The organism is Ruegeria sp. HKCCA0235A (assembly GCF_013033235.1).
Classification (GTDB): Bacteria; Pseudomonadota; Alphaproteobacteria; order Rhodobacterales; family Rhodobacteraceae; genus Ruegeria.
Genome location: NZ_WQDQ01000003.1, coordinates 168,090 through 225,760, shown reverse-complemented (window position 1 = coordinate 225,760; position 57,671 = coordinate 168,090). Strand labels below are relative to the sequence as shown.

The window sequence follows — 57,671 nt, the reverse complement described above, 5'->3', positions numbered from 1 at the left end:
CCAATGACCTGCCGATGGTGCAAACCCTGACCTTCATCTTTGCCGTGCTGATCGTGCTGTTCAACCTGATCGCCGACGTCCTGTATGGCATTCTGGACCCGAGGATTCGCTATGACTGATCACGACAAATCAGACACGCTGATCCCCGACGAAGGTCTGGCCCCGGCATCCACCGCGCTGCCAACCGCTGATGTGATGGAGGAACTCACGACCCCGCCGCGTAGCCAATGGCGCGACGTCTGGGATCAGTTCAAGACGCACAAGGGCGCCATGGTGGGTGCGGTGCTGTTCATCCTGATCGTGGCGGGCGTCTATCTGGGCCCCTATCTCTGGAGCATTGATCCAACGCAGATCGATATCCGGGCCCGCAATCAGGGGCCAAGCTGGGCGCATCCCTTCGGCACCGACCAGTTGGGCCGGGATATTCTGGCGCGCATGATGTCGGGCGGTCAAACCTCGGTATCGGTGGGCATCACCGCGATGCTGCTGGCACTGTTCCTGGGATCCTTCATCGGTGTTCTGGCCGGGTTCTTCAAACGGCTGGATGGTCCGCTTATGCGTCTGACAGACCTGTTTCTGGCCCTGCCCCTGCTGCCCTTGCTGCTGGTCATGATGCTGCTGTTCCGTGAACCCCTGTCGGCCGCGTTCGGGTTGGAGCGCGGGATCTTCATCCTGATCGTCTGCGCCATCGGTATCACCTCGTGGATGCCTACGGCGCGGATCGTACGGGGTGACGTGCTGGCCATCAAAGAGCGTGAATTCGTTCTGGCGGCCCGGTCCATCGGCACCAGCAACACTCAGATCATCACGCGGCATATCCTGCCGAACGTGTTGTCTCCGATCATGGTATCGGCGACGCTGGGGATTGCGACGGCGATCATTACCGAAAGCGCGCTTTCCTTCCTGGGTCTGGGCTTTCCGCCCGACTTCCCGACATGGGGCCGCCTGCTGTTCGACGGAGTCGATTACCTACAGCAATATCCCGAGCGTGTATTCTGGCCTGGTCTGGCAATCTCGCTGACTGTCCTGAGCGTCAACTATCTGGGTGACGGTCTGCGCGATGCGCTGGATCCCCGCATTCGCGGACGCTGAAACAAGTTCAGTCGGCGCGCCTCAGCGCGCCGGCCGACAGCACGATCAGAACGGCCAATGGCAACAGCACAGCGAAGGCCAGACGCAGGCCGAACACTTCCGCCAAAAAGCCGATCAACGGCGGACCGATCAACAGCCCCCCATACCCCAATGTCGCAACACTTGCGATGGCTTGCCCCGGCGGCACACTTGGATCGCTGGCCGCCCGGCTGAATGCCAGCGGCATGATCACGGCATAACCTATTCCCATCAATGCAAAGCCGGCCAGCACGGGCAAGATCGTTACTGTTGAAACCACCGTGAAAACGCCCAAAGCCGCGCAAATACCGCCGAACCGGGCGGAAACGACCGGTCCGAACCGGGTGATGACAAGCGCGCCTGCAAGTCGAAACGCCACCATGGTCACTGAAAATACCGCATAGCCCAAGGCAGCGACGCTTTCGGACGCCCCTGTGATGTCACGCAGATATATCGCGCTCCAGTCCGCGACGGCCCCTTCGCCCAATGCCCCGCACAAGGCGGCTATGCCAACCAGTATCAACGCACCGGAAGGCAAGGCGAAAACCGTACTCTGAGGCCCTTGGGATTGGCGCGAAGTCCAGCTTACCCAGGATGACGCAAGCGCAAGGCCAACAACCACGCCACCCGCCAACAGGAAGTGCACAAGAACCGTCAGCCCCATCTGAACCGCGACATACCCGCTGAGCGCGCCAAGTCCGGCCCCAAGGCTCCACATTGCGTGGAACGAGGACATAACGGGTTTGTCATATGCCTGCTCTACCTCGGCGGCCCATGCATTCATTGCAACATCCATCGACCCGTGAAAGGCGCCAAAGACAAAAAGGAACACTGCCAGCCCCCAAAGCCCATCAGCCATGGCAAGCAGGATCAGCGACCCCGTGTACAGAACCGCAATGATCCGGGTGATTGCAACTGCGCCGAATCGATCCGTAAGCCGCCCGGTTATCGGGAAAGAGCAGACAGCCCCCGCAGCCATGAACAACAGGCCATATCCAAGCGCCTCATGGGACAGTTCCAAGCGGTCACGTATGGCGGGAATGCGCGACGCCCAGATTCCGAACAGGGCACCATTCAGAATGAACATGGCGGCGACAGCGCGCCATGCTGCAACTATGCTTATCATTCCAAGCCCTCGCTCTGCTTGCCCAATGCCGCTGTTCTACAGGTCAGACGAACATTGGCAATTGCTGCTCAACCGAGCCGTTTGCGAATGCGTCGCACCGAGTACCACACCCCGGCGACAACCGGGATCGTTACCGCCGCCGTCAGCATGCCCTTGCTGATGCCAGAGGCCGTCAGCGGATACAAAAGATAGCTGACCAGCGAAACCGCGTAATAGCTGATGGCAACCACGGAAAGCCCCTCGACCGTGTGTTGCAAGCGCAGTGCCAGATCAGCCCGACGGTCCATGCTTTCCAGCAACGCCTGGTTTTGCGCGCTGCGTTCCACATCCACTCTTGTCCGCAGCAACTCACCGGCACGGATCGCCCGGTCCGACAAGGCCTGAAGCCGGCGTTCCGTGGATTTCACGGTGCGAATTGCAGGGTCATATCGGCGCATCATGAAATCGGCGAAATTCTGACCACCTTCGAAACGTTCTTCTCGCAACACTTCGATCCGCTGGTTGACGATGGCCTCATACGCCCCCGTAGCTCCGAACCGGAAGGAACACCGGGCCGACAAAGTTTCGAGCTCGATCGACGTTGCCAGCAAATCCTGCAACAGCGCGTCAGGCTGCGCCGAGTTGTCGGTCATCTGCCCCATCAATCGGGTGAGTTGCCCGTCCAGCTCTCCGATACGCGGCATCAGCTGCTTGACGCGCGCAAAACCCAGCATCGACATCGCCTTATACGTTTCTATTTCGCAAAGACGCTGAATAATCCGTCCCGTCCGGCGCCGTCCGGTGCCCTCGGCCACGAACAAGGCAAAGCGCATGTGACCTGCCGGATCGATCCGAAAATCACTGGCACAAACCGCTGCATCGTCCAACACCCTGGACACGGCCAGGCTTTCCGGCTCGAACCAATCCAGCAGTTTCGACTTCACCAAGTCGTCACTGTCGCGTTCAACGACGCGCATCAATACTGACGTAACCCTTTGGCCAGGACTGGCCATCAACCAATCGGGCGGAAAGACCTCAAAGTCAGCCGGATCAAAGGCGCGATCACTCACATTCTGCGCGATCGCCGTGTAGGTCACGAATTCGGTATGCTGCTCCCACTTCAACCAATGGCGGCCAATCTGACCCGCGTAATGCGTGGCGTCCGGCCGAGGGTGCTGCGCACCGTGGCGATCCAGCAGGTCGATCAAATGAGCCAAATCCTCACGTCGATCGCGCGCCACGGCGGCCTCGGGCTTTTTGATCGCAAGAAAGACCACCGTACAGGGCATTGACGCGACCGGGAACGGTCGCGCATGCAGTTCATTTGCCAGCGCATAGCGAAGGGGATGGTCGTCTATCGGTGTCATGTATGGCTCCGCCTCGTCACGCGCACTATACGGCACATAATTGATACATCAATTCTCTTTTTATTTCATATACTTACAGGGATACAACGGTATACAACCCTGCTATCTCATTGATTTGGCTGCCACAGCTCGATGGGGTTGCCTTCGGGATCATGGATGCGGGCAAATTTTCCAACTTCGCTGTCCCAGTCAGGATTGGTTTCCACCGTGATTCCAGCCTGCTCAAGCTGCGCCGTCAGCGCGGCCAGGTCGTCGACACGAAAATTGATCATCCACTGTTGATCGGTCCGTCCGAAATAATCAGTGTCCTCCGCGAATGGCGCAAAGACCGTATAGCCTTCACGCTGCTTCCAGGGCACGGGGTCATAATGATTGACGCCCAGGTGCTTCTCATACCAGGCGCTCAGCGCTTTAGGGTCGCGGGCGCGAAAGAACACTCCGCCAATACCATTCACTTTCTCCATCCTCGACCTCCTGCCATCTGTGCCGCCACCCCAGACTACCACACTCCGCCTGCTTCATCTGGCTGGAAATATCCTGGGGGTTTGGGGGCAACGCCCCCATGCACACTCAAAAAGAAAAGGGCGCCCAAAGGCGCCCTTTGCAATCTGATCAAACGCGACGATCAATCGATCATCGGCAGCAGCTTGTCCAGCGACTCCTTGGCGTCGCCGTAGAACATCCGGGTGTTCTCTTTGAAGAACAGCGGGTTTTCGATGCCGGAATACCCGGTGCCCTGACCACGTTTCGAGACAAACACCTGCTTGGCTTTCCAGCATTCCAGAACCGGCATTCCGGCGATGGGGCTGTTGGGATCTTCCTGCGCCGCCGGGTTCACGATGTCGTTCGAACCGATGACGATGGCCACATCTGTGTCCGGAAAGTCGTCGTTGATCTCGTCCATTTCCAGAACGATATCATACGGCACCTTCGCTTCGGCCAGCAGAACATTCATGTGGCCCGGCAAGCGGCCCGCCACAGGGTGGATTGCGAAACGAACGTTCTTGCCCTTGGCCCGCAGCTTGCGCACCAGTTCGGAAACCGATTGCTGCGCCTGTGCCACGGCCATCCCATAGCCCGGAATGATGATCACGCTGTCCGCGTCGTTCAAAGCCGCAGCAACGCCATCAGCCTCGATGGCGATCTGTTCGCCTTCAACGGCCATTTGTTCGCCCTGCGGGCCACCAAAACCGCCAAGGATCACGCTGACAAAGTGGCGGTTCATCGCCTTGCACATGATGTAGGACAGGATCGCACCCGACGAGCCCACCAGCGCACCGACCACGATCAGCAGGTCGTTGCCCAGCGAGAAACCGATCGCCGCAGCCGCCCAGCCCGAATAGCTGTTCAGCATCGACACCACCACCGGCATGTCGGCGCCGCCGATACCCATGATCAGGTGATAGCCGATGAACAGCGCCGCCAGCGTCATCAGGATCAGCGGGAACAGACCGCCTGTCGATGTGTACCAGATCAGGCAGATCAGCGAGAGACCCGCCGCCGCCGCGTTCAGCGCATGGCCACCGGGCAGCTTTGTCGCTGCCGAGGTCACCTTGCCCGCCAACTTGCCATAAGCTACGACCGACCCGGTAAAGGTGATCGCACCGATGAAGATGCCCAGGAACAGTTCCACATGCAGGATTGCCAGCTCAGCCGGGGTTTTCTTGGCAATCAGCTTGGCAAAAGACCCCAGATCGGACAGATCCGCCTGGCTGGCACTGTCCGCAATGGCCATGACCTGCGCCACGTTGCCGATCTCGAAATGCGCGTTGAAGCCGACGAACACGGCCGCAAGACCGACCAGCGAGTGCATCGCCGCAACAAGCTGCGGCATCTCGGTCATCTGCACGCGCTGCGCAACATATTGGCCGATGAAACCACCGCCCGCAATCAGCAGCAGCGACAGAAGCCACAGACCCGAGCCCGGGCCAACCAGCGTGGCAAAAACCGCCAGCGCCATACCGACGATGCCATACCAGACCGCGCGCTTGGCGCTTTCCTGGTTCGACAAACCGCCGAGCGAAAGGATGAAAAGGACAGCCGCAACAACATAGGCGGCAGTGGTGAAGCCATAATCCATGTGCCCGGCCTCCTTAAGATTTCTGGAACATGGCGAGCATGCGCCGGGTTACGAGGAAACCGCCGAAGATATTGATCCCGGCCATGAAGACGGACAGTGCCGCCAGCAGAATGACCAGGAACGACCCCGATCCGATCTGCATCAAAGCCCCGACGATGATGATCGACGAGATCGCGTTGGTGATCGCCATCAGCGGAGTGTGCAGGCTGTGCGCGACGTTCCAGATCACCTGGAAGCCCACAAAGATGGCCAGCACGAAGACGATGAAGTGCTGCATGAAACTGGCCGGAGCGATCAGCCCCACCAGCAGCATCAGCGCGCCCCCGACACCCAACAGGGTGAACTGCTGCTTGGTCTGCGCCTTGAAGGCCGCGATTTCCTGCGCCTTCTTTTCTTCCGGGGTCAGTTCCTTGACCTCGGGCTTTTTCTGCGCCGCGATCGCCTGCACCTTGGGTGGCGGCGGCGGGAAGGTGATCTCTCCCTCATAGGTCACGGTCGCGCCGCGGATCACGTCATCTTCCATGTCGTGATTGATCTGGCCGTCCTTTTCAGGCGTCAGATCGGTCATCATGTGACGGATGTTTGTCGCGTACAAAGACGAAGACTGCGCCGCCATCCGGCTGGGGAAGTCGGTATAGCCGATGATGGTCACGCCGTTGGGCGTCACGACCTTTTCGTCCGGCACGGTGCCTTCAACGTTCCCGCCGCGCTCGGCCGCAAGGTCAACGATGACCGAGCCCGGCTTCATTGCCTTGACCATGTCTTCCAGCCACAGCTTGGGCGCCGGACGGTTGGGGATCAGGGCCGTCGTGATGACAATATCCATTTCAGGGGCCAGCTCTCGGAACTTGGCCAGCTGCGCATTGCGGAACTCTTCTGACTGGACGGAAGCATACCCACCGGTGGACGCACCATCCTGCTGTTCTTCTTCGAAGTCCAGATAGACGAACTCGGCCCCCATCGATTCGACCTGCTCGGCCACCTCGGGGCGCACATCGAACGCGTAGGTGATTGCACCTAGCGAGGTTGAAGTGCCAATCGCGGCAAGCCCGGCAACACCGGCCCCGACGATCAAAACCTTCGCAGGCGGCACCTTGCCTGCCGCAGTCACCTGACCGGTGAAGAAACGGCCAAAGTTGTTGCCGGCTTCGATCACCGCGCGGTAGCCGGCAATGTTGGCCATCGACGACAATGCGTCCATCTTCTGCGCGCGAGAAATACGCGGCACCATTTCCATGGCGATCACGTTTGCGCCCTTGGACTTGGCAAGTTCCATTCCTTCTTCGTTTCCGGCAGGATTGAAGAAGGAAATCAGCGTCTTGCCCTTGGTCAGACGCTTCAGTTCCGTCTCGGTCGGGATACGAACCTTGGCGATGATATCTGCGGCCTTCCACAGCGATGCCGCGGTTTTGACAACCTCAACGCCCACAGCCTCATACGCCGCGTCCGAAAAACCGGCGGCAGCACCTGCGCCTTTTTCGATCAGGCACTCATAGCCCAGTTTTTGCAGTTGCACGGCCGAGTCCGGTGTCATCGCGACCCGGTTCTCGCCGTCCAGTATTTCCTTTGGCGTGCCTATCTTCACTGGCAGTCCCCCTAATTCTTACTCGGTCTGAGCGGGTGATCGGTATTCTTTGTTAAGCAAAGATGTATCCTGCGCAACATTATTTCGCAAGCGCAGCATTTTTGACGTGATGTCATTGCGGAATCCACCCTAAATCCAGCGCCGTGTCTTGCGTTCGTAACGCGCGAAGTCGGCGCGAAAGGTACGACGCAGGCGGTCTTCTTCCGGTAGGATGAACCTACGCTCCAACACCCAGACGAAGACTGGCACAAGAACCAGAGACAGGACGGCATCAAACCGAAGGATAAGACCCGCAAGAATCAGAACGTCGCCCACATAGATCGGATTGCGACTGCGCTTGTAGATGCCGGATTGCACCATTGATGACGGGGTTTCATGCGGGATGACGGTTGTCTTGTGACGGCGGAATTCGACCACCGCCAGAACAGCCATCAGGATTCCACCTCCGATCAACACCCCGCTCAGAAGATCCGTCAAACCACCCTCAAGCGACAGGCCCAGCTTCAGATACCTGGCCTGCAACCAGGCAAGAGCTGCAAAAGCAATCAACCAAACCGGCGGAACGTCCATCCAGCGCATGCAAAGCCCTCATTGAATGACGACAAGATCAAGCACATGTCGCTTCTGCGCGATGTCCTACCGCTTTTGAGCCAAAATGGCAAAAGACCAGTATGTCGCATCGCATGGACTCATTATCGCGGATCGACTACCTCAATAGCAATCACCGACGTTCACACGAGTTAGCGAGCCTTCATGACTGATTTTGCGGCAACCAAAGCCATGTTCGACCTGCCAGAGGGCGTCATCTATCTGGATGGCAACTCTCTGGGCCCCCTGCCGAAATCAGCCGGTGCCCGAGTGCAACGGATGCTGACGGACGAATGGGGCCAGATGCTGATCACCGGATGGAACAAGGCTGGTTGGATGGCCCTGCCCACCGCGCTTGGTGACCGGATTGGCCGCCTGATCGGAGCAGAGCCCGGCAGTGTGGTGACCGGAGACACCTTGTCGATCAAGGTCTATCAGGCCGTGGCCTCGGCCCTTGACCTGAATCCGGATCGCAAAGTGGTTCTGTCCGACAACGGCAACTTTCCTTCGGACCTGTATATGGCGGATGGCTTGCTGCGCTCGCTTGGGGACGCGTATGAGTTGCGCGTCGTTGATCCCGAAGCTGTGGCCGGCGCAATCACCGAAGAGGTCGCTGTTCTTATGTTGACCGAGGTGGATTATCGCTCGGGTCGGATGCACGACATGAAGGCGCTGACCGAACTGGCGCATGCCAACGGCGTGGTAACGGTCTGGGATCTGGCCCATTCCGCGGGGGCCATCCCCGTCGACCTTTCAGGGTGCAACGCCGATTTCGCGGTCGGGTGTACGTACAAATACCTAAACGGCGGCCCCGGCGCGCCAGCCTTCATCTATGTCGCGCCGAGGTTGGCGGAACGCACACGCCCCGCCTTGTCCGGATGGCTGGGGCACGAAGCACCGTTTGCCTTCGATCTCGACTACCGCCCCGGCAGCGGCATTGAACGGATGCGGGTGGGAACGCCGCCCATCATCCAGATGACGGCCTTGTCGGCTGCGATGGACATCTGGGATCTGGCGGACATGACCGACGTCCGGGCCAAATCGATTGAACTGACCGAGCTTTTCATAGAACGCGTCGAGGCAACCTGCCCGGATCTGCAACTGGCCAGCCCCCGTGATCCGCAGCAGCGCGGCAGCCAGATCTCGTTCCGTTTCAAGGAAGGGTATGCCGCCATGCAGGCCCTGATCGCCCGTGGCGTGATCGGAGATTTTCGAGCACCCGACATAATGCGGTTCGGCTTTACACCTTTGTATATCGACGAATGCGATATCGAACGCGCCGTCGGGATTATGGCCGATATCATGCAGAACCGCCTGTGGGACACGCCCGAATACAGGATCCGTCAGCGCGTTACCTGACTTCGAGTCCGGCGCCGAAAAGGGCCGCGACCTGTGCGACCTGCTGTTCATAAACCTCGGCCCCGGCGCCAATCAGCTTCAGCCCCTTGAGCGTGGCCGTGATCGTCCGACCGGTCTCTGCCGCGTCAGCCAGCAGGCGAACCCGGCCCGCCTTTTCCTGTTGCGTCAGCCAGTCCGCATAGAGCGCGGCCAGCTTGGCCTCACCCGCCGCGATGATTTCCCCAGACAGGGATTTTGTGTTGTCGAGCATTTCAAGCCCGTGGGGCGAGGCCAGAATTTTTGCCATCCCCTCGGTCTGCGCCTGAATTGCGCGGGTCAGAACCTCAGGCACGGACCCCTGCGTCGCCAGCGCTTCGGCCACCGCAACGCTCTTTTCGGCATAGTACAGCTCGGTCAGCTTGCTGACGATCGCCTCTTTGTTCTTGTAATGCAGATACACCGCCGGCCGAGACATCCCCGCGCCGCGCGCGATATCGTCCATCGAGGTCTTTCGGTATCCATAAGTGGAAAACGCCTGAAACGCCGAGTTCAGGATCGCCTGTTGCCGTGAGCCGTCACCATTGTCTTTCATATACGAAGCCCTGACATTTTTTGTTCAATTTGTCAATTGACATCCTGACACTTTCGTCCAATTATGTCAGAAACCAGCCACAGCAACACGAGGTGCGCCATGGCGACGACCCTGAAGATCAACGGCAAGCAACATCAGGTGGATCTGCCTGATGACGTCCCCCTTCTTTGGGTTCTGCGGGACGAGGTCGGGCTGACCGGCACCAAGTTCGGCTGCGGCGTGGCCGCATGCGGGGCCTGCACCGTGCACATTGATGGCGAGGCCGTGCGCTCGTGCCAGGTGGCGCTGTCGGATGTCTGGGGTGACGTGACCACGATCGAAGGGCTCGGCTCACCGGACGCGCTGGCCACGATCCAACAGGCCTGGATCGAACATCAGGTCGCGCAGTGCGGATACTGCCAGTCGGGCCAGATCATGCAGGCCGCTGCATTGCTGGCGGAAAACCCGGACCCCACTGACGCAGACATCGACCAAGCGATGCAGGGCAACCTGTGCCGCTGCGGCACCTATCCCCTTATCCGCGCAGCAATCCATGACGCGGCATCCAAGCTGAAGGAGGCGTAAGCAATGGCTTCCGTTGGAAAAATCCTCCGCCGTACGTTCCTGATCGGCTCTGCCGCGATCGTTGGCGGCGTGGCCTTTGGCACCTATTACGTTACCCGCCCCGCGGCCAACCCCTTGAAGCCCGGTGAAGGCGAGGCGGCACTGAACCCGTTTGTTCTGATTGACCAGAATGGCGTCACCTTGTTCGCGCCCCGCGCGGAAATGGGCCAGGGCGTCCGAACCACATGGGCCGCGCTGATCGCCGAAGAACTGGATGTCGATCTGGATCAGATCACCGTTCTGCATGGCCCCGCTGCGGCGGCCTATTACAACTCGGCCCTTGTGGGCGAAGGGTTGCCGAACAAGGGGTACGATATCTCGAATTTCCAGCACAATCTGGGCGAGGCACTGGGGGTACTGGGCAAGACGCTCAGCCTGCAAGTCACGGGTGGCTCGACCTCGATGAAAGATGGGTTCGACCGAATGCGGCAAGCCGGTGCTTCGGCCCGTGAAACACTCAAACGCGCTGCCGCAGACCGGTTGGGCGTCGACCCCTCAGATCTGAAAACGGCGTCAGGCCATGTCATTGCACCCAACGGCGACAAGATCGCCTATTCAATGCTTGCCGAGGATGCCGCCGGGCTGGAACCCGTTGAGGTACCGTTGCGAGACCCGTCTGAATGGCGCTACCTGGGCCGAAGCCAACCGCGTCTCGACATGATGGGCAAGGCGACGGGCACCGCTGAATTCGGCGTCGATGTCCGCCTGCCGGGCATGAAATTCGCCAGCGTGCGAATGAATCCCAAACTGGGCGGCGCGATGAACGGCTTTGACGACAGCGCCGCAAGATCCATGCCCGGGGTTGAGAAGGTCGTCGATCTGGGCACAGGCGTGGCCGTGATCGCAAGCAACACATGGTTGGCCAATCAGGCAGTCGAGGCCATTGATGTCGATTGGGGCGACGCGCCCTATCCGCCGGAAACCGAAGACATCTTTGCCAGGATCGCCGAGGCGTTTGACGACGCACCGAACTCGACCATGCGCGACGACGGCGATGTCAGCGCGAGCCCGGAAAACGCCACTGAAATCACCGCCGAGTATCGCGTGCCCTATCTGGCCCATGCAACGATGGAGCCAATGAATGCCACCGCGCTCTACACGGGAAATGCGTTGGAACTCTGGTGCGGCAACCAGGCCCCCACACTTATTCAGTTCCGCGTTGCCAACACTGCCGGTCTGGATACCGAAGCCGTCCAAATCCACACCACCTATCTGGGTGGCGGGTTTGGTCGCAGGGGAGAACTGGATTTCGGCGAAATCGCAACCAAGGTTGCCATGGCCATGCCCGGCACACCGGTTCAGACAACCTGGAGCCGCGAAGAGGACATGCGTCACGACTATTTCCGCCCCGGCGCCATCGCCCGGATGCGCGGCGCGGTTCAGGACGGCAAGGCCGTGCTCATTGACGGGAAGGTCGCGGCCCAATCTCCGACCCAACAGGCGGTCGAGCGCTACACCGGGTTCCCCGGCGGCGGCCCTGACAAGGTGCTGGTCGAAGGTTTCTTCAACCAGCCCTACGCGGTACCGAATTACCGCATGAGCGGCCACATTGCTGATTTGGCTGTTCCCGTGGGGTTTTGGCGCTCGGTCGGCAACAGCCATAACGGCTTTTTTCACGAGACATTCATGGATGAGATGGCTCATGCCGCAAGCCGTGACCCGCTGGAGTTCCGGCTGGACCTGATGAAGAACGAACACGCGCCGTCGGCGGGATGTTTGGAAGCCGTGAAGGACATGTCAGGCTGGACGGGTCAAACGACCGAAGGCGTCGGCCGGGGCGTGGCCTTCACATACAGCTTCGGCACCCCGGTGGCCCAGGTCATCGAAGTGGTCGACGAAGACGGCACCATCCGCATCAGCAAGGCCTGGATTGCCTGCGACATGGGGCTGGCGCTGGACCCGGAAAACGTCAAGGCACAGATGTTCGGCGGCATGATGTACGGCCTGTCTGCCGCATGTTTCGGCGAGATCACCTTTGCGGAAGGCGAAGTCGAGCAGTTCAACTTCCCCGACTATGACGCGATGCGGATGCACACAGCCCCGCAGGTCGAGGTGCGCGTGCTGGAAACCAATCGGCATATGGGCGGTGCGGGCGAGCCCGGAACACCGCCTTCGATGCCGGCACTTGGCAATGCGCTATTCGACCTGACGGGCAAGCGCGCACGTTCCCTTCCGCTGATCAATCAGTTCAACCTATTGATCTGATCGTCTTGGTGCCGCCTTTTGACTTGAGGCGGTGCTTTCCTTTTTCGCCCCTTTAGGATCAGAAGCTGACAGAAAGAAAAATGGACGCTTCGGTCGTATCCAGATCATCGTCGAACAAACTCAGATATCTCAGTGTCGCCTCGACAAAAACGGCCTCACTCGCGCGCGCACACCCCCACGCGCGAGGCCCAAGTCAAGTCGGTCTGCGATCCAGCGTCTAATCCAACATTTTTACGGTCGAACCAGTAGGTCGCGCTCAGCGTCGCAAACGGAGACACGATTGATCGCGAAGTGACAAATGGCCTGCTGATTTCCAACTCAGGTGTTAAGGCGCTGTAACTCGCTGAAGCAACTTCGCCAACTATGTTGACCGGAACACCTGCCACAGTGCCGCTCAGATCATAGTCTTCTGCGCTGTAGTTGTAATAGTCATAGGCAATCGACGGACGTAACAGGAAATTCCCGGCCTCGTACTGACCGATCGCCTCCAGATTGGCTCGCCACCGGGTCCGGTCGAAATCGCCACTTAACCCCAGCACGTTCACATCCGTCGAAAACTCGCCGAAGGTCGCCAGTCCATTCAGCACCCATCTCTCGGACATGCGCCAGGCAATATAGGGGCCCGCAGCAAGCCCTTTAGTGTCTTGTCTGAATTGACCCTGAAACCCTTCGACATCAAGGTTTTCATATTCAACCTGAAATCCAACGACCAAGTCCGGCCTGACAAGCCTGTCGAACCCCACCGCAAAATAGTTGTCATTTATGTCGACTTCTCTAACCCCGCGCGTGTCTTCGATTTCGGTATAGGTGAAATCAGTCCATACATTCCATGTGGACGGCGGCGCGAGATCTCGGCCTTCGGTCAAAGGAGGGCCCACAATAGGAGCAGTAACAGAGGGATCACATAATGCCGCGTCAAGTTTACCCGTCGCTACGTCAACACACTCAACACCGACAGCGTATACCCCGTCAGCAGCACTTTGTGGTCGAGTACGAGGTATAGCGGCCGCAGTTCCACCTCCAGCAAAGCCACCACCAGAGCCACCGGAACCGCCACCGGAGCCACCTGAACTGCCACCACTGCCAAAGCCGCCGCCGGAGCCACCTGAGCCACCTCAACCGCCAAAGCCGCCGCCCGAGCCACCTGAACCGCCACCGGAGCCGCCTCCGCCGCCACCTCCACCGGGCAAGCTCCAGTTTCTCTGTTGGTTTTGCGTATCGATCAGGCAATCCTTGCCATTTGGTGCTCCACCGATTTCGAACAATCGGTGCATTCCACCATTTCCGTTTGAGACAAAGGGTGAAAAACTTAGATGAACGCCTCTGCGAGACTTGTTCCACGTGTCCACCGTTGTGTTGCCTTGCGCGGCTTCCAAACGAAAACCGCCTTGCTCAGTCGCAGACAACCAAACGGAGGATGCTGAATCACGCGTGCGTCCGATGTAGAGCAGTTCACCTAAAGAACCACACTGCTGCGCATCACTTCAGCTGCGAAACCGGAAGTTGCTAATAATGTCACTGCGAGAAACCTAACTGAACACAGTCGCCTTTGGGTTGATCCTTGCATATCTCAATCTCGCACCGTTTCGTGGCATCGGGGGCAAGCATTCAGACCTGCTGGCAGATAAACAAAGGTATTGGGCTCGTCTCATAAACAATTATTCGAATGTTGCGATTCAGAGACGGGGAATCGAGGGTAGCCCGCTGGCGCCGGTCAAGCAGATTGCCTTAGCCTTGCAGAACGATTTCTACAATTCCAGTTTCTAACCGCATCACCGAAGGCTTCGAACAGGGGGCGCGAGACCGGGTCATTGATCGCGTCCCATTCCGGATGCCACTGAACCGACAAGGTAAAGCCGGGCGCATCCTTGATGTAGATCGCCTCGGGCGTCCCGTCCGGTGCATGGCCATCAATGACCACGCGCTGCCCAATCGTTTTGATGCCCTGACCGTGCAAGGTGTTGGTCATGACCTCGGTTGCGCCGAACAGTTTGTGGAAAACGCCGCCGTTTTCCAGTGCCACCACATGGCGCAGAGCAAACTTTTCCTCCAGGGTTCCATCGGGCGGCATCCGGTGGTTCATCCGCCCCGGCAGGTCGCGTATCTCGGGATAAAGCGTTCCGCCCATGGCAACGTTAACTTCCTGAAACCCCCGGCAGATGCCCAAAAACGGCTGTCCCCTTTCAACGCAGGCGCGAACCAACGGCAGAGTTATGGCGTCGCGTGCCCGGTCGAATTCGCCATGTGCTTCGGTTGCAGGTTCCCCGTATTCTTCCGGGTGCACGTTCGGGCGACCGCCTGTCAGCAGAAAGCCGTCACAGACCTCCAGCAACTCATCTACCGACACGTAACGCGGATCTGCGGGTATTAACAACGGAAGACATCCTGACACGTTGGCCACGGCATCCGAATTCATCGTTCCCCCAGCATGTGTGGGGTATTGATCGTTCATGAGGTACGAGTTGCCGATGATACCGACGACAGGCCGAGACATTCCGCTTTCCCTGCTGTTGTTGTGCCTGTCAAGGAAGCTAGCGGCAGCGGATTTAACGTGCAAGAATACACGCCCTGCATGAAAGCGCAGGGACGTGTTCGAAGACGCACTGTACGTTCTGGTCTGCCCAGCTTAATTGGAAAAATTTTCCAACAAACAGCTACGCGGGGGAATAATTTCCCCACTCAGATGGAAAGACGTATAAATACAACGCTCTCGTTAAATCTCACCGATCAGGCCGGCTGCCTCAATTCCCGCCATTGCGGCCAGCGCATCATTGTCTGATGTATCTCCGGTAACCCCAACGGCGCCGATCACGGCCCCCTTGCGATCACGCAACAGCACGCCACCCGGAACAGGCACGACCTGACCACCATAGACGCCATTTACCGAGGCCATGAAATAGGCCTGTGTTTCAGCGCGTTGCATCTGCGCAGTGCCCGCCATTCCCAGCATGACCGACCCATAGGCCTTGCCCTGCGCAATCCCGAACCGGCCCGGTGCTGCACCATCCTCGCGCTCGAACGCAATGACATGCCCACCGGCGTCCAGAACCACGACGGAGAGCGGCTTCAACTCCATCTCTCGGCCCTTTTCCAGGGTTTTTCGGATGATGGTGCGGGCCTTGCGTAGGGAAACTGACATCTGAAGGTCCTCTCGTCAGATTGAAGTTCGACAAAGCCCACAAACGATCGGTCTGTGGGCTTTTTTCGGTGTTATCTTTGGCTGGCTTTCGATTCCAGACGGCGCGCATGCAGGACCGGCTCGGTATAGCCCGACGGCTGAACCCGGCCCTTGAACACCAGATCGCAGGCCGCCTGAAAGGCGATACCGTCAAATCCCGGCGCCATCGGTGTGTAATTCGGATCGTCTACATTCTGGCGATCCACGACGGCGGCCATCTTTTGCAGTGCGGCCATGACCTGAGCTTCATCCACGATGCTGTGATGCAGCCAATTGGCCAGTGCCTGCGACGAAATCCGGCACGTCGCGCGGTCTTCCATCAGGCCGACATCGTTGATGTCGGGCACCTTGGAACAGCCAACGCCCTGATCGACCCAACGCACGACATAGCCAAGGATACCCTGCGCATTGTTTTCAAGTTCACGCGTGATTTCCTCGTCACTCAGATTGCGCCCAGCCAGCAAGGGGATGGTCAACAGATCCTTCAACGTACCACGTGCGCCGCCTGCGGCCAACTCGTCCTGACGGGCCAGCACATCGACCTTGTGGTAATGCGTTGCGTGCAGGGTTGCGGCCGTGGGCGACGGCACCCAGGCACATGTCGCTCCGGCCATGGGGTGGCCGATCTTGACCTCAAGCATATCGCCCATGCGATCCGGCATAGCCCACATGCCCTTGCCGATCTGCGCCTTGCCCTTCAGGCCACAGGCCAGACCAATATCGACATTGCGATCTTCATAGGCCGCAATCCATGGCGTATTCTTGATGTCACCCTTGGGCAGCATCGGACCGGCCTGCATCGAGGTATGAATTTCATCGCCTGTCCTGTCCAGGAAACCCGTGTTGATAAAGGCGACCCGTGATTTTGCGGCGCGAATGCACTCTTTGAGGTTGACCGAGGTTCGACGTTCCTCATCCATGATGCCCAGTTTCACCGTGTTGCGCGGCAGGCCCAGAATGTCTTCGACCATGTCGAATATCTCGACCGAAAACGCAACTTCCTCGGGCCCGTGCATCTTGGGCTTCACCACATAGACAGAGCCCTCGACAGAATTGCCCCCGTCTTGCTTCAGGTCGTGCATGGCGATCAGGGTGGTGCACAGAGCATCCATAAGGCCTTCGCCGATCTCGCGCCCTTCTGCGTCAAGCACGGCCGGGTTGGTCATCAGGTGACCCACGTTGCGCACGAGCATCAGCGACCGGCCTTTCAGCTTGGCCTGATCACCCGACGGAGTGATAAAGCTCAGGTCCTCGGCCAGTTTCCGAGTGAACGTGGTGCCGCCCTTGGTGACCTCTTCGGTCAGGTCGCCTTTCATGAGGCCCAACCAGTTGCCATAGGCCACGACCTTGTCGGCAGCATCGACGCAGGCAACCGAGTCTTCACAATCCATGATGGTGGACAGCGCGGATTCCAGCCGGACATCTGCGATGCCCGCGGGATCGGTCGCGCCTATGTTGCTTGTGGGGTCGATCATGATCTGGATGTGCAGACCGTTGTTTTTCAACAGCACAAAGTCGGGCTTGTCTGCCGAACCGCCAAACCCGGCAAATTGGGCGGGATCGCCCAGCGCAGGGGTCAACGCACCGTCGGTGATACCCAATTCGGTGACATCCGCCCATGATCCCGACGCCAGAGGCACGGCATCATCCAGAAACGCCTTGGCCCATGCGATCACCCGCGCGCCGCGCGCCGCATCATAGCCACCGCTTGCCGGCAGATCCCCCATTGCATCCGTTCCGTACAGCGCATCATAAAGGCTGCCCCAGCGCGCGTTGGCCGCGTTCAGGGCAAAGCGTGCATTGGTAATCGGAACAACCAGTTGCGGGCCCGGGATCAGGGCGATCTCGGGGTCGACATTGGCCGTTTCAATCTGGAATTCGTCGCCTTCTTCGACCAGATACCCGATCTCTTTCAGGAAAGCCTCATATTCAGCGGCATCGGTGTTCTGCCCCTTTCGGGACATGTGCCACCCATCGATGCGGCTTTGGATCTCGGCCCGTTTGGCCAGCAGCTCACGGTTTTTCGGCCCCAGTTCGTTCACCATCCGCGCCATGCCGGCCCAGAACTTCTGCGAAGAGACGCCCGTGCCCGGCAGCGCTTGCGTCTCGATGAACTCAGCCAAAACCGGATCGATCTGCAGTCCGCTCAGGGTCTGTCTGTCCGTCATATTCCTGCTCTCCTGCAATTGTGCGCCATTGTATGCACTGTGACTTAGGCGGAAAGTTTCCGATAGGCAACTTTCATCCCGTCATTTGGGGCATTCGCTTCGGCTTGAAGCTGTTTCAAAAACCTCAAGGCAATGGCAGGGCCGGTTGCAGCGCCGGAACGAAGCCCCTAACGTCGCGCCAGTCCCGAACAGATACGAGGCCCAAGATGCGCGACGCTGCCCCTACCACGATCTACCTGAAAGACTACACACCGTTTGGCTATCTGGTGGACAGCGTGCACCTGACCTTTGATCTGGACGCGCACGCCACGCGCGTCACCTCGCGCATTGCGTTCCGGCCCAATCCTGACGCCACTGACCGCACATTCTTTCTGCATGGGGAAGAATTGAAACTGATCCGCGCCGCCATTGACGGGGCCGAGATCACGCCGGACGTGACCGATAAAGGACTAACCGCAGATGTCCCGGACGCGCCGTTCATGTGGGAAGCCGAGGTCGAAATCGACCCCGGAAACAACACCGCGCTGGAAGGTCTGTACATGTCGAACGGCATGTACTGCACCCAGTGCGAGGCCGAGGGGTTCCGCAAGATCACCTTCTATCCCGACCGTCCCGACGTGATGTCCACCTTCACCGTTCGGATCAACGGCGACCTGCCGGTTCTGCTGTCGAACGGCAACCCGTCGGGCAAGGGCGATGGCTGGGCTGAATGGGTCGATCCATGGCCCAAACCCGCCTATCTGTTCGCTCTGGTCGCCGGAGACCTGATCGCACGTCCCGGTCAGTTCACCACCAGGTCAGGTCGCACCGTCGAACTGAATCTCTGGGTCCGTCCCGGAGACGAGGGGAAATGCGCTTTCGGCATGGAGGCGTTGAAGAAGTCGATGAAATGGGACGAGGATGTCTATGGCCGTGAATACGATCTGGACGTCTTCAACATCGTCGCCGTCGATGACTTCAACATGGGCGCGATGGAAAACAAGGGGCTGAACATCTTCAACTCGTCGGCCGTTCTCGCCAGTCCCGAAACTTCGACCGACGCCAATTTCGAACGGATCGAGGCGATCATCGCGCATGAGTATTTTCACAACTGGACCGGCAACCGCATCACATGCCGCGACTGGTTCCAGCTGTGCCTCAAGGAAGGTCTGACAGTTTTCCGGGATGCGCAATTCACCTCGGACATGCGCTCGGCCCCGGTGAAGCGCATCCACGATGCCATAGACCTGCGTGCCCGGCAGTTCCCCGAGGACAACGGTCCGTTGTCGCATCCAGTGCGGCCAGAAAGCTTTCAGGAGATCAACAACTTCTACACCGCCACGGTTTACGAAAAAGGTGCCGAGGTCATCGGCATGCTGAAACGGTTGGTCGGGGATGCGGCCTATGCCAAGGCGCTTGATCTGTATTTTGAACGCCATGACGGTCAGGCCTGCACGATCGAGGACTGGCTGAAGGTTTTCGAAGACACCACTGGGCGCGATCTGACACAATTCAAACGTTGGTACAGCCAGTCGGGCACTCCGCGCATCAGGGTTCAGGAAGACTGGGCCGACGGCACCTATACACTTACGCTGAAACAGCGAACCGATCCCACGCCGGGACAGGAGGCGAAACTGCCTCAGGTCATCCCGGTTGCAGTCGGCCTGATTGGGCCCAACGGCGATGAGGTTCGCGCGACCGAAGTGCTGGAACTGACACAGGCCGAACAGAGCTTTGCGTTCACTGGCCTTGCGGCGAAACCCACAGCATCGATCCTGCGCGATTTCTCGGCACCTGTCATTCTGGAACATGACCAGTCGAACGCGGAACGCGCGTTTCTTCTGGCGCATGACACGGACCCGTTCAACCGTTGGCAGGCAGGACGGGATCTGGCGCAGGACACCCTGATGCGGATGATCCTTAAGGATGCGGCACCGGATACCGATTACCTTGACGGATTGTTGACTGTGCTGCGCAATGACGAACTGGACCCGGCCTACCGTGCGTTGATGCTGGGATTGCCGACACAATCGGAATTGGCAGCGGCCCTGCATGACCGTGGCCACACGCCCGACCCCATGGCGATCTGGGCCGCGGTGGAAACGCTGCGGCAGGCAACTGCCCAGACCGTACAGGATTTGCTGCCCCGCCTGCACAGTGAGGCTTTGGTGGACGGCCCCTACAGCCCGGACGCCGAGCAGTCCGGCAAACGGGCACTTGGCAGCGCTGCGCTGGCACTGACCTCTCGTCTGGATGGTGGGGCGATGGCGACTGAGGTGTACGACACAGCCGACAACATGACATTGCAACTGACTGCGCTGTCTTGCCTTTTACGCGCCCGCAAGGGTGAGGCGCAGTTGGGCGCATTCTACGACCAGTGGCAGCATGACCGGCTGGTCATGGACAAATGGTTTGGCCTGCAAGTCGCGATGGCAGCACCCGAGGCGACAGCCGCGATTGCCGCGACCCTGACCGAGCATGCGGATTTCAACTGGAAAAACCCGAACAGGTTCCGCGCCGTCATGGGGGCCCTGGCGATGAACCACGCAGGGTTCCACCAACCGGATGGCGCCGGATACGCCCTGCTGGCCGACTGGCTGATCCGTCTGGACCCGGTGAACCCACAGACCACGGCCCGAATGTGCTCGGCGTTCCAGACCTGGAAACGGTATGATCCGGATCGTCAGGCCCTGATGCGTGCGCAGCTTGCCCGCATCGCGGAAACACCGAATCTGTCGCGGGACACGACCGAAATGGTGTCCCGCATCCTCGGCGCATGACGCCTTACAGCTTTGCCCGCAGCAACCGGAATTTGCGAACGCTGGCCATCCTGGCCGGTGTTTATGCGGCGTTGCTGGCGCTGGTTGTCCTGTTTGACGCGGCCTGGTGGATCGCGGGGCTGCTGTCCCTGGCCACCCTGCCCGCACTTTGGGACGTGGTTCAGAACACCCGCGCGGGCATGCAATTGGATCAGGATGCACTGAGCTGGTTCACGGGCAACCGACAGGGAGAGATCGCGCTGCGCGACATCGACCATTTCCGTTTTGACACCCGTTGGGATTTCTCGGTTCGAGTGTCGATCTTTCTGCATTCCGGCAACCGAATCCGTCTGCCTGACGAGTCGCTTCCGCTGCATCGGGATTTGGAAACCCTTCTGAAACAAGCCGGATTTCGCGTAGAACGGCATCATTTCACTGTTTTCTGAAACACTGGACCTTTGAGGGGCGAATTGGACACAAAAGAAAGAAATTAATAGGCAATTTACTTGATTTGAACCCGATATCCCGCCAGACTTCGGTGTCAGTTATACGTTTTTACAGTTTTGAGTATCGCCATGTTTCGGTCGCTAAGGGCACTGTTCGCCCCATCCACAGCTACTCCTACAAATGCTTCAGCAGACCTGTGCGCGACGAAATCCGCGCTTGCGGCCGCCTTGCCCGAGCAGGGTCAGCTCAATATTCCCGTTGCAAAGCCCGACCGCGATGATCTGATCGGACATTCCACGATCGAACATGGCCGCTACCTCGCCCGGCAGGACCGCTGGGCAGAGCTGTCGCAGGAAATGCGCGTGGCTGATCAGGATCGCGCCGCCGTTGCAGATGGTATGCCGGTGGCCGATCTGCTGGCGTTCGGTGCCAGATCGGACGTTGTTCTGGCCGCTGAACATGCGCTCTCGGATGGCGCGGCCATCTCGGATTACGACCTGTTGGGTGGCATCTCGGAACTTGAAGGCGAGATGGCGGACAACCCTGATGACCCGATGATCGCCACCGTCGTTGCCCTTGCCCATATCGATCTGGCGTGGGCATGGCGCGGGACGGCCTCGGACGCGACGCTGCCACCTTTGCATCGGTCACGCTGCGCCGCGCATTTCGACCGGGCCGCAGCAATCCTGCCCAAATGCAGAAAGGATGCTCCCGACAGCCCCCTGATTGCAGCGACCGGATGTGCGCTGCTGGCTGGTCAGCGCAAATCCAACGCGCGGGTGGCCGAGGAATACGAACGGCTGATCACGCTGGATCCATGCAATCAGCGCCACATGCGCGCGATGGGCAGCCACCTTCTGCCCCGGTGGTTCGGCAGCTACGAAGAGCTGGAGCTGCAAGCCTTGCGTACAGCCGCCAGGACACAGGATATCTGGGGCGCGGGCGGATACACATGGGTTCAGTTCGACGCTATTGCATTGGACGAAGAGGCCTGTGCCCGCGTCGATATCGAGTATTTCCTTGAAGGTCTGCGCGATATCCTGCGCCTGCGGCCCGATCAGCAGATGATCAACATGCTGTCATCCTACTGCGCGATCACTGTCCAGAACGGATTTGGCCTGAACGATCAGGCCGACCTTGTCCGTTCGCAGATGCGCGACACGGCAAACCGGCTTATCCGCGATCACCTGACAGAATTGCACCCGTTGATCTGGGCGCATGCGGCCAACGGTTTCAACAATTCCGTCCGCATAAACTCGCCCGAACGATTTGCAGCGCGCGGTCAGCGCGATGCCTTGCGCGCCATCTCGGATCTGTTCCGGGAAGAACTGCGCAGCGGAATGGATGTGACATTCACACCGTCGGGCCTGCGGTTTTCCCAGAACTGAACACGACAGGATTCCCCCTTGCCCCTAGGCCCTCCCGGGCCTAATACGCAGGCTTAGACTTCTGCGGAAATGAGGCGCGCCATGCTCGATCTGACATACGAAATGCCCAAACCCAAAACCATTGCCGGGGCCAAGCACGATTGGGAACTGGTGATCGGGATGGAGGTGCATGCTCAGGTCTCATCCAATGCCAAGCTGTTTTCGGGTGCATCCACCCAATTCGGGGCCGAGCCGAATTCAAACGTGGCCTTCGTGGACGCGGCGATGCCGGGGATGCTGCCGGTGATCAATAAATACTGCGTGGAACAGGCAGTGCGCACCGGACTGGGCCTGAAGGCGGATATCAATCTGAAATCGGCCTTTGACCGCAAGAATTATTTCTACCCCGACCTGCCGCAAGGGTATCAGATTTCCCAGCTCTACCACCCCATCGTGGGCGAAGGCGAAGTGCTGGTCGAACTGGGCGACGGTACCGCGCGAAAGGTGCGGATCGAGCGCATCCACATGGAGCAGGACGCGGGTAAGTCGATCCACGACATGGATCCGCATATGTCCTTCGTCGACCTGAACCGCACCGGTGTCTGCCTAATGGAGATCGTCAGCCGCCCCGACATCCGCGGGCCGGAAGAGGCCGCGGCCTATATCGCCAAGCTGCGCCAGATCATGCGTTATCTGGGTACCTGCGACGGCAACATGCAGAACGGCAACCTGCGGGCCGATGTGAACGTCTCGATCTGTTTGCCCGGCGCCTATGAGAAGTATCAGGAAACACAGGATTTTTCGCATCTGGGCACGCGCTGCGAGATCAAGAACATGAACTCGATGCGCTTCATCCAGCAAGCGATCGAGGTTGAAGCCCGTCGTCAGATCGCCATCGTCGAGGCCGGCGGCGAGGTCGAGCAGGAAACGCGTCTGTACGATCCGGACAAGGGTGAAACCCGTTCGATGCGGTCCAAGGAAGAAGCGCATGATTACCGCTATTTCCCCGACCCCGACCTGCTGCCTCTGGAAATCGAGCAGGCCTGGGTCGATGATATCGCCGCTAGGCTGCCCGAGCTTCCCGATGAGAAAAAGGCGCGTTTTATCAATGACTTCGGCCTGACCGACTATGACGCATCCGTGCTGACCGCCGAGGTCGAATCCGCCGCCTATTTCGAGGAAGTGGCCAAGGGCCGCAACGGAAAACTGGCGGCGAACTGGGTCATCAACGAGCTGTTCGGCCGCCTGAAGAAAGACGACCGCGACATCACCGACTCGCCGGTTTCACCCGCGCAGCTGGGCGGGATCATCGACCTGATCGCCTCGGACGCGATTTCGGGCAAGATCGCCAAGGAGCTGTTCGAGATCGTCTATACCGAAGGCGGCGACCCGGCGCAGATCGTCGAGGAACGTGGCATGAAGCAGGTGACCGACACCGGCGCGATCGAGGCCGCGCTGGACGAGATCATCGCCGCCAACCCGGCGCAGGTCGAGAAGGCGAAGGTGAACCCGAAACTGGCGGGCTGGTTCGTGGGTCAGGTCATGAAAGCCACCGGCGGCAAGGCGAACCCGAAAGCCGTCAACGAACTGGTCAGCAAGAAGCTAGGGTCGTAAACCTTTCGTTTTGTACAAGCCTGCCGGCAATCTTTGGCGGGTTTGTACAAGCCGGTTTCTCACGAAATCTCAAGACTTGGGGTCAAGCCATCGGCTTGACTTCTTGCTGCTCGCGCCCTTTCCTCCGCCACAGAGAGGTGAGGTATTATGCAAAGCACATTTGATCAGGAACTCGAAGACCGGCTGGTGCGTTATGCCGCCATCGACAGTCAAAGTGACGAGACATCCCCGACGACCCCGAGCACTCAGATCCAGTTCGACATGCTGAACCTGTTGCGTGATGAGCTGATCCAGATCGGCGCGCAGGATGTTGAGATGACGGGCGACAGTGTTGTTGTCGCGACCATTCCCGGAACGGCGCCGGGGCCGACCGTGGGCTTTCTGGCCCATGTCGATACGGCCCCTCAGTTCAACGCAACCGGCGTCAAGCCGCGGGTGATCAAGGGGTACAACGGTGGCGACATCACCTTTCCCGACAACCCGGATCTGGTTCTTTCTCCGGATGACAACCCCTATCTGGCCGAAAAGATCGGCCACGACCTGATCACCGCGTCGGGCACAACCCTGCTGGGCGCGGACGACAAGGCAGGTGTATCGATTCTGATGACGATGGCACGGCACCTGATCGAAAATCAGGATATTCCACATGGCCCTATTCGTATCGCGTTCACTCCGGATGAAGAGATCGGCCGGGGCGTCACGGAACAACTTCCCAAGGATCTGGGCGTGGATTTTGCCTATACGCTGGATGGGCAGCAAGTGGGTGAGATCGAGTATGAAAGTTTCTCGGCCGACCGCGCCGTGATCCGGATCGAGGGTGTTTCGATCCATCCCGGCCTGGCCAAGGAAAAGATGGTGAACGCCACGCATCTGGCGGCAAAGATCGTGCAGACATTGCCTCAGGCCACCATGACGCCGGAAACCACGGACGGGCGCGACGGCTTCATCCATGTCACTGACATGAACGGCGGATCATCCGAGATGGAGATCAAGCTGATCCTGCGTGATTTCGAGATGGACGGGCTGGAGGCGCAACGAAACATCGTGCGGCAGGTCTGCGCCGCTGTGCAGGCCACGGAACCGCGCGCGACCATCACCTGCGACATCAACCACCAGTACCGCAACATGCGGTATTGGCTGGAAAACGACATGACTCCGGTCGAGCTGGCGCGGGATGCGTGTCGCGAACTGGGGGTTGAACCGCTGTCGGTGCCGATCAGGGGCGGAACGGACGGATCCCGCCTGACCGAATTCGGCACCCCCTGCCCCAACATCTTCACCGGGATGCAATGCGTTCACGGCCCGTTGGAATGGATTTCAGTGCAGGACATGGCGCTGGCGACGGAACTGTGCCTGTCGGTTGTGGCCAAGGCGGCACAGGCCGAAACGAATGGTCAGAGCTGAATTCCGCCGGATGAGCAAGGGCCCTTTCACCCGGGGGGCAGCGTGTTAAGTTAGCGCGGAAACGCATTTAGGAACAGTAGATGAAGCGCTACGAATACAAGGTCATCCCCGCCCCGCAAAAAGGTGTCAAAGCCAAAGGCGTGAAAACGGCCGAGGGCCGCTTTGCCGTCTCGGTCGAGCAACTGCTGAATCAGATGGGTCAGGATGGCTGGGAATACCAGCGGGCCGAGCTGTTGCCCAGCGAGGAACGCTCGGGTCTGACCGGATCGACCACGAACTGGCGCAATGTGCTGGTGTTCCGCCGCGTGGTGGAAGAGGAAATCGATGCCTCGTGGGTCGGCGCAGTACCTGAGATGGATGACACCCCGCTGGCCCAGCCGATTCCGGGCCCCGACGAGGTACAGGCCCCGAAACCAATTGCCGCAGAATCGGACGAGCCGCCCCTGTCGTTGAAGCGGTCTGATGACGCCGTTGATGAAAACGGCCCTTCGAAAACATAGACTTGGGGGCTGGTACGACCGCTAGAACGATTGCAAATGCCCTGTGGCCTTGTGCAGGACATCCGTGTTCGCTCTGACATACGTCAAGTCGAGCCGGGACGGCCCAACCACATTGGAAAGCAATAAGGGCTACACCCTCGGGAAATCTGTGGCATGTTAGCCGGATATTCTGGAGGGACATCGAAATGGCTATTCGGCAGACACAAGGGCGGACACGCCTGTATGACAGCATTCTCGACACGGTCGGTGACACGCCCTGCATTCGGGTCAATCGGATCGCGCCAGAGCATGTGACCGTCTATGTGAAATTCGAGGCCTTCAACCCGGCAGGCTCGGTCAAGGACAGGCTGGCGCTGAACATCATCGAGGCGGCGGAACGTGACGGGCGGCTGAAGCCCGGACAAACCGTTGTCGAAGCGACATCCGGCAACACCGGTATCGGGCTGGCCATGGTGTGTGCGGCCAAGGGATACCCTCTGGTCGTGACAATGGCCGAGAGCTTCTCGGTCGAACGGCGAAAGCTGATGCGGTTTCTGGGCGCCAAGGTTGTTCTGACCCCCAAGGCGCAAAAAGGGTTCGGCATGTATACCAAGGCCAAGGAACTGGCCGAGGAAAACGGATGGTTCCTTGCCAGCCAATTCGAAACTTCTGCCAACGCCGCTATTCACGAAAACACGACGGCGCGCGAAATTCTTGCCGATTTCGAAGGGCAACAGCTGGATTATTGGGTGACGGGCTATGGGACCGGTGGCACCGTTTCGGGTGTTTCGCGTATCTTGCGGAAAGAGCGGCCCGACACCAGGATCATCCTGACCGAACCGGCAAATGCCGCAATCGTATCATCAGGTTACGTCAATACGCGCAACGCTGACCATCAGCCGACCGAAAGCCACCCCGATTTCGAGCCCCACCCGATTCAGGGCTGGACACCGGATTTCATCCCCTGGGTTCTGCAGGAAGCCATCGACAATTCATACTATGATGAGCTGATCCCCATTCCCGGACCCGAAGGAATCGCATGGTCGCGCCGGCTTGCAGCCGAAGAAGGGATATTCACCGGGATTTCGGGCGGATCGACCTTTGCGGTGGCCATGAAGCTGGCCGAATCCGCGCCGGCAGGCTCTGTCATACTGGTCATGTTGCCGGACACCGGCGAGCGATACTTGTCGACCCCCCTGTTCGAGGGAATCGAAGAGGTCATGACACAAGAGGAATACGCCATCTCGGCATCTACGCCGTCCGCGCAGATGGAGGCTGGTTGACACGTAAAGGTCTTCAGACGCCGATATCCAGGGCCAGCGCGTGGATGCGCGGCACGATGTCGCCCAGCGCCTTGTGTACCGCACGGTGGCGGGCGACGCGGGATTTGCCTTCGAATGCGCTGGCGCGGATACGAACGTTGAAGTGGCTTTCACCACCTTCCTGATATCCTGCATGGCCCCTATGGCTTTCGCTGTCGTCGATCACTTCAAGCTCGCGCGGATCAAAGGCGGCTTGCAGGCGGGTTCGGATCTCGTCGGTCACACTCATTTTTTTGCTTAGCGGCAAAAATATTGCCGCACCCCTCTTCTACTTTCGGCTGCTTAGATTAAACTGCTGCCTCCGAGTCGAAAAGACGCGTTCTTGAGGATTAGAGCATGGCGAAATCAGACCCCTTCGGATTCGATATGTCCGTTTCCAGCGCCAAAAAGAAGAATCCGCGGGGACGCCGGGGCATGTCGGGTGCCTCTGAAACCTCGGTCCGGATCTGTGACCACGAGGGATGTGAAGAGCCGGGAAAGTTCCGCGCGCCAAAAGCACCGGATGTCCTGGATGATTATTTCTGGTTCTGCCAGCAACACGTGCGGGAATATAACCAGAAGTGGAATTTCTTTGACGGCACCACCGAAGCCGAGCTGAACGCACAGCGTTCGAAAGACAAGGTTTGGGAGCGCGAGACCAAGCCGATGGGCGACCCCGAAGCACGTGCCTGGGCCCGTTTGGGGATCGAGGATCCGCATCAGGTTCTTGGTGCCAACAGCACGCAGAACAAAGGCCGCACGACGGGTGGCGGCGGACGACGCCTGCCGCCGACCGAACGCCGTGCGATCGAGATTCTCGAGGCCAATGACAGCTGGACCAAGGCCGAGGTTCGCAAAGCGTACAAGAAGCTGATCAAAGTGCTGCATCCGGACATGAACGGCGGAGACCGCTCGCAGGAAGAGCAGTTGCAGGAAGTTGTCTGGGCCTGGGATCAGATCAAGGACAGCCGGAACTTCAAGTAAGGGGACGGCTTTCCCTGCTTTGCGTTCGCGGCGCGCTCTGCCTGAATGGTTGGGTGCCGCAGACGACACAACCTGAAAAAACTGCGCAAGTTCCGTATGGAATCCTGTTTCATTCCACACGAAAGTGATGGAGGATTTGGGACAGGAGTTTCCAGGGATCAGTTTCGTGCGCACATCCATTTGCCTGTTGCTCGTCTCGCTAAGCGGGCTCATCGCTGCCAGCTTCATTCCGACTGATGCGGATTGGCTGTTCCTTTTGGCGCTGATTTGCGTGATGGCCAGCGCAATCTTGTTCATACGGGCCTGGTTCAGGTGGCGCCGGGCAAATACATGGATCATCGTGGACGGCTCGAACGTCATGCACTGGAAAGACGGCTCCCCGGATCTGGAGACGTTGAAGAAGGTCCTTGAGACGTTGAAGCGCGCAGGGTTCAAACCGGGCGTCATGTTCGATGCGAATGTCGGGTACAAAGTCGAAGGCCACTATATGGACGACCGGAAGCTGAGCCGCGCCCTGGGCCTACGATCCAAGCAGGTCATGGTGGCCCCCAAAGGGACACCTGCGGATCCGCTGATCTTGAAGGCGGCGCGGGATAGCAAGGCACGCATCGTCACAAATGACCGGTTTCGGGATTGGGTAGACGAGTTTCCGGATGTGTTGAACGCGGATCGTCTGGTAAAAGGTGGCTTTCGCAAAGACGAACTTTGGTTTTCGCTATAGCCAAGCAACAGTTGACCCAAGGCACAGATGTGTAAGGCCATCACAACGGTGCTGCACTGAGAAATTGCCTAAGGCAACTGTTCCGAGAGAACACATTTGAAGGGGTTTGTTGAGGCCAGGGATCAAACCAGGGGCGGTTCGGATTACAACTATTCGCGCTTTAGTCCGGGTATGAGCTTCGCCATGCAATTGCTTCCCGGCGCTTCAAACAGCTTAAGCGAGTTTGCTGCGACTCTGCGGTGCCGTCACGCAATTCGGGGAACAGTGCGAGCAGTTCTTCGACGTCTTCACGACTGAAAGACTTCAGCGCTGTGTCGCCCAGAAAAAGACTTTCACTGCGTAACCCCTGCGAGTGCAGTACCGCGTGTCGAGAGCAGGCAATGTGGTAATATGTGATGTCTTCACCTGTGTGCACCTGCTGAATTGTTCCGTCATTCACCAAGTGGATTGCCGCAACAAAGACCCGATCTTGTCCGAACAACAACTCGGCGCGCCAGCCTTCCAGCATGATCCGATGTTGCGGGGACACAAAAACATCCTGGTTGGGTTGACCCTTGCAAATCGCGTCGCGCCGAATGCGAACGGGTCTAAATTTTGGTTGCAAAGCCAGTGTTTGTGCACTCAGCACTTTTTTCCCGATCCACAAAATCGGCAGTGTTTTTCCACCTGACACGCAAACTCTGTCACCGATCGCCAAGTTTTCAACCGGACGGGGACCGGTTTCGGTCTCGATCAGGGTTCCAGCAACAAAACAGGGCGGATTGTTCGGATCAAGATCTCCGGTTGTGATTTGCCAGTTTCCGGTTGTCATTGGCCCGGTGGGGTTATTGGTGTCCCAGGCATAGGTGCCAGTACCGACCTGAATGAATTCGCCAGATTCCCCGGTACCTTTGTAGTTACCTTGACCAAGGTATGTATAGGGTAGGAACGGACCACCGTTGATCGAAATTGTTTGACCCGAGACAATGGCTGGTTCGGTCCTGTTTTGTACGATCAAGTCGCCTTGCCCGCTTGTGTTGACCGAATGAAGTAAGACATCAAACGACATACGTTGTGTCCGTTAAGCAGGTTGGACCAAAAGGAAACTCGCAACGAACATGTTCCCTCCGTGTGTTGACTGAACAGAACACCACAGACCTCACAAACTCACAAAGAACGCCAAAAACCACATTTAAAAGTCATGTTAACGCGCCGAAGAAGCATTTCAATGATAGTATGTTAATGTTTGCATTTGAACGAGGCGCAAAGGTTGTTGCCAGCCTTTCACCGAGGACTTCTGGGTTATGCGCAATCGGCCTCAAAGCTTGTTAACGCGAGGTGCCAAATCGTAGCGTGGGTCATCAATCTGGAATGACACCCCACGCGCAACGATAGGGCCAGTTTGCAAGAAAAACATGCGCACCTCTGGGCGCCTTTCGCTTTCCCTTGCCCTTGCCCGCAATATGTTGCACCACACACGGGTTCATACCCGGTGAACGGGCCAAAGGATAAGGACTAGGCGCATGGCTGACGGATCGATCGATATCAACGCAAAACCTACCGAGGATATCTCGGTCCGTGACGTGTTCGGCATTGACAGCGACATGGCGGTCAAGGGTTTCGCCGAGCGCAGCGACCGAGTGCCGGTGATCGATCATACCTACAAGTTCGATCCGGAGACCACGCTGGCGATTCTGGCGGGCTTTTCCCATAACCGTCGTGTGATGATCCAAGGCTATCACGGCACCGGCAAATCGACCCACATTGAACAGGTCGCTGCCCGTCTGAACTGGCCCGCCGTGCGTGTGAACCTCGACAGCCATATCAGCCGGATCGACCTGATCGGCAAGGACGCGATCAAACTGCGCGACGGCAAGCAGGTGACCGAGTTCCACGAAGGCATCCTGCCCTGGGCGTTGCGCAACCCGGTTGCCATCGTATTCGACGAATATGATGCGGGCCGCGCAGACGTGATGTTCGTGATCCAACGTGTGTTGGAGCATGACGGCAAGCTGACCCTGCTGGATCAGAACGAGATCATCACCCCGAACCCGAATTTCCGCCTGTTTGCCACCGCCAACACGGTCGGTCTGGGCGATACCACGGGCCTGTATCACGGCACGCAGCAGATCAACCAGGCGCAGATGGACCGCTGGTCGCTGGTGTCGACCCTGAACTATCTGAGCCACGACGCCGAGACGATGATCGTTCTGTCGAAAGCGCCGCATTATAACACCGCCGAGGGCCGCAAGACCGTCAGCCAGATGGTCACCGTCGCCGACCTGACACGGACCGCCTTCATGAATGGCGATCTGTCCACCGTCATGAGCCCGCGGACCGTCATCAACTGGGCTCAGAACGCCGAGATTTTCCGCAACGTGGGCTATGCGTTCCGCCTGTCCTTCCTGAACAAATGCGATGAGCTGGAGCGCCAGACCGTGGCCGAGTTCTATCAGCGCTGCTTCGATGAGGAGTTGCCTGAAAGCGCCGCGAGTGCGAGCTTGGGGTAAGCACCCGAATTGCGCCCGGAGCGGGCGCAATGCCTCCGGCGGGGATATTTTTGGCCAGATGAAGACGGATCCGTTACTGTTTTCGACGCCGGGCAGGCCAGTACTATGAGGGCTTAAGGACATGGCACAGAAGAACGACAACCCCGCCGATCCGTTCAAGAAGGCCTTGGCCGAGGCCACCAAGGTCATGGCTGATGATCCCGAACTGTCGGTGACCTATACAGTGGACCCTTCGGGCATGACGGGCGAGTCGATGCGGCTGCCTCAGGTCTCGCGTCGGATGACGCGTGAAGAGGTGCTGTTGGCGCGTGGCACGGCGGACGCCTTGGCATTGCATCGCAAGTATCATGACGACGCGACCCATGCGCGCTATGCGCCCCCGGGCGATATGGCGCGGGATCTGTACGAGGCGATGGAGACCGCCCGCTGCGAGGCGATGGGCGCGCGGGACATGCCGGGCACCGCCAGCAATATTGACGTCAAGATCGGGCATGAAGCAATCCGGCGTGGGTATGATCAGTGCAAGCAACCCGCCGATGCACCTCTTTCGGTTGCGGCAGGCTACCTGATCCGGCATCTGGCCACCGGGCGTGATCTTCCGCCTGCTGCCGAAAACATAATGAACCTGTGGCGTGGATTCATCGAAGAGCAAGCGGGCGGGACGTTGGAGAATCTGGACGAGATTCTCTCGGATCAGGCGGAGTTTGCCAAATTCGCCCGTCAGGTGATCAAGGATCTGGGATATGGCGACCAGCTTGGGGATGACCCCGATGAGCTGGACGACGAGCAGGAAGACCAGGCCGAGGAAGACGCCGAAGAACAGCCCGATCCCGACAGCACCGGTCAGGATGATCAGGACGAACAGGACGCGGACGCAACACCTGAGCAGACGCAGGAAGAGCAGCAGGATCAGTCTCAGGCCCAGGTCTCGATGGACGAAATGGCCGAAGACGAGATGGGTGACGAGGCTGAGATGCCGGATGGCGAGGCGCCGCTGGAGCCGCCTGCCCCGCCGCCCGCATCCGAAGCGGATCCGGATTACAAGGTCTATCTGGACACCCATGACGAAGAGATCGCCGCCGAGGATCTGGCGGAACCGGCCGAGCTGGAACGTCTGCGGGCCTATCTGGATCAGCAGCTGGAGCCCTTGAAAGGGGCGGTATCGCGTCTGGCCAACAAGCTGCAACGCCGCTTGCAGGCGCAGCAGAACCGCAGCTGGGAGTTTGACCGCGAGGAAGGCATTCTGGACGCGGGTCGATTGGCACGTGTGGTCGCGAACCCCACCACTCCGCTGAGCTTCAAGGTCGAAAAGGACACCGAGTTCCGCGACACGGTGGTGACGCTGCTGCTGGACAATTCGGGGTCGATGCGGGGTCGTCCGATCTCAATCGCCGCCATCTGTGCCGATGTTCTGGCGCGAACGCTGGAGCGGTGCAATGTAAAGGTCGAAATTCTGGGCTTTACCACGCGGGCGTGGAAAGGCGGTCAGGCACGTGAGGCATGGCTGAACGACGGACGCCCGCAACAGCCGGGCCGTTTGAACGACCTGCGCCACATCATCTACAAGGGCGCGGACGCCCCTTGGCGTCGCGCGCGGCCCAATCTGGGTCTGATGATGAAAGAGGGCCTGCTGAAAGAAAACATCGATGGAGAAGCCCTGGAATGGGCACATCGCCGGATGCTGGCACGGCGCGAACAACGCAAGATCCTGATGGTGATCTCGGACGGTGCGCCGGTCGATGATTCGACACTGAGCGTGAACCCGGCCAACTATCTGGAAAAACACCTGCGCGACGTGATCGCGATGGTCGAAAAACGCAAGATGGTCGAACTTTTGGCCATCGGCATCGGCCATGACGTGACACGGTATTACGACCGGGCGGTGACGATTACCGATGTCGAACAACTGGCCGGCGCGATGACCGAACAACTGGCAGCTCTGTTTGACAGTGACCCGCGGGCGCGGGCGCGGGTCATGGGGATGAGAAAGGCCGGCTGAGGCTGATCTTCTGCCCGGCGGGCGCATTTCCCCGAGGGCGACGTGTTTTTCGTTGCTGATCATCGGCTTGTTCAGGCGGGGTGTTCCCGTCTGGACATTTTTTGAAATGCGCCTCAGGGTCACGCTCAAATGATGTGAATGAGGCCGCCCATGTTCCAATCCTTCGAAGTGACCGCCCGCCCGGAACAGGGGCCACCGCGGCTGGCCGCCTTGCGCGAACAGATGGTGCAAGAAGGGCTGGATGGGTTTCTGATTCCGCGGGCGGATGCGCATCAGGGAGAGTATGTCGCAGCGCGCGATGAACGTCTGGCCTGGCTGACCGGGTTCACGGGCTCGGCCGGGTTTTGCGCCGCCCTGCGCGACGTGGCCGGAGTTTTCATCGACGGGCGGTATCGCACCCAGGTCAAGGCACAAGTTGCCGCAGATTTCACCCCGGTCCCCTGGCCCGAGGTATGCCTGAGCGCCTGGCTGAAACAGCAATTGCCCAACGGCGGCAAGATCGGTTTTGACCCGTGGCTGCATGCGGCAGGGCAGATTTCCGGCACATTGAGTGATCTGGAAGGATCGGGCATCGAACTGGTGAGATGCGAAAACCTTGTGGACCGGATCTGGGCCGATCAACCCGCACCGCCGATGAACCCGGTCAAGGCGCATCCGATCGAATTTGCCGGGGAAGGTGCGGACAGCAAGATCGCCCGTCTGGCCGAAGACCTTCGACGGGCCGGGCACAAGGCAGCGGTGATCACCCTGCCGGATTCCATCATGTGGCTGTTGAATATCCGTGGGTCGGATATCGCCTATAACCCGGTGGCCCACGGCTTTGCCATTCTTCATGCAGGAGGTCAGGTCGATCTGTTCATGGCGGCAGAAAAACTGGCCGGGGTACGGGATCATCTGGGTTCTCAGGTGACCTTGCGCGCTGTGGGCGATTTTCTGGATGCGGTTGCGGCTCTGGCCGGTCCGGTGCAGGTGGATGCCGCTTCGGTACCTCAGATCGTGGCCGATGCGCTGGGTGACGCGATGACGGATGGCGGCGATCCCTGCGCCCTGCCCAAAGCCTGCAAGAATGCGGCTGAAATCGCAGGCAGCGCCGAGGCGCATTTGCGCGATGCGGTGGCGGTCATCGAAACGTTATGCTGGCTGGACCAGCAAGCCCCGGGCAGCGTGACCGAAACACAGGTTGTCACCCGGCTGGAAGAAAACCGGCGCAAGGACAATGCGCTTCAGGACATCTCGTTCGATACCATTGCAGGCACGGGTCCGAACGGCGCGATCATGCATTACCGCGTGACGGAAGAGACCGACAGTCGCCTGGAAAAAGGCCATATTCTGGTGCTGGACAGTGGCGGGCAGTATCTGGACGGCACCACCGACATCACCCGAACCATCGCCATCGGTGACGTCGGAACCGAGGAAAAAACCTGCTTCACCCGGGTGCTGAAGGGCATGATTGCCATGTCGATGCTGCGTTGGCCTGCGGGCCTTGCCGGGCGGGATATCGAATGTGTGGCCCGCGTGCCGCTGTGGTCTGCGGGACAGGATTTCAACCATGGGGTCGGACATGGGGTCGGCGCCTATCTGAGCGTGCATGAAGGGCCGCAACGGCTGTCCAAAGTCAGCCATGTACCGCTGCAACCCGGCATGATCCTGTCAAACGAACCCGGGTATTACCGGGAAGGCGCCTTTGGCATCCGCATCGAAAACCTTGTGGTGGTGGAAGACGCTCCTCTGCTTCCCGGTGGCGATGCCGAACGCGCGATGCTGAACTGGCGCACGCTGACCTATGTACCGATTGACCGCAGACTGATCATGGTCGATATGTTGACGACCGACGAACGCGACTGGCTGAATGCCTATCACCGCGACGTTGCGGAAAAAATTCGCCCAAGGCTGGGACATGACGCACAACTGTGGTTGGATGCCGCAACTGCCCCAATCTGACACTGGTCTGTTACATAAAACAGGCAGAGGGGTGGCCCTGATACGACGACGGAAGGAAGAGGAATGGCTGAGATCACGATCCGGAAAGCGCCGGGCAAATGGACCGTCCGCTCGGGCGGTGCGATCCTGGGCGAAACGAACAACGCGCTGGAACTGCTTGAAGGCGACAAGGATCCGGTGATCTATTTCCCGCGCAACGATGTTGCGATGGCGTTTCTGGATCGGACCGACAAGGTGACCCACTGCCCCGGCAAGGGCGACGCGACGCATTTTTCCATCGTCAACAAGTCATCCGTGACAGACAACGCGGTCTGGAGCTATGAGGATCCGATTCAGGCAGTGGCCGAGATCAAGGACCATCTGGCATTCTACCCGGCTGAATCGGTGAAGGTGGAGCAGATCTAACGCCAGCCCCCGCGCCCACCTCACGCAGCTGTGGCATGCACGTGAACGGCATTTGCGGCACACTTGCTCCGGGGTAACACCGGAGGCTTCCATGTCGATGTCACGTCGCGGTTTTGCTGGGATGATCGGGGCTGGTGCAATGGCACCCGGTGTGCTGTGGGCGCAGCAGGATCCGGTTCTGGACGCGTTGCGCAGCACGCTGAGCGGGCGTCGGACCGCGTTTGAGGCGCAGATGGCGTATCTGAAGGACCGTGGCCAGCCGGATGTCGTGGCCGGGTTGCTGACTGCGATGCGTTATGCCGACAGGCGACGGGATGAGATTGTCGAGGTGATGGAGGCCTTGACCGGGCAACGGCACGGCAATGACTGGTTCGAGTGGAAGCTGTGGCAAGAACGAAACCCGCAGATTGTCCCTCATCCGTCGTTGATCCCGTTCAAGCGCGAGGTTCTTCTGGGGATCGACCCGAACTTCGATCTGTTCCTGCGGCCCGAATATCTGCAACGCGACAAGATGAAGATCCGCCTGGAAGAGATCGCCTGGGGCGGTGTGTACAAGGATGGCATTCCGTCTCTGGACAATCCCACCCTGATCTCTGCTTCGAATGCGGGGTATCTGAAGGGCGATGATCTGGTATTCGGCGCGGCCATCAACGGGGATGAGCGCGCCTATCCCCTGCGGATCATGGGCTGGCACGAGATGTTCAACGAGGTGATCGGCGGCGTGCCCGTGGCGCTGGCCTATTGCACGCTTTGCGGGTCGGGCATCCTGTTTGAAACCCAGGTGGCGGGGCGGCGAAAGCCGTTCATTTTCGGGTCGTCAGGTTTCCTCTATCGTTCGAACAAGCTGATGTTTGACCGAGAGACGCATTCGCTGTGGAACCAGTATACCGGCAGGCCTGTTGTGGGGCCTTTGGCGAACAGCGGCATCACGTTGAAACAGCGCCCTGTGGTGATCACGACATGGGACAGCTGGAGGACCTCGCATCCCAAAACCCGTGTTCTGTCGCTGAACACCGGGCATCGGCGCAATTACGGATCAGGGGTGGTTTATCGCGACTATTTCGCCTCGAGCGAGCTGATGTTCCCGGCGGTTGTGGATCAGTCCCGGCATCGGCAGAAGGATTACGTCTTTGCCGTGCGCCAGTTTGGTGCAGCCCGCGCCTGGCCTCTGGATGCGTTCAAGGGCAAACCGGTGATCAACGATGCAATCGGTCGGACACCTCTGGTTCTGATTGGCGATCCCAAAGAGCGCAGCGTGCGGGCCTATGAGCGAAAAACGCATGCGTTCCGGGCGACGCAAGGCGGGTTGCAGGATAGCGCGGGGAACGGTTGGACCGTCACGGAAGAGGCTTTGATCGGGCCGGATGGAACGCGTTTGCCACGAGTCGCCGGTCATGTTTCCTATTGGTTTGCGTGGGACAATTATCTGGGCGATGAAGCCAGCGTGTATGGTGAGTGAAACTCAGGAATGCTCTTCGGCAGCCGTGGCCGCAAGCGCCCTGTTATATGCCTTGAGCGCATCGACGTGATAGAGCGCCCCAACCGGTGTTTCAGAGCCGTCGTTTTCCAGAATGACAACCGGAATGCAGGGGATATCGTCACGATCAAAATAGGGCATGGCGGCTTCCAGCGTGGCGCTGGCCTGAATGCACAGGCCCTGGTCGATCAGCCCCTGTGCCTCTTCCTTCGTGATCGACCGCGGATCCCCAAGCGGGCGCATCACGGCTCCGGCGCGAAGCATTGCCAGCAGATAAGCCTGCGGCCCCGCGGCCAGGTGGACATCACGCCGTTCCAGCTGGGTCAGGAAGAAAGACCGGTCCACAAGTCTCGAGGCCAAGGCCGTGGACATGGACACGCTGACCATCACGGCAAGGCCGATCTGCCAATCGCCGGTCAGTTCAAAAACGATCAAAGTGGTCGAGATGGGCGCGCCCAGCACGGCCGCGGCCACGGCGCCCATTCCGGCAAAGGCATAAAGCGTATGCGTGCCCGACACATCCGGCAGCAACCCGGTGGCGATCAGACCGAAGGCAAGCCCGGTCAACGCGCCGACCATCAGAGACGGAGAGAACACCCCGCCCCCCATGCGCCCGCCCATGGTAATCGCCACCGCGACCGTTTTGATCACCGCAAACAGGATGGCAGTGGTCAGCACCAGATCACCGGTCAGGGCGCGAATTGTCGTCTCGTACCCCACGCCGATGATATGCGGAAACCAGATCGCCATCAGCCCCAGCATCGCCCCGGACACCGCAGGGCGCAGCCAGGCCGGAATCGACAGGCGGTTCTGGATATGGCTGCCAATATCCTCGGCAAAGAAAATCGACCGCATCAGCAGCAGCGCGACAAGTCCGCAGATCAGGCCCAGGATCAGGAAGGCCGGAAGCTCGACATAGAATTGCAGCGATCCCGGCGTCTCCAGCGTGAACTCGGTAACGTCGCCATATTCCAGCCGGTTGATCACCGTTCCCGCGACCGAGGCGATGACGATCGGGGCAAATGCGTGAACGGCGAAATGGCGCAGCACGACCTCGAGCGCGAACAAGGCCCCCGCAATGGGGGCGTTGAAGCTGGCCGACACGGCCGCGGCAACGGCACATCCCAACAGGTCACGTCCCGTGATCCCGTCCGCGTGTATGCGGTTGCTGACCCATGTGGAAATCACTCCGGCCATATGCACCACCGGCCCCTCGCGGCCTGTTGACCCGCCCGAACTGAGCGTGATGAGCGAGGCGAAGAACGACGCGATGCCCGCCTTGACCTCGACCCGCCCGTCGGTGATGGCCGAACCTTCGATCACGTCGGCAACCGACCGGACGCGGCCGTCATTGGTGAACCGGTTCAGGATGATGCCGACGACCAGGCCACCGAAGATGGGAATGATCAGAACCATGAACCATGGCAGTTTCTCGGCGTGGCTGTGCAGCAGCAGGATGTCATCGGTATCGTAAAGATAGGCTTGCAGCGCGCGGATGGCCTTGCGGAAGCCAAGCGCCATGAAACCGGCCGCGATCCCGATGGCCAGCGCAATGAACCAGAACTGGATCTGGCTTGGCCCCCGGCGCAGCATGACCCGCCACGCATCCTTGATCGCGGCCAGAGCCTGATTGAACTGGTTGCGCAGAACGGTGCGGGTCGATTGGGTCATTGGCCCTCGGGGATCATCACTTAACCCTTAGTAAGCCACGGAGCGCCCATATAAAAGTGAGATAGCGACAGTGTGAGCACCAATTCACGCCATCGCCGCATCAGGCCTGCAACAGAGCCCGGGCGGCGGCACGGGCTTCTTCGGTGATGGTGTCGCCGGCCACCATGCGCGCGATCTCGTCCACCCGATCCGGTTCGGCCAAAGGAATGACGGTGGACAGGGTTTGTCCGTCAGTAACCTGTTTCTGCACCCGCCAGTGATGCGCCGCCCGTGCGGCGACTTGAGGGGAATGGGTGACAACCAGAACCTGCCCGCCCTGCGCCAGCGACGCCAGCCTGCGCCCGACCGCATCGGCGGTTGCCCCACCGACACCGCGATCGATTTCGTCAAAGATCATCGTCCGGGCACTGTCGTCGCCAGACAGGCAGACCTTGAGGGCCAGCAGAAAGCGGCTGAGCTCACCCCCCGAGGCGATCTTGTTCAGCGGCCCCGCCGGCGCACCGGGGTTGGTGGCCACGGTGAAGGCCACCGCGTCGGTGCCTTCGGGGCCGGGTTCGGCCGGGGTGATCTCGGTCTGGAATACGGCGCGTTCCATCTTGAGCGGGGCCAGTTCCGCCATGACGGCCGCGTCAAGCCGCCCGGCGGCGGCCTTGCGCGCGGCGCTGAGGTCGGCTGCGGCAGCGTCGTAGGCTTGTTGCGCCGCGTACACGGCTGCTCGCCTGTCTGCCAGGTCGGCATCCCCTGCCTCCAACCGGTTCAGCCGGTCACGCAGAGTGTCGGCAAACGAACCCAGATCATCCGGGGCCACGTCATGTTTGCGGGCCTGCGCACGGATGGCAAACAGGCGTTCCTCGGCCTGTTCCAATTCTGCCGGGTTGAAGTCCAGCGCCTGAAGGCAGGCATTCACGCCATCCTGCGCCTCGCCCAACTCGATCATCGCGCGCCCGAGCGCTGCTATCGGTTCTTCCAACTGGCCGCCCGCATTGTCCGAGACGCCTTCCAGCCAGCGGATGGCGTCGGACATGGCCCCTTCCGCCCCGTCCCCGGACAACAGGGCAAAGGCACGCGCAACATCGTCGCGAATCCGTTCGGCCCCTTGCATCATGCGGCGGCGGGCATCCAGCTCGGCATCCTCACCGGGTTGCGGGTCAAGCTGGTCAAGCTCGGCGACCGCGTGACGCAGGAATTCTTCCTCACTGCGGACGGCAGCCAGAGCGGCCTCGGTCTCGGCCAGCGCCTTGCGGGTACGGGACATCGCGGCCCAGGCGGTTCGCACGTTTGTCAGCTGCTCCGAGACCTGTGCGAATTCGTCCAGCATCGCCCGATGGCCACGTGGATTCAGCAAACCGCGGTCATCATGCTGTCCGTGCAGTTCGATCAGAGTCTCGGACAGCGCCCGCAGAACTTCGCCCGAGCAGCGGCGGTCATTGACCCAGGCGGTCTTGCGCCCCTCGGCCGTGTTGACGCGGCGCAGGATCAGTTCCTGGCCCCCCGGCAGACCGGCTTCGGCCAGAATCGCATGTGCGGGATGATCGGCAGAGAGTTCGAATTCGGCGACGACCTCACCTTGCGCGGCCCCCTGCCGCACCAGTTCCGCGCGCCCTCGCCAGCCCAACACGAAGCCAAGCGAATCCAGCAGAATCGATTTGCCCGCGCCGGTCTCGCCGGTCAGTGCGTTCAAGCCCGGCTGAAAGCTCAATTCCAGCCGGTCGATGATCAGCATATCGCGGATATCAAGGGCGCGCAGCATGTGGTCTTCAGCGTCCCGGACCAAAGGCCATCGCGATTACAACCATTCACCTTTGATGGTCTGACGATAAATCGTGCTGAGCCAGTTGTTACCGCGGCTCTTGAGATCAAGCCCGCGAGAGGTCAACAGTTTGTACGCATCGTCATACCATTCCGAGGACTGGTAGTTGTAGCCAAGAATGGCACCTGCGGTCTGCGCCTCGTCCAGCAGGCCAAGCGACAGATAGGCCTCGACCAGACGATACAGTGCTTCGGCGGTGTGGGATGTGGTCTGAAAGTCTTCGACCACAACACGGAACCGGTTGATAGCGGCAATATAGTGATCCTGACGCAAGTAGTAGCGCCCGATCTCCATTTCCTTGCCCGCCAGATGGTCGAAGGCCAGATCGAACTTCAGAACCGCCGATGTGGCGTATTCGCTGTCCGGATAGACCTCGATCACGGTCCGCAGAGATTGCAGCGCCTGGAAGGTCAGGCCTTGGTCACGCCCGACTTCGTCGATCTGATCATAATAGCTGAGCGCCAGCAGATACTGCGCATAAGCAGCATCTTCATCCGTCGGATAGAAATCGATATAACGCTGCGCCGCCGCGCGGCTTTCTTCGTAATTCTGGTCCGAATGGAACGAAAACGCCTGCATGATCAGCGCGCGCTTGGCCCAGTCCGAATACGGATACAAACGTTCTACTTCCGAGAAATACCACGCCGCGTCGTCCGAGCGATTCTGCGACAGTTCGTATTCACCTCGGGTATAGATCTGTTCCGGCGTGAACCCTTCCAGGTTCTGTTCACGGTCCGCGCCCTTGTTGCCAAAAAGGCCGCCGGCGTTGCCGCATGCCGTCAAAACTGCTGCCAGAAGAATCGCACCCGCGAATCTGACTGCCGCTTTGCTGCCAACCATACCGCCCATCCTTGTCGTCTTGCTTAATGGGGTTTGCCCCGATTTGAGCCATGGTCTAGCACAGAAAATTCCGGTGCAAAACGCCTTATGCGACTTCTGGCGCAAATGTCGTCAGAGTTGATCTGATCAGGCCACTTCGGGAATTTCGTTGACGACAAGCCCCTGCCCCGGCAGGCGCGCGGCCTGTTCCGGCGTGCACAGTACCGGACGTACGGCGCCCGGCGTTTCGAACAGGTTGCGCAGCAAAGTGTTGGTCAGCGAATGACCCGACTTGTTTCCGGTGAAGTGACCCAAAATCGGCCCACCAGCCAGATAGAGATCACCCAAGGCGTCCAGCATCTTGTGACGCACGGCCTCGTCGACCCGGCGGAAACCGCCCGGTGTCAGAACTTCGACGCCCTGAACGACCACGGCATTTTCAAGCGTGCCGCCCAAAGCCAACCCGTTTTCGCGCATCGCCTCGACATCCGTGCGACGGCAGAACGTGCGACAATCGCTGAGTTCACGCGCGAAGGAACCGTTGCGCATGTCCAGCGTTTTGCTCTGGCTACCGATGGCACCGTCTTCGAAATCGATATGGAAGTCGATGATCAGCCCGTCAGCGGGCGCAAGGCTGGCGCTCGCGCCTTCGCGGGATGCGGTGACGGTTTTCAGAACCTCATAGGCCAATACCGGGCTGGCCTGACGGCGCACGCCCCGGGCCATAATGCCACGCACGAAGTCAATCGAGGAGCCGTCCATGATCGGAACTTCGGGACCGTCGATCTCGACAAGTGCGTTGTGCACACCACACCCGGCCAATGCAGCCATGATATGTTCGACGGTAGAAACCGATACACCGGCATCATTCACCAGACGCGTACAAAGCGGGGTCCGTTCAACCGCATAGTAGATCGCCGGGATCATCGCGTCGCCCAGTTGAATATCCGTCCGCTTGAACCAGATGCCATGACCAGCCGCCGCCGGTTTCAGGACCATGGTCGCCGGCTTGCCGCTGTGCAGCCCGACGCCTTTAAACGTGACCGGAGATTTGAGCGTATGTTGCAAAATGGGCCTCGGTGAGTAGTGTCCAGCCTGCTTGGGCCGTGTTGGACACTGAGTTAAGGAAGCCCGCGTCAAGGCTCAACTCACTCTTTGCAACCGATTGAAACATGTATGTAACAGATCGGCAAAACCCTGCTTACATGCCTGCAAGATACTGTTAATAAACGATTAAGGGCCGCCAAATGGCAGCCCCTTGAGTGGATTTTGTTACCGCGATCAGTTGGCTTGACGGCGCAGGAAGGCCGGAATTTCGATGCGGTCCTGATCCGGATCGGCCTCTTCCTGAAGCGGCGCGGTCGCCTCGGACTGTCGCAAAACGGGCTGCTGCCGCGGCGGTTGGGCCGGTGTATCCGAGGCATGACCGGTCATCCGATCGATCAGACGATTGAAGCCAAAACGCGACCGCTCCTCGGGTTCCTGTTGCGAAACCGCTTCGGGCTGGCGGGGCGCTGCCGGTCGCTGTGGCGCCGACGGAACCTTCTGCACAGCGGCCTGCAAACGCTGCAATGCTTCGGGCGACGGGGTGCCAGCAGCATGTCCGCGCGGTGCCACGAATGCCTCGGGCGCGGGCTCAACATGCTCGGGCTGCGGCTCGAATTCGGCCACACGCGGCTGATAAGCGGGCGGCGGCAGGCCATCCTCGTCACGCTCGTCGCGCGGCTGGAATTGCGGCTGCGCCGGCTCTTCAGCGGCTTCGAACAGCGAAGGTTCGCGGTTTTCTTCCGGCTGCGGGACGGGCTCTGCTGCGTCGGCAACCACCCTGGCTTCTTCCTGAATATGCTCTTCAGCCGAAACCGTGCGGGTCAGCGGTTCGGACATCGAACGGCGCGCCACCGGGACTTCGGTCGTTTTTTCGCTGGCGTCGATGCCGGTCGCAACAACCGACACGCGCATTCCGCCTTCCATAGCGGTATCCAGCGTCGAGCCGACGATGATATTGGCCTCGGGGTCCACTTCCTCGCGGATGCGGTTTGCGGCTTCGTCCAGTTCGAACAGGGTCAGGTCGTGCGACCCGGTGATGTTGATCAACACGCCTTTGGCGCCCTTGAGGCTGATTTCGTCCAACAGCGGGTTCGCAATGGCCTTTTCCGCCGCCTGGATGGCGCGGTCTTCGCCTGTTGCCTCGCCGGTGCCCATCATCGCCTTGCCCATCTCGTCCATCACGGCGCGAACGTCGGCAAAGTCGAGGTTGATCAGGCCGGGGCGCACCATCAGGTCGGTCACGCCTTTGACGCCCTGATACAGAACGTCGTCAGCCATCGAGAACGCCTCGGTAAAGGTGGTCTTTTCATTGGCCAGGCGGAACAGGTTCTGGTTGGGGATGATGATCAGCGTGTCGACAACCTGCTGCAGCGCCTCAACCCCATCTTCGGCCTGACGCATCCGCTTGGCACCTTCGAACTGGAAGGGCTTGGTGACGACACCGACGGTCAGAACACCCAGCTCACGCGCGGCTTGCGCGATGATCGGAGCAGCCCCCGTTCCGGTACCGCCGCCCATACCAGCAGTGATGAAGCACATATGAGCGCCGGCAAGGTGGTCCACGATCTGTTCGATACTTTCCTCGGCGGCGGCCGCGCCTACGGTCGGGCGGGCCCCTGCCCCCAGACCTTCGGTGACTTTCACGCCCAGCTGCACCCGCGCAGAGGACTGGCTTTGTTGCAGCGCCTGTGCGTCGGTGTTGGCGACCACGAAATCAACGCCGTCCAACTGTTTTTCAATCATGTTGTTGACGGCGTTCCCGCCTGCGCCGCCAACGCCAAATACTGTAATCCGAGGCTTCAGTTCGTCGTGCCCGGGCATCGAAAGATTCAATGTCATGCTCTGTCCGCCTGTATTTATGTCCCGCCAAAGCGGTGTTTTTCTTACCTATCCTTGTTCGATTCTAGCGGCCTGATGCCAAAAGGTCACGTCAAAAATCGCGTTTTCCCACAAAATATGGAGGAAATAAGGCATAAACCGGCGGCATTTCGCAGGCCATGCCAGATATAGCGGAAACAACGGCGACCATCACTAGACAACCGGCATGAACGCGAGGACACATTCGTTCATCGCGCTCTGATCGACTGTCATCTACATTGCGGAAAACTGCTCAGGTCCTGCCGCAAGGCCTCTTTCGGGCCTTGTGGATATCTTGAGGGATAAATCGAAACGCTGCAACCGGTTTCTTCAGCTGAGCGGTGCATTTGGACAGTCCAAGCCGCGGTCCGTCATGGATCGCACTTCCTGTATTTCACCATCGACGAATGAGGCAAGCCGCACCATCAAACGACCTTCATGCAAAAACGGCCACCAACAGACCGGAATGCCGTCCGGGTCATTGTCGTACAGAAAACACAACTGACCGTTTGGCGTCGTGATCTGCCCGTAGACACAGCCCTGCCCCTCTTCGCGCCAGACCGACATGCGGCGGTTCAGGAATTGTTCGGTTCCTACCAGGCCACCGCTGCGGATTTCGTAGAATGTCAAAGTTTTGCCGACCGCCGCGTCCAGAAACGCCTCGGGCGTGATCATGGTCTGGGCCGAGGCCCAGCCAGGCAGCAGCGCCGCGCACAGAGCACCCCCGCGCAGGACTCTACCAGTTGTCACGGAACCACCGTACGGCGCGCTTGAACGGGCGCGCGGCATAGGTGTCGACCGGGATTTCAAAATCCCACCATTCATCCTGAGGATGGGCCGCAAACAGGCTGAGGCCGACAGCGGACGAGAACCCGGGCCCGGTGGCTGATTGCGGCAGGCCATGCACGCGCAAGGGGCGGCCCAAGCGAACGCGCTGACCGAGGATGCGCGTGGCCAACCCGTCCAGCCCCATGATCTGGCTGCCGCCGCCGGTCAGCACGATCTGTTGGCTTGGCATATGTTCAAACCCGGCGGCGTCCAGCCGGACGCGGACCTCTTCAAGAATTTCCTCGACACGCGGGCGCATGATGCCGATCAGTTCAGCGCGGCTGACGGTGCGGCGGTCGTGTTCCCAGTCGCCGGTATCACCACCGATATCAATCATATCCCTGTCGTCGGCCCCGGTGGCATGAACGCCACCATTGAATGTCTTGATCCGTTCCGCCACGGCGGCAGGCACACCCAGGCCCATCGAGATATCGGCGGTCACGTGATCGCCGCCCATGCGCACGCAATCGGCATAGATCATGTGCTTTTTCATGAAGATCGACACGCTTGTGGTGCCGCCGCCCATGTCGATACAGGCCGCGCCCAGTTCCTGCTCGTCTTCGACCAGCGCCGAGATGCCCGAGACATAGGCCGAGTTGGCAATACCCGCGAGTTCAAGATCGCAGCGCTTGATACAGCGCACGATGTTCTGGATCGCTGACGAATCCACGGTCAGCATATGCATGTCGACCGCAAGGCTCTGGCCCATCTGCCCGCGCGGGTCGATCAGGCCAGACCGGTTGTCGAGCGCAAAATTCACCGGTTGAGCGTGCAGCACTTCGCGCCCGTCGCCATAATCCGGCACGTCGCAGGCGTTCAGAACGCGACCCACTTCGGCCTCGGTCACGATCTGACCGTCCAGGTCGACTTGTGCATCCAACCCGTAAGAGCGCGGGTTCGCGCCCGAGAAACATGCGATCACATGGTCGACGCGGATATCGGCCATCTTCTGTGCGGCCTGAAGCGCGGTTCGGATGGCACGTTCGGTTTCCTGCATGGCGGTAACTTCGCCGAACTGGACACCCCGCGACCGGGTGGTCGCGGCGCCGATGACGCGAAAGCCCGTCTGACCCGCCATGGAGCCGATGGTGTTGTCCTCGCTCAGCCGACCAGTTCCGTCAAAGCGCAGCACTAGGCAGGCGATTTTCGAACTGCCCACATCCAGAATCGCAATCACACCGCGTTGCAAAGCCTGCCGCCGCATCTGACGCATGGCGCGTTGGGACTGATAAAGATCGGTCATCATGGTCGTTACTGCCCGTTACTCACTGTCACTTGTGTGTTCCACCAGTCGTCGCTGGCGGCTTTGGTCATTCGGATGGTTGGACGCTGCCCGAGGCGCATGTCGACCACGGCCACGTCACGTTCCAGAAGGTCCTGCACCTCGTTCACGGCAAGCACGCGTTCCAGCGCGCGCACCGGACGTTCGGTCGGCAGCATGATGCGCTGACCACGGTCCAGCACCAGATCCCAGCGCCGCTCTCCCACGCGCACCAAACCGCGCACGCGATTGCCCAGGCTGCGCGAGGTCTGAAGAAGCTCCAGCGCTTCACCCACATGATCGCTGGCGCCCGCCCCCGCGATCAGCGGCAGATCAGCGTGATCCTTGCGAGAGGTGGCTTCCTTGACATGCGCGCCTGTCTCATCCAGCAGTTCAAGCCCTTCGCGCGTTCGCCAGACGATCACGGGCTGCCGCTCCACCACATCGACTTGCAGGATGCCTCCGGGGCGGATTCTGACGGTTGCGGATTTCACCGGGTCCAGCCCGGTGATCGTGTCGCGGATCTGTTCCACATCCAGATCCCAGGAACTGATCGGGAAATCCAGCGGCACGATTTCGCGGATGTCTTCGGACAGGTCGGTTCCGGCCCCATCGATGGCCATCAGGTTGACCATGAATTCGGGGCGTTCCTGAATCGAAGTGCGCACATCGGCGATATAAGCGGCAAGTGCGTCGCGACGGTCCTGCGAGGCAAAGAAGATGCCAAGCGCGGCAGCGATGGCGCAAATCGGCAGGCCCACCTTGACACCAAGGCGAATGCCCGGCGTCAGCATCCAGCGTTGCAGCCGATAGCTGAGACGGGACGGCGCAGGGTCACTGCGTCTTGCGGAGCTGGAAAACACACGCGCACCGCGCAGGCGCAAAAGCGGTTCGGCCTCGTGCGAGTCCGTGTCGGCCGAGGCGAAATCGGCATCCGGCCCCGCAAGTGGTTTCCTGCGGTGGATTTCCAGTGAACGGCTGGCGGTCAGCGGTCGCATGAGGCGTCCTCCACCATCCAGGCGCAGAGCTGGCCGAATGTCATTCCAAGATGAGCGGCCTGTTCCGGGACCAGAGAGGTTGGCGTCATGCCGGGCTGGGTATTGGTTTCCAGCAGGAACAACCCATCGGCACCCTTGCTGTCATCCCAGCGGTAATCCGTGCGGGACACACCCTTGCACCCCAGCACGTTATGCGCTCGCACGGCGTAGTCCATGCAGCGGTCGAAAATGTCCTGCGGGATGTCGGCGGGCAGGACATGCCACGAGCCGCCGGGCTTGTACTTGGCGTCATAGTCGTACCAGCCGCCATCTGTCATGATTTCAGTCACGGTCAGGGCGCGGTCGCCCATCACGGTCACGGTCAACTCGCGGCCTGCCACGTATTTCTCGACCATCACCAGATCGGGCATCGCCTCGTCCAGCTGCGGCGGGCCGTTGGCATTTTCGTGGACGATGTAAATCCCAACGCTGGAGCCTTCATTGTTCGGCTTGGCCACATAGGGCGGCTCCATCACGTGAACTTCGACCACCTCGACCTTGGGCACGATCACGCTCGGTACGACGGGCAGCCCTTCGGTTTGGTAAATCTCTTTGCTGCGCTGCTTGTCCATTGCCAGCGCCGAGGCCAGCACACCGGAATGGGTGTAAGGGATACGCATCCACTCCAGCAGGCCCTGCACACACCCATCTTCGCCCCAGCGGCCATGCAGGGCGTTGAAAACCACATCCGGTTTGATGTCCACAAGGCGCGCGCAGAGGTCGGGACCTGCGTCCAGTTCGACCACTTCAAAGCCTTCTCCCACAAGGGCGGCCGCGCATTCGCGCCCAGAGCTGAGAGACACCTCGCGTTCCGCCGAGGGTCCACCCATCAATACCGCCACTTTGGGGTTTGTCCTGCTCGACATACCCAATGTGCGCCTCAATGTCCCCGGACCTTATGTGGTGGTCCGTACTGCGTTTATGCCTTTGATCCGTCGCCTGAATTTGCCTGTTATGGTCTGACGGTTGGGGCTTTATTCTGTCAGCGGATCACCGACCCGCATGATTTCCCACTCTAGCGTGATGCCGCTTGTTTCGTAAACCTTTTTTCGCACCTCTTCGCCAAGACGTTCGAGGTCGGCAGCGGTGGCCAAGCCGGTATTGATCAGGAAATTCGAGTGCTTCGGGCTCATCTGCGCACCGCCAAGCGTCGCGCCGCGCATTCCGGCGTCGTCGATCACTTTCCACGCCTTGAGGTCATGCACGTCATCCGTCTGCCCGGTCGAAGAAAACCCGGCTGGATTGCGAAAGGTCGACCCCGCACTGCGATCTTTGGTCGGCTGGGTTTCGTCGCGCTTTTTCAACTGCGCCGCCATACGGGCATGGAGATCTTGGGGATTGCCTGAAGGGCCCTCGAACACAGCCGAAATCAGCACTGCGCCTTCCGGCAGGTCCGTCTGGCGATAACGAAAATTCAACTCTTCGGGTGTCAGGTCCACAAGCGCGCCTTGCCGGGTGACAATCGTGGCCTTGCGCAGAACATCCGCCGTGTAGCTGCCGTAACAGCCCGCGTTCATCCGCACCGCGCCGCCGATCGAGCCCGGAATGGTGCGCAGAAAGGTCAGGTCGACACCGGCATCCGCCGCCTTGCGCGCAACATGCGCGTCCAGCGCCGCAGCCCCTGCCGTAACCGTGTTGCCGTCAACCGAGATCGCGTTGAACCTGCGCCCCAGCCGGATCACCACGGCCCGCAGCCCCCCATCCCGAACGATCAGGTTCGAACCGACGCCCATCGGAAAGATCGGGGTTTGTGCGGGCAGTTCCCGCAGGAAGGCTTGCAGGTCTTCGATATCGGCAGGCTGGAACAGGTAATCGGCCGGGCCGCCAACGCGAAGCCATGTGAGCTCAGAGAGAGGCCGCGCCTGAGACAGGCGACCTTTCGGAACGGGAAACGTTGTCATGCGTCTGCACGCACCGCCAGGCTACGTCCGCCCACACCGCCCATGATCGCGGCGAACAGAAACGGAAGAACACCGGCGGTCAGCCAGACCAGCGGGCCGAACGCCTGTTCTTCTTCGTCGGTGCCAATACCGGCCAGCACCACGATCAACGCCAGCCCGACGGCCGAGGCCAGACCGATCAGCCGCAACAAGCCGCGCAGGCCCAGCCAACGGCCCGCCGTGAAACCCGCGGCGGCACCTAGCAGGAAAGAAAGAATTGGCAGATAGGCAAATGTGGCGACGGACGCCATGGCGGACCTCCTGAAACTGGCCGGTTATTCGTCAGCCGCCTTCATGCCCTGCATTTTCATCTTTGTCCAACGGGTCAGATAAATCACGGGCCAGCGCAGCACGGACATACCCATGGCCAGCACCAGCAAGCCGATCCACGGGCCGTTCTGATAGGTGACATACCCCAGAATCGGAATGCCCACGGCGATCAGGATATAGGCGCGTGTCCAGTGGTTGTCTTTGCTTGGGATCATTGCCAGCAGATTCGCGGAAACACCCCACAGACCGGCAAGGGCGATGGACCAGTTCATTCCATGACCTCCCCACGCACCCATTTTCGCCAGTAATACCGGATGGGGTTGCGGAACATCGAAACGAATCCGCCGAAGGCGAAAACCGACCAGAACCAACCGTGATCATAACCCAGCCAGACGATCAGAACCGGAGCGCAGATCAGCAGGGTCACGCCCGGTGGAAACTGCATTCGCATCGGCAAGAACGCCACGATCGTGGCGCAGATCACCCAAAGGGCGGCAAGGATCATCGAATAGTCCATCTGTCCCCTCCGAGGACATGCGGCGGCTGCGGGCAACTTTTTTCACTTTCAGGTTGTGCACCAAACAGAAGGGAAGTCAAACAGCTTGTTTTCGTTGCAATCTCTCGGGCAGACCATTGGCCCAGGCGCTGATCGTACCGGCCCCGAGACAGACGACGATATCGCCCGGGCGGGCCTGCTCGCGCACAAGCCGCTCAAGATCGTTTTCGTCAAACAGCGCGCGGGCGTGGCGGTGGCCGTGACGGATCAGGCCCTGCACCAGATCGTCGCGCGATGCGCCTTCGATCGGGTCCTCTCCGGCGGCGAAGATATCGGCGATGGCCACGACGTCGGCGTCATTGAAGCAGGTGCAGAAATCGTCAAACAGGTTGGACAGGCGCGAATAGCGGTGCGGCTGGTGCACGGCGATCACGCGGCCTTCGGTCGCCTGTCGCGCGGCTTTCAGGACTGCAGTGATTTCAACGGGGTGGTGGCCATAGTCGTCGATGATGGTGACACCGTCGACCTCTCCGACCTTGGTAAAGCGGCGATTGACGCCACCGAAATTGGCCAGTGCCTCGCGAATTTCCGAGGCTTTCATTCCCAGATGGCGGGCAACAGCCACGGCGGACAAAGCGTTGGAAACGTTGTGGTCGCCGGGCATCGGCAGGGTGCAGCCTTCGATCACCTTGTCTTCGTATTGCAGGTGAATGTCGAAATGCGCGACGCCGCCCTTGTAGGTCAGGTTCTCGGCCCGCACATCGGCCTGCGCGTTGAAGCCATAGGTGCGCACGCGGCGGTCGGTGATGCGGCCGACAAGCGCCTGCACCTCGGCATGGTCGGTGCAACACACAGCCAGCCCGTAGAAGGGGATATTCGAGACGAATTCATGGAAGCCCGCGCGCAGCTTGTCGAAATCGCCCCAATGCTCCATATGCTCGGGGTCGATATTGGTGACGATGGCGATGGTCGCAGGCAGGCGGTTGAACGAGCCGTCGGATTCGTCGGCCTCGACCACCATCCATTCGCCCTGTCCCATACGGGCATTCGAGCCATAGGCATGGATGATGCCACCATTGATCACGGTCGGGTCAAAATCCCCTGCCACCATCAGTTCGGCCATCATGGTGGTCGTGGTGGTCTTGCCGTGGGTCCCTGCAATAGCGATGTTGGATTTCAGCCGCATCAGTTCGGCCAGCATGTCGGCGCGGCGCACCACCGGCAGGCCCTGTGCCCGGGCTTCGTCCAGTTCCGGATTGCCCGGTTTGATCGCGGTCGAAACAACCACAACGGCCGCGTTTTCAAGGTTTTCGGCGCGCTGACCGACAAAGATCTCGGCCCCCAGACCTGCCAGCCGGTCGGTGATCTTCGATGCCTTGAGGTCCGAACCCTGCACCCGGTACCCCAGATTGAGCAGCACCTCGGCGATACCTGACATCCCGATCCCGCCGATCCCCACGAAGTGAATCGGCCCTACGTCCTGCGGCAGTTTGGTTGCTGGGTTCATGCGGTCTCCTTCTGCGCCAATTGCTCGACGAGGGCGGTCAGACGCTCGGTGGCGTCAGGTGCCCCGACGGACAAGGCGGCATGGGCCATTTTCTGTGCGGCTTCGGGGTTCGTGAGAACCGTGGTGATTTGCTGTGTCAGCGCGGGAACGTCAAGAGCCTTTTCCGGGATCATGATGGCCCCGCCCGCCTGCACCAAGCCCCGTGCGTTGGCTGTCTGGTGATCTCCGGCGGCGGCGGCAAAGGGGATCAGAATCGACGGGCGCCCGATGACCGAGATATCGGCAACGCTGGACGCGCCAGACCGCGAGATCACCAGTTGGGCATCCGACATGCGACGGGGGACATCATCAAAGAAGGGCTGCACATCGGCGCGGATGCCGTGTTCGTTGTAGAAGGCTGTGACGCGCTCGCCGTCCTCGTCCCGGGCCTGATGTGCCACGCGGATGTGAGTGCGGATTTCTTCGGGCAGTGCGGCGATGGCACCGGGCACCACATCGCTGAGGATGCGTGCGCCTTGCGACCCGCCCATGACAAGGACCGACATCGGATAATCACCCGGCGGAATGTAACCGGCCGCAGCGCGGTCCAGAACGGCGGACCGGACCGGGTTGCCGGTGTGGATGCCATGTGCGCCCTCGGGCAGGTCCGTGGGCCACACACCGCAGGCCACCTGCGCGACGCGGGTGGCGAACAACTGGTTCACACGCCCCAGCACCCCGTTCTGTTCGTGGATCATGCGGGGGATTTTGAGCATGGTCGCAGCGCTCAGCGCCGGGATCGAGGGATACCCGCCGAAACCCACAACGACGTCGGGCTTGTCCCGCATCATCTGGAACACCATGGCAGCCACGCCACCGGCTATCTTGGGGCCGGCCATGGCCTTGGCCGCCAGACCGCCACGCGCGAATGTAGCCGATGATGCCTCGACGATCTCGGTCGAGTGCGGGAAACCTCCGGTATAGCGGGCGCCGCGCGGGTCGGTAGACAGGCGCACGCGCCAGCCCTTGTTCAGCATCGCCTCGGCCAGCGCCTGAGCCGGGAACATGTGCCCCCCGGTCCCGCCAGCAGCAATCAACAGGTATGGAGTCCCCATTATCCTCGTCCGCGCAGAATTTCGCCAAGCTCGCCCTGTGGGCGGGTTCGGGTGAAGGCCAGCAGCATTCCGATCGCAATACCCCCTGCAATCAGGGATGAGCCGCCATAGCTGACAAAAGGCAGCGTCATGCCCTTCGCGGGCAACAGACGAACCGCAACACCCATGTTGATCATCGCCTGCACGCCGAACATGCAGGCCAGACCGGCGCCCGCCAGACGGATGAACATGTCGCGTTCCCGCATCAGGCGCAGCAACGAACGTACCACGACCAACGAATAAAGCGCGATGATGATCAGCACCAGGATCAGGCCGTATTCCTCGGCCGCGACCGCGATGATGAAATCGGTATGCGCGTCCGGCAGCGACCACTTGACCTGCCCCTCACCCACGCCGACGCCGAACAGCCCCCCTTCGCGAATGGCGTTGGTGGCATAGCCCAACTGGGTGGTCGGATCGACCTCTTGATTCAGAAAGCCATCGATACGGCGGGCAAAGTGTTCAGAATTGGAATAGGCGAACATACCGCCCAGAACAACAAACCCGGCCATTCCGACCAGCAGCAGCATCGGCGCCCCGGCGACAAAATACATCACCCCCCAGCCGAACAGGATCAGGCAGGCCTGACCGAAATCAGGTTGCATCACCAGCATGCCGACAATCGCCATGCACAGGGCAAATGACCAGATCCGCCCGGGCGGGCCGTTGATCTCTTGTGAGGCCGCCAGCAGCCATGCAGCAACGACGATGAAGCCGGGCTTCAGAAACTCGGACGGCTGAAGCGAGGCGAACCCCAGCGAATACCAGCGCACCGCGCCCTTGCCGAAATCGGTCCCGAACACGGGCAGGAAAACCAGTGCCACGAAGGCCCCCAGGAAACCCAGCACCGCCAAACGGCGCACCAGCGTCGGCGACATCATCGAGGTCAGAAGCATCGCAATCAGCGCCAATCCGCCGAAGATGGCCTGACGTTCGACATAATGGAACGGATCGAACCCGTTTCGCCCGGCCAGCGGTGGCGAAGACGCCAGCCCCAGCAAAAGACCGATGGCAAACAGGATCAGAACGCACGACATCGTCCAGCGATCGATTGTGCGCCACCATTTCGGTAGAATCGGTTCTCCGCGCTGGTCCTGGACCGCGCCATACACCATCTCAGTCATGAGATACCGCCACTCTCTGCCTCGTCAACGCCCCGTTTTCGGGGTCTGATTGAGACTCTACAGGGATTTTTGTGTTTGGGCTAGTAGGATGAAGCCACAAGGCATAAATCGACCTTCCAGGCCCGATGCACCCCCAGCTTCACGTGGCGGCCTGCGGTTATTGCAGCTTTGGACACGCCGCTCAGCGGAGTGGCGCGCGTTGATCCACAAGGCGGGTCGCTATGCATTATTCCTTGATCGGATATCGGTCGGGTTCCTCAAACACGTCAATGACACGAGACCCCGCCTTGATGGTCCCTCCGTGCTCAACTCCACTTGGGATCGAGTAGCTGTCGCCGGGGCGGTAGATGCGGGTCTGGCCACCGATCGTGAGTTCAATTTCACCCTCAACCACCGTCCCCCATTGGGCACCATGCGAATGCAGGGGAAGCTCCATGTCCTTGAGGAAAGTGAAGAAAGCGACCAGCCCTGCATCTGATCGAATGACGGCCGTCTGCACCACATCTTCAGGAAAAGGCACATCCAGTTTTGGAAATGACGAAATAAATTCGGGGAATTGCATTCAGAGTTCCTTTTGCCAGTTTGTCTTGTCAAAACCTCTTTGCGGTATGGCCGCAGCATGTCAGTGCGCTGAAATTCTGGCAATCGCCCTGTCAGCCGACCTCGAATTTGCGAGAACGCGGCGAGCGCGCGCCGCGCGACTTCGGCATGGGCTCTTGCCATCTTGTTTAATCCACGCCATCCCCCGCGCATGACCTACGACACGATCATCCTTGGGGCCGGGGCTGCCGGCATGATGTGTGCGGCCCATTGCGGGGGGCGCGTGCTGGTGATTGACCACGCCAAGGCACCCGGCGAGAAAATCCGCATCTCGGGCGGGGGGCGCTGCAATTTCACCAACATCCATGCCGGGCCGGGCAACTTCCTGTCGCTAAACCCGCATTTCTGCAAATCCGCCCTTGCACGGTACACGCAATGGGATTTCATCGATCTGGTCGGACGTCACAACATCGCCTGGCATGAAAAAACCCTGGGCCAGTTGTTCTGCGATGGCTCTTCGAAACAGATCATCCGGATGTTGCTGGATGAAATGAGCGGTGCAGGAGCAGAGCTGTGGATACAAACCTCGTTGCGCGATCTGCGCAAGACCGAAAGCGGCTTTGCACTGGAGGTGGAGTGTGACGGGCAAAGGCAGCATCTGACCTGCACCAATCTGGTGCTGGCAACGGGCGGGAAATCGATTCCCAAGATGGGCGCAACCGGGCTGGCCTATGACATCGCGCGCCAATTTGGGTTGCGGATGACCGAGACGCGGGCGGCGCTGGTGCCGTTCACCTTTTCGGATGGGCGGTTCAGGGACCTGTCCGGCGTTTCACTGCCCGTGCGACTGTCGAATGATCGCGCCAGCTTCGACGAGGCGCTGCTGTTCACCCATCGCGGTCTCAGCGGGCCGTCGGTGTTGCAGCTGTCGTCATACTGGCGCGAAGGTGAGGCAATCCGGGTGAACCTGATCCCCGACCTTCCCCTGCTGGATCTGTTGCGCGCACAGCGGCAAAGCGCGGGTCGCAAGGCGCTGACCACTGAACTGGCGCGGCATCTGCCGGCCCGGCTGGTCGATTATCTGCGCCGGGTCATTCCGATGTCCGGGAAGCTGGCGGATCAGTCGGACGCGAAACTGACCGAGCTGACCTCGGCCCTGTCTGCGTGGCAACTGGTGCCGTCGGGGACCGAGGGGTATCGTACCGCCGAAGTCACCTTGGGCGGGATCGACACGGATGACCTGTCCTCGAAAACGATGGAGGCCAAGGATGTCCCCGGCCTCTATGCAATCGGCGAAGCGGTGGATGTCACCGGCTGGTTGGGCGGCTACAACTTCCAGTGGGCATGGTCGTCAGGCCATGCCGCAGGTGTTGCAATTGCCGCCGGGCGTTAGCCTACGACGTTGTAGCCGCGCCCGCGCATGCAGTTGCGCACGATCACTTCCTTATTCTGGTTTTTATTGATGACGTCTGCGCCAGCGCCAACCAGGGCACCTGCCACAGCCGCACGACCAAGATTGTCGCTGCTGTCCTGAACGATCCCGGTAACGGCCGCGGCACCAACTGCGCCAATTGCTGCGTTCCCCGCGGTAGAGCCATCAACGCTGCTCTGCGATGCCGCCAGTTGTTGGCATTGCTGCAAGTCCACGTTGTAGTTCGGACCGACCGGGCCGTCGACGATGGGCTGATAGTTGGCACCCGTGTTCGTACAGGCCCCCGCAACAAGAATGGCGGGCAGGATCAGAGAAAGTCTACGAAATGGCATAGTCATAACCTCGTGTTGAATCTGGAGGCAGGCAAAACCAATAGTGATGCCGCGTCAAGCTGATAGCATCCAAGCTTGGCCCAGCCGGCGGTCTATTGCAAATGGCTATTCTGCCAGCCTGCGCCTGACTTGCGTTGCAAAGTCATCGCCGCGCTGTTCGAAATTGTCATATTGGTCGAAACTGGCAGCAGCCGGGGCCAGCAGCACAGTGTCGCCTGCCTCGGCATCTTCCATGGCCTGCGCCACGGCGGCCTCCATCGTCGTACAGACCTGCGTATCAGCCTCGAGCTGCATCGCAAAACTCGCGGCTTCGCGTCCGATGATATATGCTTTGATGACCTCGCCCGTCGCCGTGTTCAGGGCTGAAATGCCGCCCTCTTTCTCAAGACCGCCGCAAATCCATCGGATCTTTTTGAACGCCATAAGCGCTTTCAGGGCGCTGTCGACATTGGTCGCCTTGGAGTCGTTGACATAGGTAACCCCATCGGCCTCGGCGATGATCTGGCTGCGATGCGGCAGGCCCGGATAGGAATGCAGCGCATCTTCGATCACGCGCGGGGCAAGGCCCAGCGACCGGCAGGCGGCGTAGGCCGCGCAGGCATTCTGGTGGTTGTGTGCACCGGGCAGGCCTTTGATCGCGCGCAGGTCGATAGACCCCGCCTGCCGCCCCTTGCGGTATTCCGACAGGAACCCTTTGCGCGCAAAGACCTGCCAGCCCGGCCCGGTCAGCTTCCGCGCCACCGAGATACGGATCACCCGGTCATCCGATGGCCCTTCGGCCAGTTGTCCGGCCAAAAACGCACCTTCGGTTTCGTCGACGCCAATGATCGCACGGTCAGGACCGCCTTCGGCAAAGAGGCGCCGCTTGGCCGCGAAATATCCCCCCATGCCGCCGTGGCGGTCCAGATGATCGGGCGACAGATTGGTGAACACCGCCACATCGGGGGTCAGAGCGCGGGCCAGCTCGGTCTGATAGCTGGAAAGCTCCAGCACCACGACCGAACCATCACCGCCCGGATCGATATCCAGAACACCGCGCCCGATATTGCCCGCCAACTGCGCCTCGCGACCGGCCTCGGTCAGAATGTGGTGAATCAGAGCGGCGGTGGTCGATTTCCCGTTCGATCCCGTGACCGCGATCACGCGCGGAGGCGTGTCGTAGTTGTTCCACTCCGGTCCGGCAAAGGAGCGGAAGAACAGGCCGATGTCATTGTCCACCGGCACGCCTGCATCCAGGGCTGCCGCCACCACAGGGTTCGGTTCAGGATAGAGATGCGGAATG

General features: G+C 60.0%; 53 protein-coding genes (2 of these 53 cut by a window edge). 20 read left to right on the top strand and 33 right to left on the bottom strand.

Translation table 11 applies throughout. From position 1 onward, the window contains the following. Both GOW56_RS07185 and GOW56_RS07180 read left to right on the top strand, forming a co-directional pair. Positions 1-119: the final stretch of an ABC transporter permease gene (locus GOW56_RS07185; RefSeq protein WP_170343754.1), read on the top strand. 889 nt of this gene lie to the left of the window's left edge; the window shows 119 of its 1,008 coding nt (coding positions 890-1,008); its start codon lies beyond the left edge, outside the window; the stop codon is at positions 117-119. After that, positions 112-1,092, top strand: a complete 981-nt coding sequence (locus GOW56_RS07180; protein WP_152458617.1) for an ABC transporter permease — start codon at positions 112-114, stop codon at positions 1,090-1,092. The genes GOW56_RS07185 and GOW56_RS07180 overlap by 8 nt, the downstream gene beginning before the upstream one ends. Positions 1,093-1,099: 7 nt before the next feature. Here GOW56_RS07180 and GOW56_RS07175 read toward each other — a convergent pair whose 3' ends face one another. From GOW56_RS07175 to GOW56_RS07150, 6 genes are all read right to left on the bottom strand, one after another. Next, positions 1,100-2,236 (bottom strand): MFS transporter, encoded by a 1,137-nt coding sequence (locus GOW56_RS07175; RefSeq protein ID WP_171205446.1) that lies wholly within the window; start codon positions 2,234-2,236, stop codon positions 1,100-1,102. A 68-nt stretch (positions 2,237-2,304) separates the two neighbouring features. After that, positions 2,305-3,582, bottom strand: coding sequence for a DUF3422 family protein (locus tag GOW56_RS07170; protein ID WP_152458619.1), 1,278 nt, complete (start codon positions 3,580-3,582; stop codon positions 2,305-2,307). Between the two features lie 107 nt (positions 3,583-3,689). Beyond that, positions 3,690-4,046 (bottom strand): VOC family protein, encoded by a 357-nt coding sequence (locus tag GOW56_RS07165; RefSeq protein ID WP_171205445.1) that lies wholly within the window; start codon positions 4,044-4,046, stop codon positions 3,690-3,692. Positions 4,047-4,207: 161 nt separating this feature from the next. Continuing rightward, complete coding sequence (locus tag GOW56_RS07160; RefSeq protein WP_152458621.1) at positions 4,208-5,662, bottom strand: NAD(P)(+) transhydrogenase (Re/Si-specific) subunit beta; 1,455 nt, start codon at positions 5,660-5,662, stop codon at positions 4,208-4,210. A gap of 13 nt (positions 5,663-5,675) precedes the next feature. Further along, positions 5,676-7,247 carry a Re/Si-specific NAD(P)(+) transhydrogenase subunit alpha gene (locus GOW56_RS07155; protein WP_171205444.1) on the bottom strand — a complete coding sequence of 524 codons (1,572 nt, stop codon included), beginning with the start codon at positions 7,245-7,247 and terminating at the stop codon, positions 5,676-5,678. Between the two features lie 129 nt (positions 7,248-7,376). Beyond that, the gene (locus GOW56_RS07150; RefSeq protein WP_171114979.1) at positions 7,377-7,826 is read right to left on the bottom strand and encodes an isoprenylcysteine carboxylmethyltransferase family protein; all 450 of its coding nucleotides are present in this window, start codon (positions 7,824-7,826) and stop codon (positions 7,377-7,379) included. A gap of 174 nt (positions 7,827-8,000) precedes the next feature. Between GOW56_RS07150 and kynU the strand changes: the two genes are divergently transcribed. Beyond that, on the top strand, positions 8,001-9,194 hold the full coding sequence (kynU, locus tag GOW56_RS07145; protein WP_171205443.1) for a kynureninase: 1,194 nt from the start codon (positions 8,001-8,003) through the stop codon (positions 9,192-9,194). Here the strand turns inward: kynU and GOW56_RS07140 are convergent. After that, positions 9,187-9,765: a TetR/AcrR family transcriptional regulator gene (locus tag GOW56_RS07140; protein ID WP_171167273.1), complete on the bottom strand. Its 579-nt coding sequence runs from the start codon at positions 9,763-9,765 to the stop codon at positions 9,187-9,189. The genes kynU and GOW56_RS07140 overlap by 8 nt on opposite strands. Before the next feature lie 99 nt (positions 9,766-9,864). Here GOW56_RS07140 and GOW56_RS07135 point away from each other — a divergent pair, with 99 nt between their 5' ends. Both GOW56_RS07135 and GOW56_RS07130 read left to right on the top strand, forming a co-directional pair. Continuing rightward, the gene (locus tag GOW56_RS07135) at positions 9,865-10,329 is read left to right on the top strand and encodes a (2Fe-2S)-binding protein (protein ID WP_171205442.1); all 465 of its coding nucleotides are present in this window, start codon (positions 9,865-9,867) and stop codon (positions 10,327-10,329) included. A gap of 3 nt (positions 10,330-10,332) precedes the next feature. Then, complete coding sequence (locus GOW56_RS07130) at positions 10,333-12,573, top strand: xanthine dehydrogenase family protein molybdopterin-binding subunit (RefSeq protein ID WP_171205441.1); 2,241 nt, start codon at positions 10,333-10,335, stop codon at positions 12,571-12,573. Between the two features lie 155 nt (positions 12,574-12,728). Here GOW56_RS07130 and GOW56_RS07125 read toward each other — a convergent pair whose 3' ends face one another. From GOW56_RS07125 to GOW56_RS07105, 5 genes are all read right to left on the bottom strand, one after another. Beyond that, a complete protein-coding gene (locus tag GOW56_RS07125; RefSeq protein ID WP_171205440.1) occupies positions 12,729-13,439 on the bottom strand; it encodes an autotransporter outer membrane beta-barrel domain-containing protein in 711 nt (236 codons plus the stop codon). A 65-nt stretch (positions 13,440-13,504) separates the two neighbouring features. After that, positions 13,505-13,756, bottom strand: a complete 252-nt coding sequence (locus tag GOW56_RS07120; protein ID WP_171114670.1) for a hypothetical protein — start codon at positions 13,754-13,756, stop codon at positions 13,505-13,507. A gap of 531 nt (positions 13,757-14,287) precedes the next feature. Continuing rightward, entirely contained in the window at positions 14,288-15,067 is a 780-nt protein-coding gene (locus GOW56_RS07115) for a gamma-glutamyl-gamma-aminobutyrate hydrolase family protein (RefSeq protein WP_171205439.1), read from the bottom strand. A 219-nt stretch (positions 15,068-15,286) separates the two neighbouring features. Next, complete coding sequence (locus tag GOW56_RS07110) at positions 15,287-15,712, bottom strand: heme-binding protein (RefSeq protein WP_152458631.1); 426 nt, start codon at positions 15,710-15,712, stop codon at positions 15,287-15,289. Between the two features lie 71 nt (positions 15,713-15,783). After that, a complete protein-coding gene (locus GOW56_RS07105; protein WP_171205438.1) occupies positions 15,784-17,919 on the bottom strand; it encodes a malate synthase G in 2,136 nt (711 codons plus the stop codon). A 206-nt stretch (positions 17,920-18,125) separates the two neighbouring features. On the opposite strand from GOW56_RS07105, the gene pepN reads away from it, so the two are divergent. The 7 genes from pepN (at position 18,126) to GOW56_RS07070 (ending at position 27,251) form a co-directional block, all read left to right on the top strand. Further along, positions 18,126-20,678 (top strand): aminopeptidase N, encoded by a 2,553-nt coding sequence (gene pepN, locus GOW56_RS07100; RefSeq protein WP_171205437.1) that lies wholly within the window; start codon positions 18,126-18,128, stop codon positions 20,676-20,678. Beyond that, complete coding sequence (locus GOW56_RS07095; protein ID WP_171205436.1) at positions 20,675-21,103, top strand: hypothetical protein; 429 nt, start codon at positions 20,675-20,677, stop codon at positions 21,101-21,103. The genes pepN and GOW56_RS07095 overlap by 4 nt, the downstream gene beginning before the upstream one ends. A 129-nt stretch (positions 21,104-21,232) precedes the next feature. Next, the gene (locus GOW56_RS07090; RefSeq protein ID WP_254447169.1) at positions 21,233-22,492 is read left to right on the top strand and encodes a hypothetical protein; all 1,260 of its coding nucleotides are present in this window, start codon (positions 21,233-21,235) and stop codon (positions 22,490-22,492) included. An 81-nt stretch (positions 22,493-22,573) separates the two neighbouring features. After that, entirely contained in the window at positions 22,574-24,085 is a 1,512-nt protein-coding gene (gatB, locus tag GOW56_RS07085; protein WP_171205435.1) for an Asp-tRNA(Asn)/Glu-tRNA(Gln) amidotransferase subunit GatB, read from the top strand. 147 nt (positions 24,086-24,232) lie between these two features. Further along, the gene (gene pepT, locus GOW56_RS07080; protein ID WP_171205434.1) at positions 24,233-25,489 is read left to right on the top strand and encodes a peptidase T; all 1,257 of its coding nucleotides are present in this window, start codon (positions 24,233-24,235) and stop codon (positions 25,487-25,489) included. Between the two features lie 80 nt (positions 25,490-25,569). Then, the gene (locus GOW56_RS07075) at positions 25,570-25,989 is read left to right on the top strand and encodes a DUF4177 domain-containing protein (protein WP_171205433.1); all 420 of its coding nucleotides are present in this window, start codon (positions 25,570-25,572) and stop codon (positions 25,987-25,989) included. A 185-nt stretch (positions 25,990-26,174) separates the two neighbouring features. Then, a complete protein-coding gene (locus tag GOW56_RS07070) occupies positions 26,175-27,251 on the top strand; it encodes a PLP-dependent cysteine synthase family protein (RefSeq protein WP_171205432.1) in 1,077 nt (358 codons plus the stop codon). 13 nt (positions 27,252-27,264) lie between these two features. On the opposite strand, the gene GOW56_RS07065 is transcribed toward GOW56_RS07070, so the two are convergent. Beyond that, on the bottom strand, positions 27,265-27,519 hold the full coding sequence (locus GOW56_RS07065; RefSeq protein WP_171167246.1) for a BolA family transcriptional regulator: 255 nt from the start codon (positions 27,517-27,519) through the stop codon (positions 27,265-27,267). Between the two features lie 107 nt (positions 27,520-27,626). Here GOW56_RS07065 and GOW56_RS07060 point away from each other — a divergent pair, with 107 nt between their 5' ends. Both GOW56_RS07060 and GOW56_RS07055 read left to right on the top strand, forming a co-directional pair. Further along, positions 27,627-28,253, top strand: a complete 627-nt coding sequence (locus GOW56_RS07060) for a J domain-containing protein (protein ID WP_152458640.1) — start codon at positions 27,627-27,629, stop codon at positions 28,251-28,253. 166 nt (positions 28,254-28,419) lie between these two features. Next, complete coding sequence (locus tag GOW56_RS07055; RefSeq protein ID WP_371807882.1) at positions 28,420-28,974, top strand: hypothetical protein; 555 nt, start codon at positions 28,420-28,422, stop codon at positions 28,972-28,974. Between the two features lie 160 nt (positions 28,975-29,134). Here GOW56_RS07055 and GOW56_RS21770 read toward each other — a convergent pair whose 3' ends face one another. Next, positions 29,135-29,785, bottom strand: coding sequence for a Hint domain-containing protein (locus GOW56_RS21770; protein WP_256369155.1), 651 nt, complete (start codon positions 29,783-29,785; stop codon positions 29,135-29,137). 691 nt (positions 29,786-30,476) lie between these two features. Here GOW56_RS21770 and cobS point away from each other — a divergent pair. From cobS to GOW56_RS07025, 5 genes are all read left to right on the top strand, one after another. Continuing rightward, on the top strand, positions 30,477-31,463 hold the full coding sequence (gene cobS / locus GOW56_RS07045; protein WP_152458642.1) for a cobaltochelatase subunit CobS: 987 nt from the start codon (positions 30,477-30,479) through the stop codon (positions 31,461-31,463). 121 nt (positions 31,464-31,584) lie between these two features. Then, positions 31,585-33,462 (top strand): cobaltochelatase subunit CobT, encoded by a 1,878-nt coding sequence (gene cobT, locus GOW56_RS07040; protein ID WP_171167240.1) that lies wholly within the window; start codon positions 31,585-31,587, stop codon positions 33,460-33,462. Between the two features lie 150 nt (positions 33,463-33,612). Then, positions 33,613-35,403: an aminopeptidase P family protein gene (locus GOW56_RS07035; protein ID WP_171205429.1), complete on the top strand. Its 1,791-nt coding sequence runs from the start codon at positions 33,613-33,615 to the stop codon at positions 35,401-35,403. 63 nt (positions 35,404-35,466) lie between these two features. Then, positions 35,467-35,808 (top strand): DUF427 domain-containing protein, encoded by a 342-nt coding sequence (locus GOW56_RS07030; RefSeq protein WP_171205428.1) that lies wholly within the window; start codon positions 35,467-35,469, stop codon positions 35,806-35,808. Positions 35,809-35,899: 91 nt separating this feature from the next. After that, positions 35,900-37,267 (top strand): DUF3179 domain-containing protein, encoded by a 1,368-nt coding sequence (locus GOW56_RS07025; protein WP_171205427.1) that lies wholly within the window; start codon positions 35,900-35,902, stop codon positions 37,265-37,267. Positions 37,268-37,270: 3 nt separating this feature from the next. Here the strand turns inward: GOW56_RS07025 and GOW56_RS07020 are convergent, their stop codons facing one another. The 17 genes from GOW56_RS07020 to GOW56_RS06940 form a co-directional block, all read right to left on the bottom strand. Further along, a complete protein-coding gene (locus tag GOW56_RS07020; protein ID WP_171114940.1) occupies positions 37,271-38,956 on the bottom strand; it encodes a chloride channel protein in 1,686 nt (561 codons plus the stop codon). Between the two features lie 100 nt (positions 38,957-39,056). Next, positions 39,057-40,706, bottom strand: a complete 1,650-nt coding sequence (recN, locus tag GOW56_RS07015; protein WP_171205426.1) for a DNA repair protein RecN — start codon at positions 40,704-40,706, stop codon at positions 39,057-39,059. 36 nt (positions 40,707-40,742) lie between these two features. Continuing rightward, positions 40,743-41,606, bottom strand: coding sequence for an outer membrane protein assembly factor BamD (locus GOW56_RS07010; RefSeq protein WP_171114936.1), 864 nt, complete (start codon positions 41,604-41,606; stop codon positions 40,743-40,745). A gap of 126 nt (positions 41,607-41,732) precedes the next feature. Next, positions 41,733-42,653, bottom strand: coding sequence for a UDP-3-O-acyl-N-acetylglucosamine deacetylase (gene lpxC, locus GOW56_RS07005; RefSeq protein WP_171205425.1), 921 nt, complete (start codon positions 42,651-42,653; stop codon positions 41,733-41,735). Positions 42,654-42,866: 213 nt separating this feature from the next. Continuing rightward, complete coding sequence (gene ftsZ / locus GOW56_RS07000) at positions 42,867-44,471, bottom strand: cell division protein FtsZ (RefSeq protein WP_171167232.1); 1,605 nt, start codon at positions 44,469-44,471, stop codon at positions 42,867-42,869. 348 nt (positions 44,472-44,819) lie between these two features. After that, the gene (locus GOW56_RS06995; RefSeq protein WP_171167231.1) at positions 44,820-45,239 is read right to left on the bottom strand and encodes a hypothetical protein; all 420 of its coding nucleotides are present in this window, start codon (positions 45,237-45,239) and stop codon (positions 44,820-44,822) included. Continuing rightward, a complete protein-coding gene (gene ftsA, locus GOW56_RS06990) occupies positions 45,226-46,560 on the bottom strand; it encodes a cell division protein FtsA (protein WP_170344711.1) in 1,335 nt (444 codons plus the stop codon). The genes GOW56_RS06995 and ftsA overlap by 14 nt, the downstream gene beginning before the upstream one ends. Before the next feature lie 8 nt (positions 46,561-46,568). Continuing rightward, positions 46,569-47,576, bottom strand: coding sequence for a cell division protein FtsQ/DivIB (locus GOW56_RS06985; RefSeq protein WP_171205424.1), 1,008 nt, complete (start codon positions 47,574-47,576; stop codon positions 46,569-46,571). Next, complete coding sequence (locus GOW56_RS06980) at positions 47,564-48,481, bottom strand: D-alanine--D-alanine ligase (protein WP_171167228.1); 918 nt, start codon at positions 48,479-48,481, stop codon at positions 47,564-47,566. The genes GOW56_RS06985 and GOW56_RS06980 overlap by 13 nt, the downstream gene beginning before the upstream one ends. Positions 48,482-48,589: 108 nt before the next feature. Further along, complete coding sequence (gene murB / locus GOW56_RS06975) at positions 48,590-49,516, bottom strand: UDP-N-acetylmuramate dehydrogenase (RefSeq protein ID WP_171205423.1); 927 nt, start codon at positions 49,514-49,516, stop codon at positions 48,590-48,592. Further along, positions 49,513-49,806 (bottom strand): hypothetical protein, encoded by a 294-nt coding sequence (locus tag GOW56_RS06970; protein WP_171205422.1) that lies wholly within the window; start codon positions 49,804-49,806, stop codon positions 49,513-49,515. The genes murB and GOW56_RS06970 overlap by 4 nt, the downstream gene beginning before the upstream one ends. Before the next feature lie 24 nt (positions 49,807-49,830). Then, the gene (locus tag GOW56_RS06965; protein WP_171114920.1) at positions 49,831-50,097 is read right to left on the bottom strand and encodes a DUF2484 family protein; all 267 of its coding nucleotides are present in this window, start codon (positions 50,095-50,097) and stop codon (positions 49,831-49,833) included. Continuing rightward, a complete protein-coding gene (locus GOW56_RS06960) occupies positions 50,094-50,342 on the bottom strand; it encodes a DUF2484 family protein (RefSeq protein ID WP_152458658.1) in 249 nt (82 codons plus the stop codon). The genes GOW56_RS06965 and GOW56_RS06960 overlap by 4 nt, the downstream gene beginning before the upstream one ends. Positions 50,343-50,418: 76 nt before the next feature. Then, the gene (murC, locus tag GOW56_RS06955; protein WP_171205421.1) at positions 50,419-51,828 is read right to left on the bottom strand and encodes a UDP-N-acetylmuramate--L-alanine ligase; all 1,410 of its coding nucleotides are present in this window, start codon (positions 51,826-51,828) and stop codon (positions 50,419-50,421) included. Continuing rightward, positions 51,825-52,922 (bottom strand): UDP-N-acetylglucosamine--N-acetylmuramyl-(pentapeptide) pyrophosphoryl-undecaprenol N-acetylglucosamine transferase, encoded by a 1,098-nt coding sequence (locus GOW56_RS06950; protein WP_171205420.1) that lies wholly within the window; start codon positions 52,920-52,922, stop codon positions 51,825-51,827. The genes murC and GOW56_RS06950 overlap by 4 nt, the downstream gene beginning before the upstream one ends. Beyond that, entirely contained in the window at positions 52,922-54,085 is a 1,164-nt protein-coding gene (ftsW, locus tag GOW56_RS06945; RefSeq protein ID WP_171205419.1) for a putative lipid II flippase FtsW, read from the bottom strand. The genes GOW56_RS06950 and ftsW overlap by 1 nt, the downstream gene beginning before the upstream one ends. A gap of 226 nt (positions 54,086-54,311) precedes the next feature. Further along, positions 54,312-54,647 (bottom strand): cupin domain-containing protein, encoded by a 336-nt coding sequence (locus GOW56_RS06940; RefSeq protein WP_171205418.1) that lies wholly within the window; start codon positions 54,645-54,647, stop codon positions 54,312-54,314. A gap of 189 nt (positions 54,648-54,836) precedes the next feature. Between GOW56_RS06940 and GOW56_RS06935 the strand changes: the two genes are divergently transcribed. Next, a complete protein-coding gene (locus GOW56_RS06935; RefSeq protein ID WP_171205417.1) occupies positions 54,837-56,018 on the top strand; it encodes an NAD(P)/FAD-dependent oxidoreductase in 1,182 nt (393 codons plus the stop codon). On the opposite strand, the gene GOW56_RS06930 is transcribed toward GOW56_RS06935, so the two are convergent. Together GOW56_RS06930 and murD are read right to left on the bottom strand one after the other, a co-directional pair. Continuing rightward, positions 56,015-56,389 (bottom strand): glycine zipper family protein, encoded by a 375-nt coding sequence (locus GOW56_RS06930; RefSeq protein ID WP_224853408.1) that lies wholly within the window; start codon positions 56,387-56,389, stop codon positions 56,015-56,017. The genes GOW56_RS06935 and GOW56_RS06930 overlap by 4 nt on opposite strands. Before the next feature lie 105 nt (positions 56,390-56,494). Beyond that, on the bottom strand, positions 56,495-57,671 hold the 3' portion of the coding sequence (gene murD, locus GOW56_RS06925) for a UDP-N-acetylmuramoyl-L-alanine--D-glutamate ligase (RefSeq protein ID WP_171205416.1). The gene runs 224 nt beyond the window's last position; 1,177 of the gene's 1,401 nt are visible here — the last part of the coding sequence; its start codon lies off the right edge, out of view; its stop codon occupies positions 56,495-56,497.

Excerpts from the sequence above, each read along its gene's own strand:
- GOW56_RS07180 (WP_152458617.1), top strand. The coding sequence starts at position 112 with ATGACTGATCACGACAAATCAGACACGCTGATCCCCGACGAAGGTCTG.
- GOW56_RS07175 (WP_171205446.1), bottom strand. The coding sequence starts at position 2,236 with ATGATAAGCATAGTTGCAGCATGGCGCGCTGTCGCCGCCATGTTCATT.
- GOW56_RS07170 (WP_152458619.1), bottom strand. The coding sequence starts at position 3,582 with ATGACACCGATAGACGACCATCCCCTTCGCTATGCGCTGGCAAATGAA.
- GOW56_RS07165 (WP_171205445.1), bottom strand. The coding sequence starts at position 4,046 with ATGGAGAAAGTGAATGGTATTGGCGGAGTGTTCTTTCGCGCCCGCGAC.
- GOW56_RS07160 (WP_152458621.1), bottom strand. The coding sequence starts at position 5,662 with ATGGATTATGGCTTCACCACTGCCGCCTATGTTGTTGCGGCTGTCCTT.
- GOW56_RS07150 (WP_171114979.1), bottom strand. The coding sequence starts at position 7,826 with ATGCGCTGGATGGACGTTCCGCCGGTTTGGTTGATTGCTTTTGCAGCT.
- kynU (WP_171205443.1), top strand. The coding sequence starts at position 8,001 with ATGACTGATTTTGCGGCAACCAAAGCCATGTTCGACCTGCCAGAGGGC.
- GOW56_RS07140 (WP_171167273.1), bottom strand. The coding sequence starts at position 9,765 with ATGAAAGACAATGGTGACGGCTCACGGCAACAGGCGATCCTGAACTCG.
- GOW56_RS07135 (WP_171205442.1), top strand. The coding sequence starts at position 9,865 with ATGGCGACGACCCTGAAGATCAACGGCAAGCAACATCAGGTGGATCTG.
- GOW56_RS07130 (WP_171205441.1), top strand. The coding sequence starts at position 10,333 with ATGGCTTCCGTTGGAAAAATCCTCCGCCGTACGTTCCTGATCGGCTCT.
- GOW56_RS07115 (WP_171205439.1), bottom strand. The coding sequence starts at position 15,067 with ATGTCTCGGCCTGTCGTCGGTATCATCGGCAACTCGTACCTCATGAAC.
- GOW56_RS07110 (WP_152458631.1), bottom strand. The coding sequence starts at position 15,712 with ATGTCAGTTTCCCTACGCAAGGCCCGCACCATCATCCGAAAAACCCTG.
- GOW56_RS07105 (WP_171205438.1), bottom strand. The coding sequence starts at position 17,919 with ATGACGGACAGACAGACCCTGAGCGGACTGCAGATCGATCCGGTTTTG.
- pepN (WP_171205437.1), top strand. The coding sequence starts at position 18,126 with ATGCGCGACGCTGCCCCTACCACGATCTACCTGAAAGACTACACACCG.
- GOW56_RS07095 (WP_171205436.1), top strand. The coding sequence starts at position 20,675 with ATGACGCCTTACAGCTTTGCCCGCAGCAACCGGAATTTGCGAACGCTG.
- GOW56_RS07090 (WP_254447169.1), top strand. The coding sequence starts at position 21,233 with ATGTTTCGGTCGCTAAGGGCACTGTTCGCCCCATCCACAGCTACTCCT.
- gatB (WP_171205435.1), top strand. The coding sequence starts at position 22,574 with ATGCTCGATCTGACATACGAAATGCCCAAACCCAAAACCATTGCCGGG.
- pepT (WP_171205434.1), top strand. The coding sequence starts at position 24,233 with ATGCAAAGCACATTTGATCAGGAACTCGAAGACCGGCTGGTGCGTTAT.
- GOW56_RS07075 (WP_171205433.1), top strand. The coding sequence starts at position 25,570 with ATGAAGCGCTACGAATACAAGGTCATCCCCGCCCCGCAAAAAGGTGTC.
- GOW56_RS07070 (WP_171205432.1), top strand. The coding sequence starts at position 26,175 with ATGGCTATTCGGCAGACACAAGGGCGGACACGCCTGTATGACAGCATT.
- GOW56_RS07065 (WP_171167246.1), bottom strand. The coding sequence starts at position 27,519 with ATGAGTGTGACCGACGAGATCCGAACCCGCCTGCAAGCCGCCTTTGAT.
- GOW56_RS07060 (WP_152458640.1), top strand. The coding sequence starts at position 27,627 with ATGGCGAAATCAGACCCCTTCGGATTCGATATGTCCGTTTCCAGCGCC.
- GOW56_RS21770 (WP_256369155.1), bottom strand. The coding sequence starts at position 29,785 with ATGACAACCGGAAACTGGCAAATCACAACCGGAGATCTTGATCCGAAC.
- cobS (WP_152458642.1), top strand. The coding sequence starts at position 30,477 with ATGGCTGACGGATCGATCGATATCAACGCAAAACCTACCGAGGATATC.
- cobT (WP_171167240.1), top strand. The coding sequence starts at position 31,585 with ATGGCACAGAAGAACGACAACCCCGCCGATCCGTTCAAGAAGGCCTTG.
- GOW56_RS07035 (WP_171205429.1), top strand. The coding sequence starts at position 33,613 with ATGTTCCAATCCTTCGAAGTGACCGCCCGCCCGGAACAGGGGCCACCG.
- GOW56_RS07030 (WP_171205428.1), top strand. The coding sequence starts at position 35,467 with ATGGCTGAGATCACGATCCGGAAAGCGCCGGGCAAATGGACCGTCCGC.
- GOW56_RS07025 (WP_171205427.1), top strand. The coding sequence starts at position 35,900 with ATGTCGATGTCACGTCGCGGTTTTGCTGGGATGATCGGGGCTGGTGCA.
- GOW56_RS07020 (WP_171114940.1), bottom strand. The coding sequence starts at position 38,956 with ATGACCCAATCGACCCGCACCGTTCTGCGCAACCAGTTCAATCAGGCT.
- recN (WP_171205426.1), bottom strand. The coding sequence starts at position 40,706 with ATGCTGCGCGCCCTTGATATCCGCGATATGCTGATCATCGACCGGCTG.
- GOW56_RS07010 (WP_171114936.1), bottom strand. The coding sequence starts at position 41,606 with ATGGTTGGCAGCAAAGCGGCAGTCAGATTCGCGGGTGCGATTCTTCTG.
- ftsZ (WP_171167232.1), bottom strand. The coding sequence starts at position 44,471 with ATGACATTGAATCTTTCGATGCCCGGGCACGACGAACTGAAGCCTCGG.
- ftsA (WP_170344711.1), bottom strand. The coding sequence starts at position 46,560 with ATGACCGATCTTTATCAGTCCCAACGCGCCATGCGTCAGATGCGGCGG.
- GOW56_RS06985 (WP_171205424.1), bottom strand. The coding sequence starts at position 47,576 with ATGCGACCGCTGACCGCCAGCCGTTCACTGGAAATCCACCGCAGGAAA.
- GOW56_RS06980 (WP_171167228.1), bottom strand. The coding sequence starts at position 48,481 with ATGTCGAGCAGGACAAACCCCAAAGTGGCGGTATTGATGGGTGGACCC.
- murB (WP_171205423.1), bottom strand. The coding sequence starts at position 49,516 with ATGACAACGTTTCCCGTTCCGAAAGGTCGCCTGTCTCAGGCGCGGCCT.
- GOW56_RS06970 (WP_171205422.1), bottom strand. The coding sequence starts at position 49,806 with ATGGCGTCCGTCGCCACATTTGCCTATCTGCCAATTCTTTCTTTCCTG.
- GOW56_RS06965 (WP_171114920.1), bottom strand. The coding sequence starts at position 50,097 with ATGAACTGGTCCATCGCCCTTGCCGGTCTGTGGGGTGTTTCCGCGAAT.
- GOW56_RS06960 (WP_152458658.1), bottom strand. The coding sequence starts at position 50,342 with ATGGACTATTCGATGATCCTTGCCGCCCTTTGGGTGATCTGCGCCACG.
- murC (WP_171205421.1), bottom strand. The coding sequence starts at position 51,828 with ATGAACCCAGCAACCAAACTGCCGCAGGACGTAGGGCCGATTCACTTC.
- GOW56_RS06950 (WP_171205420.1), bottom strand. The coding sequence starts at position 52,922 with ATGGGGACTCCATACCTGTTGATTGCTGCTGGCGGGACCGGGGGGCAC.
- ftsW (WP_171205419.1), bottom strand. The coding sequence starts at position 54,085 with ATGACTGAGATGGTGTATGGCGCGGTCCAGGACCAGCGCGGAGAACCG.
- GOW56_RS06940 (WP_171205418.1), bottom strand. The coding sequence starts at position 54,647 with ATGCAATTCCCCGAATTTATTTCGTCATTTCCAAAACTGGATGTGCCT.
- GOW56_RS06935 (WP_171205417.1), top strand. The coding sequence starts at position 54,837 with ATGACCTACGACACGATCATCCTTGGGGCCGGGGCTGCCGGCATGATG.
- GOW56_RS06930 (WP_224853408.1), bottom strand. The coding sequence starts at position 56,389 with ATGCCATTTCGTAGACTTTCTCTGATCCTGCCCGCCATTCTTGTTGCG.